The organism is Actinomycetospora sp. TBRC 11914 (genome assembly GCF_012933465.1).
In the GTDB taxonomy this organism is placed as follows: domain Bacteria; phylum Actinomycetota; class Actinomycetes; order Mycobacteriales; family Pseudonocardiaceae; genus Actinomycetospora.
The window spans coordinates 55,451-110,935 of sequence record NZ_JABBND010000003.1; the positions used below are offsets into that span (position 1 = coordinate 55,451).

Below are 55,485 nucleotides of genomic sequence, written 5' to 3' on the forward strand. Positions count from 1 at the left end.
CCTCGGAGATCCCGGGCGGGCGGCCGCGCGGTCAGCGGGCGGGCAGGATGTTGCCGTTGCGGTGGAACACGTTCTCCGGGTCGTAGACGGCCTTGATGCGGGCGAGCCGGTCGTACTTCGTCCCGTAGGAGTCCCGGATGCGGTGCGCGTCGTCGGCGCCCATGCCGTTCACGTAGGCGCCGGCCCCCAGGGAGTGCGGCGCGAGCGCGTCGAACATCGCCCGGGACCAGGCCCGCTGGGAGGCCAGACCGGCCGCGTCCGCGGCGGCGCCGACGAGGAAGACGGCGAGGCGGGGCGACCGGCCGCCGCTGAAGGCCGTGGCCTCCTCCGCGACCTCGGAGTAGGCCCCGGAGAGCACGTAGAAGTGGACCACGGAGAGCGGTGAGTCCATGCCGTCGAGCCCGGCGAGGAAGGTCTCGGCCACGTCGTGGGTGAGCTCGGCGACGTAGGTCGCCTTCTCGTAGCAGTGGACGCCCCAGGCGAACGTCTCGTCGAACATCTGCTGCAGCGCCGTGTACGGCATCGGACCGACCATCTCGAACAACGGCGCGACCCCGGACCGGCACCGGTCGACGACGGCCCCGAACGAGGACTCGTCGCCGAAGCCGACGACCGCGAGCGCGATCACCAGCCGGAACCGGTGCTCCTCCGGGACGAACGGCGCCGGCGGGGCGTGGAGGGCCACGACCTGGAAGGTCACGTCGGCCGGCAGGTCGCGGATCGCCGCCCGCGCGGTGCGGAGCGCGGCCGGGCCGTCCTCCACGCCGTAGAAGAGCATGCCGACGTGCACGGTCGGCCCCACCTCGTGCAGGGCGAACTCGAAGGACGTCACGATCCCGAAGTTGCCGCCGCCACCCGTGAGGGCCCAGAAGAGGTCCGGGTTCTCGTCCTCGGCGGCCCGCAGGACGCGGCCGTCGGCGAGCACCACCCGGGCGGACAGCAGGTTGTCGATCGTCAGCCCGTGCCGGCGGGTCAGCCATCCCATGCCACCGCCGAGGGTGAGGCCGGCGACGCCGGTGTGCCCGATCTCCCCGGCCGGGACCGCGAGCCCGTGGGCCTGGGTGGCCGCGTCGACGTCGCGCAGGAGGGCCCCACCGCCGACGACCGCGCGCCGCCGCTCCGGGTCGACCTCGACGTCGTTCATCCGGCTCAGGTCGATCACCAGCCCGCCGTCGCCGACCGAGGCGCCGGAGGTGGAGTGCGCACCGGAGCGGACCGAGATCTCCAGCGAGGCGCGCCGGGCGGCGGTCACCGCGGTGGCGACGTCCTCGGTCGTCTCGCAGTACGCGACCGCCGCCGGGCGGCGGTCGATGTCGGCGTTCCACACCCGGCGCGCGTCGTCGTACCCCGGATCCTCCGGGGTCACGACGCTGCCGGCGATGGCGCTGCGTAGTTGGTCGAACGGAGAAACGACCTGGGTCATGAGAAGCACTCCCCCTGGTTGCGCGTACCACGACCGGCCTCTGCGGTCGCGGTGTCTGTGCGGCCGACCCCGCCGGCCGATGACGGAGTGCGAGCGTATGGACGGCTCACGGGGGATGAACAGGGCATTCGCCTCGCGGGAGCAGATCCGGACCGGACCCGAGTAGCACCGAGGGTGACTACTCCCTCCGCAAGGATGAAGGTCGTCGGTGCTCGCGTCAGGGGTCGGCGACCCGGCCGCGAACCCGGTACCGGGCCGGGGCGAGCACGATGGGTGACCGTCGTCGGCCCGCCCTGCCGGCGCGCACCGGGGCGTCGCCTACCGTGGCGGGGGTGGAGGACTTCCTGGGCCCGGCGGGCCGCAACGAGCGGGTCCGGCCCGAGGAGCGGCGGCGCTACCAGTTCGGCCTGGGGTTCAACGTCGTCGCCGGGATCATCTGGCTGGTCATGTACATCGCGACCGGGGCCTGGTACTTCGCGGTGCTCCTCGCCGTCTGCGCCGTGATCGCGGGCCTGTCCGGCTACGCGCTCGCGGCGCTGCGCTCAGGCCCGCGGCAGTAGGACGAATCCTTCGCGGACCGCGGCATCCCGGAGCTGCCCGTCGAAGGCCGCGAAGGTCCGCACCCGGTCGTCGGCCGCCGCGGCGGCCCTCGCCGAGGCGAGCTGGACGGCGTCGTACGCCCGGAGCCCGTGCACGCGGCTCAGGCGCGCCGCGTCGTCGAGGACGAGGGCCACCGGGGCGACGATGCCGAACCGCGGGCGGGCACCGTGGTAGTCGGCCTCGAACTGCGCGACCAGTGCGGCCGCCGCGGAGGCGCCGAAGGCGCCGCGGCGGTGACCGCGCCAGAGCGCCGCGGGCACCTCCACGCGGGCGAGCTGCGACACGACGAGAGGAGCCCACCCACGCACGGCCTCGTGGTGGTCCTCGTCGACGTAGAGCTTCACCAGCGCGGAGGAGTCCGCGAAGGTGCTCACCCCCGGCCTTCGGACACCAGGTCCGACATGCTGACCCCGCTGCCGGCCACCTCGCGACGCGCCTCGGCCACCGCGATCGGGTCCGGCCCGACGACCGCCGGCGTCGGCGGCGCGAGGACGCCGGCCCGGGCGAGTCGCTCGCGGAGGCCCGCCATCTCGTCGTCGGCGGTGTCGGGGTCGACGACCGCGGTGAGGACGCGGGTCAGGTACTCGTTGAGGCTGCGTCCCTCCCGCTCCGCCACGGCCTTGACCTGCGCCACGAGCTCGTCGGGGGCCCGCCAGCTCACCTGCGCCATGCCTGCATGCTAGCAAGCGTGCTGTCAGGACCCCCCGCTCTTCTCCGCCTGACATGCTGTCGGTCATGACCCAGCACCCCGTCGCCGACGACCTCCCCGGTCCTGACCCGGCCGCCGTCCACGAGCGCTCGGTGGCCGTCATCCGGGCGATGGACGACGGCGACCTCGAGGCCGTCGGGGGTCTGCTCTCCGAGCTCGGGGGCCCCGAGGAGTTCGCCGCGCAGGTGGTCAGCCTCGCGAGCCTGGCGCGGCTGCTGCTCGACCAGGTGCCCCAGACCGCGCCGGAGAACGACGAGGCCCGCACGGCCGTGCTCGACGAGCTCGCCCGCGTCCTCGTCGCCGCCGAGACCCCCTGAGTCCGGGGCGCCGCGCCGTGAGCGTCGCCCCACCCTGCCAGCGGCCGTCGTCGTCGTGGGCGAAGATCGGGGGGTGAGCACCGCCGACGTCCTGACCCCCGGCAGCCCCGCGACGGCGGAGGACGCCGCCCTCGCCCGGGAGCTCGCCGCGGCGACCGGCGAGCTGCTGCTCGCGCTGCGCGACCGGACGCCGCCCGGGCGGGAGCGGGAGTACGCCGGCGACGCCGACGCACACGAGTACCTCACCCGCGAGCTCGCCCTCCGCCGCCCGGACGACGCCGTGCTCTCCGAGGAGGGCTCGCTCGACCCGCGGCGCCGCCACGGCGCGCACCGCCTGTGGATCGTCGACCCGCTCGACGGCTCCAGCGGGTTCGGGCGGGGCACCGACGAATGGGGCGTGCACGTCGCGCTGGTGGTCGACGGGCGGCTGGCCGCGGGCGCGGTCGCGATCCCGGGCACCGGCGAGCTGGTGGACTCGGGCACCGTCGGTCAGGTGCCCGACACCCCGCTGCCCGACGACGGCGAGCTGGCGGTCACCGTCAGCCGGTCCCGGCCGCCGGCCGAACTGCGGACCGTCGAGCGGGCGTTCCGGGTGCGGCTCGTGAAGCACTCCGCCGCGGGCGTGAAGACCCTCGCCGTGCTCGACGGCGAGGCCGACGTCTACCTGCACTCCGGCGGGCAGTACGAGTGGGACAACGCCGCGCCGATGGCCGTCGCGATGGCGGCGGGGCTGCGCGCCACCCGCATCGACGGCACCGAGGTCCCGTACGGCCGCGACGACCCCTACTCCCCCGACCTGCTCATCGCCCGCCCGACGGTGCACGCGGCGATGCTGGAGGCGCTGCGGCGCTGAGGCTCGTCAGTGGCGCCGCGCCGACACCAGCTCCTCCAGGACCTCGACGACCTCGTCGGCGTCGGCGACCCGGCGGTGGCCGTCGTCGTCGGGGTCCTCGTCGTCGTCGACGAGCACCCCGACGTCGGACGCGCCGAGCCCCTCGAGCGACTCCGGGTCGACGTCGATCACCAGGGCGACCCCGCCCACCTCGCGGCGCAGCGCGGCCAGGTCCCCGGGCCCGCACATCCGCAGCCCGCCCTTGGAACCCGAGAGGAACATCAGCTCGGACACTTCGTCGGCCGGGCGGCGGGAGACCACGGCCACCGTCGTACCCGGCAGCGCCAGCAGCACGTTGAGCGCCTCCGACGACTGCTGCACGGCGCGGTCCTCGCCGTCGGGCGACAGCGCGCCGTCGAACCCGCACGCGACCAGCAGCGTCGGAGCCTCGCCCAGCGACGCCATGTCCGCGAGCAGCTCCTCGAGATCGGTCTCCACGCCGCCTCCCGGTCCGTGATCGTCCCGGCGCGGACGCTGCCACGCCCCGGCCCCGCGGACCAAGATCTGCGGGCCGGGTGCAGGGTCTGCCCGCCATCGGGGTACGCCATGACCATGACGTCTTCCCCCTCGCTCCCCACCGGCCTGTGCCTCGGCGGCAACGTCTTCGGCTGGACCGCGGACGAATCGACCTCCTTCGACCTGCTCGACGCGTTCGTCGACGCCGGCGGGCGGATGATCGACACGGCGGACAGCTACATGGCCCGCGCCGAGGGACTCTCCGGCGGCGAGTCCGAGACCGTGATCGGGCGGTGGCTCGCGCGGCGCGGCCGGCGCGACGACGTCGTGGTCGCGACGAAGGTCGGGTCGTGGGCCGAGCGCAAGGGCCTCGGCCCGGACAACATCAAGGCCGCCTGCGACGACTCGCTGCGCCGCCTGCAGACCGACCACATCGACCTCTACTACGCCCACCGCGACGACCTCGACACCCCGCAGGAGGACACGCTCGCCGCGTTCGACGAGCTCGTCCGCGCCGGGAAGGTCCGCGCGATCGGGGCGTCCAACTTCGAGGCCGACCGGCTGGCGAGCGCGCTGGAGATCTCCGACAAGCACGACCTGGCGCGGTTCGCGGCCGTGCAGCCGCACTACAACCTCGTCGAGCGCGCGTACGAGGCCGAGCAGGCGCCGGTGGTCGAGCGCGAGGGCCTCGTCTGCTACCCGTACTTCGGGCTCGCGAAGGGCTTCCTGACGGGGAAGTACCGGCCGGAGGGCGGCGACGTCGACACCGGCGCCGCGAGCGGCGCCATGGCGAACGCCCGCGCCGAGGGGGCCCGCAGCTACCTCGACGACCGCGGCGAGGCGCTGCTCGGCGTCCTCGACGAGATCGCCGCTGCCCACGACGTCCCGGTCGCGGCGGTGTCCCTGGCGTGGCTGGCGGCGCAGCGCACGGTCGCGGCGCCCATCGCGAGCGCGCGCACCCTGACGCAGCTGCACGAGATCCTGCCGGCGCTGCAGCTGGAGCTCTCCGACGACGAGCTGGGCGCGCTCACCCGCTCGTGACCGTCGGAGCGCGACGCCTTGCCGCGGGGGACTAGTACCTCCACCGCCAGGCGGCGAGGACGTCCTCGGTCTCCTTCTCCTCGGCCCACCCGGCGTCGGCCCGCCGCACGGCCAGGAAGGCGCCGAGGAGGTCCTCGCCGAGCACGCCCGCGATCCGCGGGTTGTTCGACAGCGCCTCCTCCTGCTCGGCCTGGGTGGACGGGAGCTTCTCGATGCCCGCCGCCGCGCGCTCCTTCTTCTTCCACGTGCCCGGGTCGGCGCTGAGGGGGGCGGGCGGGGCGAGGTTCTCCTCGACCCCGGCCACCCCGGCGGTCAGGAGGGCGGCGAGGGCGAGGTAGGGGTTGGCGGAGGCGTCGGAGACCTTGAGCTCGACGTTGGCGTGGTCCTCGCCGAGCAGCGCCGAGCCGGGGACGTAGCGCAGCGGGGCCTCGCGGTTCTCGACGCCCCAGAACCCGAAGGCCCCGGCGAAGAACCCGGGCCGGATGCGGGCGAGGGAGCCCAGCGAGGGCGCCGTCACCGCGGCGAGCGCCGGCAGGTCACGCAGCAGCCCGGCGATGTAGGCCGCGCCCGCCGTCCCCCGCGGGCCCTCCGCGGTGCCCGCCAGGAGGTTCTCGCCGCCGCGCCACAGCGAGGTGTGGACGTGCCAGCCGTTGCCGGCGCCCGCGAGGGTCGGCAGCGGCGCGAACGACACCCGCAGCCCGTGGGCCTCGGCGGCCGCGAGCACCGTCTGACGGGCGAGCAGCTGGTGGTCGGCGGCCGTCAGCGGGTCGGTGGCGGCGAGCGACAGCTCGACCTGCGCCGGCCCGTACTCGGCGTGGACCTGCCCCAGCCGCAGCCCGTTGGCCTCGGCGTCGCGCATCACCGAGGCGACGAAGTCGTCGATCGGGAGCAGCGCGTGCGGGCTGTAGGCGGGCCCCGGGTGGGCCGGGAGCAGGGCGTCGTCGTCCCGGTCCTGCGGCTGCTCGAAGACCCCGAACTCCATCTCGTAGCCGACCAGGGCCGAGTAGCCGGCGGCGTCGAGCCGGGCGACGGTGCGCTCGAGCACCGAGCGCTGGTCGAACGCCCACGGCCCGCCGTCGGCGGTGACCTGCCGGCCCGGCACCCACGCGAACGCCGGCTGCCCGGCGAGGCGGGTGACCCGGTCGAGCTGCGGGACCAGCCGGACGTCGCCGGACGCGTTCTCCATGCCCGGCGAGCCGAACGCGATGCCGTCGTTGGTGTCGAAGACGGCGAACAGGTGGGTCACGCCGACCCCGGCCACCGCGACCTGCGGCAGCGCCGACACCGGGACGGTCCGCGACCGGGGGATGCCGTTGTTGTCCGCCCACACGATCACGACGCCGGCGACGCCGTCGGCGGCCAGCGCGGCCGCGAGCTCCCGTCCGCGCTCCCGGGCGTCCTCGAGTGCAGTCACGGCCCCCACCTCTCCTCGACGGAATCCGGCGGTCAGGCTAGCCAGCTCCCCGCGCGAGGGGACCCTTCGGTCGTTCTAGTCGACCGGGGGTTCCCCTCGCGCGGACGGGTCGTTCGACGCCGGCCCGCCGGGCTCCCGCCGCAGCGCCACCCCGCCGACGACGGCCGCGATGCCCACCGCCTCGAGCGGCGCGGGCACCTGCGCGAGCCCGACCAGCCCCACGACGGTGGCCGTGAGCGGCAGCAGCGCCAGCAGCAGCGCGAACCGCGCCCGCCCGACCCGGCGCAGCACCACCTGGTCGAGCACGTAGGGCACGACCGACGACAGCACCCCGAGCGCCAGCGCCGAGCCGAGCAGCGCCGGCGAGTCCGCGACCCGGCCCACCGTCAGTGCCAGCGGCGAGAGCACCACGGTCGCCACGACGAACCCGAGGGCGAGCCCGTCGATCCCCTCCCCCGCGCTGTCCGAGCCGGCCGAGACCCGCGTGCCGAGCACGATGTACCCGGCCCACAGGAGGGCGGCCCCGAGCGCGCAGAGCACCCCGACGAGCGAGCCCTCCAGCCGGACGTCGGCGATCAGCGCCACGCCCGCGACGACCAGTCCCAGCGCGGACCAGTCCCGCCCGGTCCGCGAGCCGAGCGCCGCGACGAGCACCGGCCCGGAGAACTCCACGGCGACCGCGGTGCCGAGCGGCAACCGGGCGATCGCCTCGTAGAAGACGATGTTCATGGCCGCGGTGACGAGCCCGAAGGCACTCGCCAGGGCCACCCGCCGTCCGGTCCAACGCCCGCTGCTCCGTCCGGCCCGCGCCGCCACGAGCCGCCAGACGGCCAGCACCGCCGCCGCGCCCGCGAGCCGTAACCACGCGACCCCGGCCGGTGACGCCTCCGCGAACAGCCCGACGGCGAGCGCCGCGCCGGCGTACATCGAGACCCCGCCGATCACGAACAGTAACGGGGCCGGCGGACCGCTCGTCGCGGAAGATCGACTCACCATCGTGTGGTTCCCAGCCGTACCCGATAACAACGGTCGCCGAACGTCGATGAGCGGTACGTGACCCACGACAAAGCAGCGTGTGAACACGAGCGGTCGTCGGTCGGGTCTGACACAGTGGAGGGGCGACGGTCACTCGGCCGGAGCCTGCGGGACCGGTTTCCCGGCCGGTTCCCGAACGGAGGGAGATGACGATGCCCGGAACCCTGACCCGGCCAGAACTCACCGCCTCGGACCGATGCGACCGCTGCGGTGCAGCGGCGAAGGTCCGCGCCATCCTGCCCTCCGGCGGGGAGCTGCTCTTCTGCGGGCACCACGCCCGTACGCACGAGGCGAAGATGAAGGAGCTCTCCATCGACGTGCAGGCCGGCGAGGTCGTCTGACGACGCCCTGACCAGCGGCGACGAGGTCGCCGCGCGCGAGTGCTGATGGCCCCACACGACGGCGGGCGGGAACCGGACCGGTTCCCGCCCGCCGTCGTCGTGTGTGGGGTCCCGACGAGCCCCGTGAGCCGGCCGCCCACGGGTCCCGCGCCGACCGCCGTCGCGGTCGGCGGCGAGGAGGGTCCGACGGACCGACCCGCCCGGCGTGACGTCCTCGGACGGGTGGTCCGCGTGATCACCGCGTGCGACCCCTGCGCCTCGCCGCACCACGATCGTCCGGCGCCGGATCGACAACGCAGTGTGACGGCGACGTGTCCCCGGTGTCGGGCACGTATCGCGACGAGATCGACACCGGTCGTACCCGCCGGCCGCACGATGTGATCTCGACCACAGCGCTCGCGGCCGGCTGCGCGGGCTCACCGCCAGGAGCGCAGCGTCGCGATCCGCTCCTCGATCTGCTCGGCCGTCGCCACCGGGGTCGCCGGACCGCCGCAGGCCCGCCGGAGATCCCCGTGGATCACCCCGTGAGGCGCCCCGGTCCGGTGGTGGTGGGCGGCCACGAGGGTGTTCAGCTCGCGGCGCAACTCCTTGAGCTTCTCGGCCGCACTCGGTTTGAGCCGGACGGGCGGCGCGGCCGGCGTCGGTTCGGCCGCCTCCTGCTTCGCCCGATCGTCGAGCTGCTCGGACTGGCGCCGGCGCAGCAGCGCCCGCACCTGGTCGGGGTCGAGCAGGCCCGGCAGGCCGAGGTAGTCCTGTTCCTCCGCGGTGCCCGAGCCCGCCGCCGTACCGAACGAGGCACCGTCGTAGATGAGCTGGTCGAGCTCGGCCTCGGCCGAGAGGGCCTCGAAGCTCTTCTCCTGCTCCCCCGGCTCGTCCTCGGTGCGGTTGGCCTGCTCGACGAGCTCGTCGTCCAGGCCCTCCTTCGGGCGGTGCGGCTCGCCGAGCACGTGGTCGCGCTGCAGCTCGAGCTCGCTGGCCAGCCCCAGCAGCGTCGGGACGCTCGGCAGGAACACCGACGCGGTCTCCCCCGCCCGCCGCGACCGCACGAAGCGGCCCACGGCCTGGGCGAAGAACAGCGGCGTGGAGGCGCTCGTGGCGTAGACCCCGACCGCGAGGCGCGGCACGTCGACGCCCTCGCTGACCATCCGGACCGCGACCAGCCACCGCTGGTTCGTCTCCGAGAACGCCGCGATGCGCCCGGAGGCCTTGGGGTCGTCGGAGAGCACGACGACGGGCTCCTCGCCCGCCAGGCGGGTCAGGATCTTCGCGTAGGCCTTCGCGGTGGTGTGGTCGGTCGCGATGACCAGGCCCCCGGCGTCGGGCATCCCCCCGGCGCGCAGCTGGGTCAGGCGGGTGTCGGCGGCCTGCAGGACCGCGGGCATCCACTCGCCCTTGGGGTCGAGCGCCGTCTTCCACGCGCGCGAGGTCTGCTCGGCGGTGAGGGGCTCGCCGAGGCGGGCCGTCATCTCCTCGCCGGCGCTGGTCCGCCAGCTCGCCTGCCCGGAGTAGGCGAGGAAGACCACCGGGCGCACCACGCCGTCCGCGAGCGCGTCGGCGTAGCCGTAGGAGTGGTCGGCCTTCGAGCGCAGCGCCCCCGCCGAGTCGGGCTCGTAGGTGATGAACGGGATCGGGCTGTCGTCGGACCGGAACGGCGTCCCGGTGAGCGCGAGGCGGCGGGTGGCCCCGGCAAACGCCTCCCGCGTCGCCTCGCCCCAGCTCTTGGCGTCCCCGGCGTGGTGGATCTCGTCGAAGACCACGAGGGTGCGGCGGCCCTCGGTGCGGTTCATGTGCAGCACGGGGTGCGCGGCGACCTGCGCGTAGGTGACGGCGACGCCCTGGAAGTCGGCGGAGAGCTTCCCGACCGAGTTCGAGTACTCGGGGTCGATCGCGATCCCGGCGCGGGTGGCCGCCTGCGCCCACTGGTGCTTGAGGTGCTCGGTGGGGCAGACGATCGTCACGGTGTCGACCGTCCGGTCGCCGAGGAGCTCGGCCGCGACCTTCAGGGCGAACGTGGTCTTCCCGGCGCCGGGTGTCGCGACCGCGAGGAAGTCCTTCGGCCGGTCGGCGAGGTAGCGGGTGAGGGCGCGTCGCTGCCACTGGCGCAGGGGTGGCGCGGCCGGGACGGGAGCGTCGGGCACGGGGGCGGGGTTCCTGCGGGGAGCGCGCGTGGTCATGACCCTCCGGGGCGGGACGTGGCCAGGGACGCCCGGCGGCGGGCGCCGGGCAGGGGGACCGGGTGCCGGTCCGGGCGGTGGACGACGGGGAGCGGGCGCCCCTAGTCGTCGTCCCCGCCGCGGGGGAGCTTCTCGAAGATCTCCTTGCAGGCCGGGCAGACGGGCGACCCCGGCTTCGGCGAGCGGGTCACCGGGAAGGTCTCCCCGCACAGCGCGACGACCATCGAGCCCATCACGGCGCTCTCGGCCACCTTGTCCTTGCGGACGTAGTGGAACATCTTCGGGTCGTCGTCGGTCGTGCGGTCCGTGCCCTCGGGACGGACGTCGGGGAGCACCGCGGTCTGGCTCATGGCTCCATGATGCCCCACGCGGGCGCCGCGGGCGCCGCCGCTCCCGGACGATCCGCCCGGGTGTCTCAGCCGTCGGTGCCGGTGCGCGGCGGGTGGTGCTCGGCGTCGTCCTGCTGCTCCTGCCGGGGCCCGTCGGTGCGGTGCGAGCGGGCGTCGAGGATCTCGGCCGCCTCGATGATCCGCGCCTCGCTGACCTCGGGCAGCGCGCGCCGGTCGGGCCGGTAGCGGTTGACGGTGCGCGCCTTCTTGGGCAGCCGGTCGTTCGCGATGAGCACGGCGACCCACGGCAGCGGGACGGAGAGCACGATCAGCGCGACGGCGATCCAGGCGTTGCCGAAGGCCAGGTAGGACAGCCCCGCCAGCAACAGGCACGGGATGCGGCACAGCATGATGATCGAGTAGCGCCGCTTCCGAGCGGCGAACTCGTCGTCGAACGAGACCTGGGCCTCGGTGATGAGGACCGGGTCGTCGTCGTGACGCCTGCTCACGCCACCACCTCCCCTCGCGGACACTGTCCCACCCCGGGTCCCCGTCGGCACGTCCATCAACCGTCGGGAGACGTGTGACGGACGGACGACGGCCCCCGGGGCTCTCCCCGGGGGCCGTCGGCGGGCGCGGTGGACGAGCTCGGTCGGAACGACCACCGCGCGGTCGCGGGGTCAGACGAGCTTCGCGCCCTGGGAGGCCTCGAAGCGCTTCGCGGCGTCGGCCCAGTTGACGACGTTCCACCACGCCGCGACGTAGTCCGGCTTGACGTTGAGGTAGTCCAGGTAGAAGGCGTGCTCCCACATGTCCAGCATGACCACCGGCACGATGCCCAGCGGCACGTTGGCCTGCTGGTCGTAGAGCTGGAAGATGCGCAGCTTCTGGGCCAGCGTGTCGAAGCCCAGGATCGCCCAGCCCGACCCCTGGATCGTCGTGGCGACGGCCGTGAAGTGCTTCTGGAACTTCTCGAACGACCCGAAGTCGCGGTCGATCGCCGACGCCAGCTCACCGGTGGGCTTGTCGCCGCCGTCCGGGGAGAGGTTCTGCCAGAAGAACGTGTGGTTGATGTGCCCGCCGTAGTTGAAGGCGAGGTTCTTCTCCCACAGCAGCGCCGTGGTCCCGATCGTGTCCTTCTCGCGGGCCTCCGCGAGGGCGTCGATCGCGGTGTTCAGGCCGGTCACGTAGGTGTTGTGGTGCTTGTCGTGGTGCAGCTGCATGATCTTGCCCGAGATGTGGGGCTCGAGGGCCCCGTAGTCGTAGGGCAGGTCGGGCAGCGTGTACTCCGCCATCGCTCGCGCTCTCCTCGGATTCGACACCACGGTCGCTGTTGCGAGCTTTCTGCAACAGGTAGGTAGGGGCAACTCGGCGGACCGAGCCGGCGCCGCGCGGTGGTGCCCCTCGCCCGCGACGACGGAAACCCCGGCCCTCAGGACCGCGGGCCCCGCAGCAGGCGCAGGCCGTTGAGGGCGACCAGGATCGTCGAGCCCTCGTGGCCGGCGACCCCGAGCGCGAGGGGCAGGTGGCCCACGAGGTCCCACGCCACGAGGCCGGCGATCAGGACGGCGGCGATCACCAGGTTCGCCCGCACGGTGCGCCGGGCCCGGCGGCCGAGGTCGAACAGCCACGGGAGCCGGGCCAGCCCGCCGTCGAGGACCACGACGTCGGCCGCGCGCACCGTGAGCTCCACCCCGTGCATCGCGATCCCGACGTCGCCGGCCGCGAGCGCGGGCGCGTCGTTCACCCCGTCGCCGACGACGGCGACGGTGCGGCCGCCGGCGCGGAGGCGCTCGACGACCCCGGCCTTGTCCTCGGGCAGGAGCCCCGCCCGCACGTCGGTCACCCCGAGCCGGTCCGCGATCACCCCGGCGGCGCGCGGGTGGTCGCCGGTCGCGAGCACGGGCGGCGTGGCGGTGCGGGCGGCGAGCCCGGCGACGACGTCGGGCGCCTCGTCGCGCACCGTGTCGCGCAGGACCACCACCCCGAGCGGGCGGTCGGCGACGAGGTCGGTGACGACGACGGCGGTGTCGCCGCGGCCCTCGGCCCCGGCGACGACGGGCGCGAGCGCGCCCGGGTCGGAGTCCGGGCGGCCGACCCCGACGAGCCGGCCGTGCACGCGGCCGCGCACCCCGGCGCCGGGCGCCGCGGCGAAGTCGAGGACCGGCGCCGCCGGCAGGCCCCGCTCGCGCGCGGCCGCCACCACCGCGCGGCCGAGCGGGTGCTCGCTCGGCCCCTCCACCGCGGCCGCGAGCGCGAGCAGCGCGTCGTCGTCGCCGTCGGTCGCGGCCACCTCCGCCACCCGCGGGGCGCCGACGGTGAGGGTGCCGGTCTTGTCGAGCACGACGGCGTCGACGGCGCCGAGCCGCTCCATCACCGGCGCCGAGCGCACGAGCAGCCCCCGGCGGCCCGCGTTCGCGATCGCCGCGAGCAGCGGCGGCATCGTCGCGAGCACCACCGCGCACGGCGAGGCGACGATCATGAAGGTCATCGCGCGCAGGAGGGCGTCGTCGAGCGAGGACCCGAGCGCCAGCGGGACCGCGAACACCGCGAGCGTCACCGCCACGACCCCCACCGAGTACCGCTGCTCGATCTTCTCGACGACGAGCTGCGCGCGGGCCTTCGTCCCCGCCGCCTCCTCGACCAGCGCCGCGATCCGCGCGACGACGGAGTCCGCCGCCGGGCGGACCACCCGCACCCGCAGCGCACCACCCCCGGCGATCGTGCCGGCGTAGACCTCGCTGCCCATGGTCTTGGCGACGGGGAGCGGCTCGCCGGTGATGCTCGCCTGGTCGACATCGGCTGCCCCCGCCACGACGACGCCGTCGGCCGCGACGGCCTCGCCGGGCCGCACGAGCACGACGTCGCCGACGGCGAGCTCCTCGGCGGCGACGTCCTCGCCGTCGTCGTCCCCGCCGTCGTCGCCGCTCAGCCGCCGCGCCCGGGCCGGCGCGAGCGCGAGCAGCCCGCCGACCGACTCCTCGGTCCGCGCGGTCGCCCAGGCCTCGAGCGCGCCCGACGTCGCGAAGATCACGATGAGCAGTGCCCCGTCGACCGGCTGGCCGATCGCCGCGGCCCCGAGGGCGGCGACGACCATGAGCAGGTCGACGTCGAGCGAGCGCGCCCGCAGCGCGCGCAGGCCCTCCAGCGCGGGCTCCCAGCCCCCCGCGGCGTAGCACACCGCGAGCACGGGCCCCCAGGTCCAGGCCGGGGCGCCGGCGAGGACCAGCAGGCCCCCGACCAGGAACGCGGCGAGCGCCAGCCCGGCCCAGCGGGCCTCGGCGAGCCGCACGAGCGTCGCGAGCGCGGAGCCCCGGGCGGCGGGCGGCGGGGACGCGGCGGTGGGCCGAGCCTCGGTGATCGACACGGCGCCGACGATACACAGACATGAAAGAGCGTTCATGCTTTCATGTCTGAGCAACCGTGCAGGTGAGTAGGCTCCCCCGCCATGGGCCACGGCACCGACGAGGCGATCCCCACCGTCGCCTCCCCCGCGGCCGTCGACGCCGTCGCCCGCACCATGCACGCGCTGTCGACGTCGAGCCGGGTCCGCCTGCTCCTGCGCCTGCGCATCGGCCCGCGCACCGTCTCGGAGCTGGTCGCCGACGTCGGGATGGAGCAGTCCGCGGTGTCCCACCAGCTGCGGGTGCTGCGCCACCTCGGCCTCGTCGTCGGCGACCGCGACGGCCGCCAGATCCGCTACCGGCTCCACGACGACCACGTCGCCCAGCTGCTCGACGAGGCCGTGCACCACGTCGAGCACCTGACGACGGGCCTCGCCGACGGCTGACCCGCGGTGTCAGGGCAGGCGCAGCAGGTAGGTGTCCATGATCCAGCCCTTGCGCTCCCGCAGCTCGGCGCGGCGGCGGAGGATCTCGTCGCGGACGTCGGCCACCCGCCCGCTGATCAGCGCCTCGTCGGGGGTGCCGAGGTAGGCGCCCCAGTAGACGGTGGCGTCGTCGGGGGCGGCGTCGACGCCGTGGGCGTCCGCGCCGTCGAGCATGACGACCAGGTCGGCCCGCTCGGTCGGGGTGCCGGCGATGACCTGGCGCGCCGGGGTGACCGCGACCGGCCGGCCGGTGCGCGTCATCGTCACGCGGTGGGCGGCGGTGAGGGCCGCGGGCGCCGAGATGCCGGGGACGACCGACCAGGTGATCGCGACGTGGCCGCGCTCGGCGATGCGCTCGACGGTGTCGACGGTGCCGTCGTAGATGCCCGGGTCGCCCCACGCGAGGAGCGCGACCGACCCGCCGTCGGGGACCTCGGTCGCGATGAGCTCCTCGTAGAGCGCGACGCGCTCGTCGCGCCAGCTCGCCGTCGTCGCGAGGTAGCGGCCCTCCTCGGTGGTGCCCCGCTCGCGGTGGGCGTCCTGGCGGCGCACCACCCTCGCCTGCGGCGCGAACCGCTCGGCGAGCGCGGCGCGGGCGTCGGTGAGCTCGTCGGCGGCGCCGCGCTTGGCGAGCAGGAGGACGACGTCGACGGACCCGAGGGCCGCCACGGCGTCGAGGGTGAGGTGTCCCGGGGAGCCGGCGCCGATGCCGACGACGTGCACGGTGCGCATGACGACATCCCATCACCGACGCCCCGGAGGACGATGTGAGCGTGCTCCACACGACGACGACGCCCGCCGCCCGCCGTCGCGCGTTCCGCGACGGCCTGGCCTCCGACCGGCTCCTGCGCCTGCCCGGCGCGCCGAACCCGCTGGGCGCGCGGATGATCGCCGAGGCCGGGTTCGAGGGGGTCTACGTTTCGGGTGCCGTCGTGTCGGCGGATCTGGCGCTGCCCGACGTCGGGCTCACCACGCTGTCGGAGGTCGCCGCGCGCACGGCGCAGATCGCGCGGGTGACCGACCTGCCGGTGCTCGTCGACGCCGACACCGGCTTCGGCGAGCCGCTCTCCGCCGCCCGCACCGTCCAGGTGCTCGAGGACGCCGGCGCCGCCGGCTGCCACCTCGAGGACCAGGAGAACCCGAAGCGCTGCGGGCACCTCGCGGGCAAGCGGGTCCGTCCCGTCGAGGACGTGGTGCGCATGCTGACCGCCGCCGTGCGCGGTCGTCGGGACCCGCACTTCGTCGTGTGCGCGCGCACCGACGCGGCCGCCGTCGAGGGCCTCGACGCGGCGGTGGAGCGGGCGCGGGCGTACGTCGACGCGGGCGCCGACATGGTCTTCGCCGAGGCGGTGTCCGGACCCGCCGACATCGAGCGCTTCCGCGCGGCGATCGAGGTGCCGCTGCTGGTCAACATGACCGAGTTCGGCCGCAGCGACCTGCTGCCGGCCTCGACGCTGGCCGACCTCGGCGTCGACGTCGTGATCTATCCCGTCACGCTCTTCCGGCTCGCGATGGGGGCGGTCGCCGACGGCCTGCGCACGCTGGCGGCCGAGGGGACGCAGGCAGGGCTGGTCGAGCGGATGCAGACCCGCGCCGAGCTCTACGAGGTCCTGGGCTACGACGCGTACGCGGCGTTCGACGAGTCCGTGGCCGGGTTCCGGTCGGAGGGCACGTAGGCCGTCGGCCTCGCCGCCCTCGGGAGCCGCGACGACACAGCGCCGACGGGGTTGACCGCGCGGACGGCGTAGCGACGTCGTCGCGCGGCGCAGGTGCCGCCCGCCCTGGGACCAACTCGGTGCCGGTGGCGCATGCGGCGCGGACGCGCTCGGGCAGCCGTGGCTCCGCGACCGCGACGATCGAGGAGAGCCATGTCCGAGGACACCATCCAGGAGCAGTCCGTCTGGGAGCCGGAGGGCGACCAGGAGGGCCGGCAGGACGGGGACGGCCGGCCGAGCAGCGCCGAGGACCAGGAGCCGGATGCGGGTGGCCACGACTCGAGCCCGGACGTCTACCTCCACGTGCCGACCCTCGAGGTCGACGAGATCGACCTCGAGGTGGAGGACCTGCGCGCGCACGTCTCGCTGCAGGCCGAGGTGCTCGACCTGGTGAAGCTGAACGTCGGCGTCGACGCCGCCCTCGGCCGCGTCAAGCTCGGCATCCGCGGGGTCAACGCGCAGGCCACGCTCAAGGTCCGGCTCGACGAGGTGGCGGGGATCGTCGGCCGGGTGCTGGACACGATCGACCGCAACCCGCAGATCCTCGAGCAGGTGACCCGAGGGCTCGGACAGGCCGCGCAGGAGGTGGGCTCGGGCGCGGGCCAGGCCGTCGAGCAGCTCGGCGGCGGGGCGGGCGACGCCGTCTCGGAGGTGGGTTCCGGGGCCGGGACCGCGGCGGGCGAGCTGGGACGTGGGGCCGCGGACGCGGTGTCCGACGTCGGCGAGGGCGCGGGCGAGGCGGTCTCCGACGTGGGGGAAGGGGCCGGCGAGACGGTCTCGGACGTCGGCGACACGGCGAGGGGGCTGACCGGCTCGGAGACGGGCGCCGGCCGGTCGTCGCAGGGTGACACCGAGGAGCAGGGCCCGGAGGTCGACGACTCCCACGCCGACCAGGGCGCCCTGCCGACGGTGGATGCGGGCGAGGCCGACGCCGAGGGTGCGGACGAGGACCTGGACGCGGACCTGGACGCGGAGGGCTCGGACCTGGACGCGGAGGACGCGGACCTGGACGCGGAGGCGGACGCGGTCGCCGGGTCCGGCTCCGAGGACGAGCTCGACACCGCTGCGGAGGCCGACGACTCGGACGTGGACGACACCGACGTCGATGACGCGGATGAGACCGAGGTGGAGGACGTCGACGACGATGTCGAGTCCGGCGCCGAGGACGCCGAGGACCTGGAGGACCTGGAGGACACGGGGAACGCCGAGTCCGAGGACGCCGACGCCGACGCCGAGATCGAGGAGACGGAGGACGCGGACGCCGAGCCCGACGCCGACGAGACGGCATCCGACGAGCCCGAGCCCGACGACCCGTCGCCGTCCGATGCCGCCGAGGTCTCCGACACGCCCGCGCCCGAGGAGGAGGCCGCACCGGTCCGGAGGGCGAGCGCACGCCGCCGCCCCCAGGAGCGGGAGTCCCAGGACGCGCCGCGGGAGCGGCAGGGCCGTCGACCGGCCCGGCAGGAGACCCGCGAGACGCCAACCCGGCGCACCGGACGGCAGGAGACGCCGGAGCGGCGGACGACCGGCCGCCGACGCAGCGACCAGGACGAGGCCCCGGCCCGCCCGCGCCGCGCCCGCCGCAGCGGCACCGCCGACCGATGAGCTGGGTGTCGTTCCACAGCACCGTCGCCGCGGAGGAGATGGCGTTCGGTGAGGTCGAGGGCGACGAGATCGTCTTCCGGGGCGACGGCGCGGAGCGGTCGTGGTCGGGCACCCGTCGTCGGAACCTCCCGGCGGCGGTCACCCCGCACACGACCCACCACGACGTCCGGATCGACCTCGCGGTCGAGGGCGAGCTGGGGTGACCGCCCCACGAGCGTCGAGTGGGCTCCCATGGCTGCCACCGCAGCCCTCAGGGTCCACTCGGTCGACCGCCCCTTGCCGCCACCACGCCGAGTGGGCCCCCACGGCTGCCACCGCAGCCCTCAGGGTCCACTCGGTCGGCCCCCGGGCCGCCACCGCCCGCGAGTGAACCTCCACGATCCACTCGGCGGAACCCCGGCCGCTGACCCGACCGGCCCCGAGCGCCCTACCCCTTCGCCGGGGCCTTCTCCTTCGCCGCCCGCTTCTGGGCCTGCTTGAAGTCGCGGACCTCGGCGAGGGTGGTGGGGTCGACGACGTCGGCGATGGAGCGTCGGGAGCCCTCGTCGCCGTAGGAGCCGGCGGCGTCGCGCCAGCCATCGGCCTCCAGCCCGCACTGCTTGCCCAGCAGCGCCGTGAAGATCTGCGCCTTCATCTTCCCCCAGCCGGGGAGGGCGTTCAGCCGGCGGAAGACGTCGTCGCCGTCGGCGGCCTCGGTCCAGATCCGGGTGACGTCGCCGTCGTAGTCCTCGACGATCGCCCGGCACACCGCCTGCACCCGCTCGGCCATCGACTTCGGGTACCGGTGCAGCGCGGGCGGGCCGGTGAAGGCGGCGACGAGGGCGTCGTGGTCGTAGTCGGCGATCTTCTGCGCGGTGATCTCGCCGATCCGCTCGGTGAGCAGGGCGGGGCCGGCGAACGCGCGCTCCATCGGGAACTGCTGGTCGAGCTGCATGCCGATCAGCAGCGCGAGCGGGTTCGCCGAGAGGACCGCGTCGGCGTCCGGGTCCTGGGCCAGGGTCAGCGTCGGCACGGCGGTCAGCCTACGACGTCGCGCCGCCCACGAGGGACTTCGTGAGCACCGCGAACCGCAGGTCGGCGTCGTGGGGGAAGCCGACGCCGGGCTCCCCGTACGGGAACGGCCGGGTCTCCCCGGTGCGCGCGTAGCCGCGGCGCTCGTACCAGGCGATGAGCTCGGCGCGGCGGTCGATCACGCACATCTCCATGGTGGTCGCGCCCCCGGCCCGCGCGTGGTCCTCGGCCGCGGACAGCAGGACCGTGCCGAGCCCGGTCCCCTGGCCGTCCGGGCGCACCGCGAACATCCCGAACGACGCCGTCGGCTCGCCCGCCCGGTGGGTCACCGCGGCGCACCCGTCGTGGGCGCCGGCGACGAGGAGCGTGATCGCGGGGTCGGCGAGGTCGGCGGCGAGCAGCTCGCGGGTGGTGCGCGGGCCCGCGATCAGCTCGGCCTCGGTGGTCCACCCGGTCCGCCCGCCCTCGCCGCGGTAGGCGGCGTGGATGAGCTCGAGCAGGGCGTCGACATCGGCGGCGACGGCGGTCCGGATCTCCAGTGCGGAAGCGGTCACACCCGCGATTCTGCGCCCCGGGCCGCGAGCTGACCCAGTCCCGGGTCGACGTCGGCGGGCGTGCGCGCGATCACCGGCAGCCCGCGGGCCCACAGCCGGATCCCGCGCCGCCGGATCGCGAGGGACACCCGCTGGGTCACCAACGGGTGCCGCAGGAGGGCCCGCACGACGGCGGCCCGGGTCGCCGGCCGTCGTCGTCCCCGCATGGTCGCGACGAAGGCCGTCGTCAGCACGCCGGCCTCGTCGGGACGCCGCAGCACGACGGTGGCCGCGAGCGTCTCCGCCGGCTCGGGGACCCGCATCCGGTACTCGCCGTCGACCGGGAAGAACGGCGAGACGTAGAAGTCCTTGTCGACGCGCGCCCGCCCGGCGTCGTCGACGTCGAGCAGGTAGTGGTGGCGCCCGCCGTAGGTGTTGTGGACCTCGGCGACGACGGCGGTGAGCGCGCCGTCCGCGTCGTGGCACCAGTACAGGGTGATCGGGTTGAAGACGTAGCCGAGCGTGCGCGGGTGGGCGAGCATGAGCACCCGCGCCGGCCGCGGACGGCCCTCGGCGGCCAGGAACGCGTCCAGGTTCTCGCGGATCGGGCGGTCGGGGTGGCCGAGGTGGTCGGCGCCGCGGAAGGCGATGCCCGGGAACGACGGCAGGTCGTCCAGGTCGACCAGCCACAGCACCATGCGGTGGGTGAACGCGTCGTCGAGGACCTGGGAGCGCCGGTGGCCGACCGTCACGTCGTACAGCGCGGGCACGTCGACGGTGTGGCTTTCCGGACGTCCAGTGTCTGCGATGCGACACCGCTGACGTGTCACCAGGTCACCCCGAGCGACGCCGCCGCCCGCACCCCCGACGCGCACCCGTCCTCGTGGAACCCCCACCCGTGGTACGCCCCGGCGAACGCCACCCGGCCGTCGTTCAGCTCCGGCAGCCGGCGCTGCGCCGCCACCGAGGCCGGCGTGTAGGCGGGGTGCTCGTAGTCCATGCGCGCGATCACCCTCGCGGGGTCCACCCGGTCGGTCGCGTTCAGCGTGACGACGTAGGTCTCGTCGCCGGGCAGCCGCATGAGCCGGGTCATGTCGTAGCTGACGAGCACGCGGTCGTCGTCGGGGACGCGCAGCAGGTTCCACGACGCCCGGGCGTCGGCCGCCCGGGGCAGCACCGAGGTGTCGGTGTGCAGCCAGGTCTCGTTCGCCGAGTAGGTGAACGCGCCCAGCAGCTCGCGCTCGGCGACGGTGGGCGCCGCCAGCTGCGAGAGCGCCGTCGGCGCGTGGGTGGCGACGACGACCCGGTCGAACCGGTGGGCGACGTCGGCGTCGTCGCGGACCTCGATCCCCTCGGCGTCGCGCACCACGGCCCGCACCGGCGTCGACACCTCCACCGCCGACAGCCCCTTCACCACGCGCTCCACGTAGCGGGCCGACCCGCCGACCACCGTGCGCCACTGGTGCGAGCCCCCGACCGAGAGCAGCCCGTGGTTGGCCAGGAAGGCGAACAGGTAGCGCGCCGGGTACTGCATGGACAGCGCCGCCCCGGACGACCAGACCGCCGAGACCACCGGGACGGCGAAGGTGTCGACGAAGTGGCGCGAGAACCGGTGCCGGCGCAGGAACTCGCCGAGCGTGACCTCGTCGTCGAGATCGCCCTCGGCGAGCACCCGCCGCGCCGCCCGGTGGAAGCGCAGCACCTCGGCGAGCATCGCCAGGTGCCGCGGGTTCGCGAGGTTCCGGCGCTGCGCGAACAGCCCGGCCGCCCCGCGCGCCCCGGCGTACTCCAGCCCCGTCGCGGTGTCGCGCACGCTCATCGACATCTCGGAGTCCTGGGTCGCGACGCCGAGCTCGCCGAACAGCCGGATCAGGTGCGGGTAGGTCGCCTCGTTGTGGACGATGAACCCGGAGTCGACGTTGACGGTCCCGCCGGTCGCCGTGGGCACCGCGTGCGTGTGAGCGTGGCCGCCGAGGCGGTCCTCGGCCTCGAACAGCGTGACGTCGCACTCGCGCTGCAGCACGTAGGCGGCGGTGAGGCCGGAGACGCCCGCCCCGACGACGGCGACACGGTCACGAGGCACGGGCTGCTCCTGGGGTGCGGGCCGACAGCACGGCCGGGTTCACAGCGGCACCGACAGGCCCTCGGGGGCGCCGGCCGCCATGGCGTTCGCGACGGCATCCTCGAACGGTTCGAGGCCGAGCGCACCCAGCGTGAACCGGGCGACGAGCCGGTGCCACTCCCCCGCGCGGCGCAGCATCGCGTGGCCGTCCCCGTGGACGTCGAAGCGGGCGACGCGGTCGCTGATCCGCGCCACCCGGTCGGCGAACGCCAGCGACGCCCGCGGGTCGGTCATCCGCTCGCGGTCGCCGTGCGCGATCAGCAGCGTCTGCCCGGCGAGGTGCTCGGTGGGCTCGCCCGGGCCGATCCACGGCGCGAGGGCCGCGACCCCGACGACGTTCGGGTCCCCGCCCACCCGCAGCGCCGCGCGGGCGCCCATGGAGTGGCCGACGAGGACGACCGGGACGTCGTCGCCGTGCCGCCGGCGGACGTCGTCGAGGGCCCAGCGGGCGTCGCGCACGGGGTCCAACTGCGGCTCGTTCCACCCCCGCACCCGGTAGCGCAGCAGCGCCGTCTCCACCCCGCGCGACGCCCCGGCGCGGGCGATCGCCTGCCCGAACGGCACCATCCGCACGTGGGAGAGCAGGAAGCCCCCGGCCGCCTGCTGCCCGTCGGGCCGGCCGCCGTGCAGGACGAGCGCGACGCCGCCGGCGCCGCTGCCGTGCGGGGAGGCCGGTTCGAGGCGGGGCAGGGTGGACGCACCACGCGTCGGGGACGAGGTCACCCCATCCATCCTGCAACCGGATCCGCGCCGACGGCGGGTGGTGAGGGTCGCTGAACCACCGAGGTCACATCGACGAACGCCCCCCGACACCCGCCGACTCCGGGCCCCGACCCGGGAAGGGACCACACATGAAGGCCGGCGACCTCGCCCCCGACTTCACCCTCGCCGACGACCAGGGCCGCGAGCGCACCCTCTCGGGTCTGCTCGCCGACGGGCCGGTGGTGCTGTTCTTCTACCCGCTCGCCTCCTCGGGCGGCTGCACCCAGGAGAGCTGCCACTTCCGCGACCTGGCCGGCGAGTTCGCCGCGGTGGGTGCGCAGCGGGTCGGCATCAGCGCCGACTCCGTCGAGAAGCAGCACACGTTCTCGGTGAACAACTCGTTCGACTACCCGCTGCTCTCCGACCCGGGCGGCGCCGTCGCCAAGCAGTTCGACGCGAAGCGGTCCTGGTTGCCGGTGCTGCCGATCAAGCGGAAGACGTTCGTCATCGACACCGACCGGCGCGTGCTCGAGGTGATCACCGGCGAGATGCGCTTCGACGAGCACGCGGACTCGGCGCTGGCCGTGCTCCGCAAGCGCGCCGAGGCCTGAGCCGACGGCCGGGCCTCACCACTCCGGCGTGTGGGCGAAGGAGTCGACGGCGATCCGGATGATCAGCCGGGCGCCGTTGCCGCCCCCGAAGTTCGGGTAGGGACGGCCGAGGTAGCGCTGCGAGAGCTCCTCGATGTGCTCCGCACCGCCCTCGGTCGTCGTCTCCACCACGTGGCCCCGCAGGCCCCAGTAGCGCGCGGGCTGGTCGGGGTCGACGACGTTCACGGCCACCCGCGGGTCCCGCGCGACGTTGCGCGCCTTCTGCATCCCCTCGACGACGTTGACGACGACGTGCTCGCCGTCGGTGTCCACCCAGGTCTCGGTCAGCTGCGGTGACCCGTCGGGCATCACGGTCGCGACGAAGCAGGGGGCGGGGCGGCGCAGCAGGGCGGCGAGGTCGTCGGGGAGCGGCTCGGTCACGGGGGTGGTCCTCCTCAGGTGGCGCGGGCGGGCGCGGTGTCGGGGGGCAGCGGGAAGAACCCGGAGGTCCGGCGGACGTAGTCGTCGTAGCCGGGCCGCCCGGACATCGACTTCTCGGTGAGCTCCTTGCCGGTGACCCCGATCAGCAGGTAGCTCATCAGCAGCGGTCCTACGACGCTCACCAGCGCCGCCGGGTGCCCCGCCGCGACCACGAAGATGCCCCACCACACGCAGAAGTCGCCGAAGTAGTTCGGGTGGCGCGTCCAGCGCCAGAGCCCGGAGTCGAGGACCTTCCCCCGGTTGTCCGGGTCGGCCTTGAAGCGGGCCAGCTGGGCGTCGCCGACGGACTCGAAGACGATCCCGACCAGCCAGACCACTCCCCCGACGACGAGCACCGCAGGCACGGTCGAGGCGCGGACCATCGCGGCGAGGACGGGCAGCGCCACGACGAGCATGACGCCGGCCTGGGTCAGGTAGACCTTGCGCACGACGGTCCAGGTGATCGCGCCGGCGGGTTGGTCGTCGCCCAGCATCGCGGTGTAGCGCGGGTCCTCGCCCTTGCCCCGGTTGCGCCACCCGATGTAGACCGCGAGCCGCAGCCCCCAGATCACCGGGAGGAGCAGCGCGACCAGCCGCACCGTCGGGTTCCCGACGCCGAGCGCCCCCGACGTCAGGTACGCGGCCACCGCGATCAGCACGAAGCCGAGGCCCCAGGTCACGTCGACGACCGAGTGCTTCCCCACCGCCCGCGCGACGAGCAGCGTCACCGCGAAGGTCACGACGACGACCGCCGCGGCGACCGCCAGCAGGAGCCCGGCGGCCGCCCAGGAGAAGCTCATGGCGCCGGAGTACCCGCCTTCTGCCCCTCCGGCTCGAAGGTGGCCCGTGTCGCGGGCATCCCGGACCGGCCGGTCGCGGTCGGGCGCACCAGCAGGATCTGGTCGACGCCCATCCGGTTCTCCTCGAACGCGAGCGCGCCCCCGGCGAGGTAGAGCCGCCACATCCGGGCGCCGCGGACCCCGGCGAGGCGCACGGCCTCGTCCCAGTGGGCCTCGAGCGTGGCGAGCCACGCGCGGATCGTCGGGACGTAGTGCTCGCGCATGACGTGGACGTCCCGGACCTCGAGCCCGGCCCGCTGCAGCAGCGTCAGCGTGTCCCCGACCGGCCGCATCACCATGTCCGGCGTCACGTAGGTCTCGATGAAGGCTCCGCCGCCCGGGTGGTTGGCGCCGCGGCTCATCTGCTGGACCAGCGCGCGTCCCCCGGGCTTGAGGGCGCCCTGGAGGATGGCGGCGAAGGTCGGGTAGTTCTCGTCACCGACGTGCTCGCCCATCTCGATGCTCGACACCGCGTCGAAGGAGCCGTACTCCTCGATGCGGGTGGGGACGTCGCGGTAGTCGACGAGGTCGACCTGGACCCGGTCGGCGAGCCCCTCGGCCCGGATGCGCTGGTTGATGTGGTCGCGCTGCTCGGTCGCGATCGTCACGCCGCGGACCTGCGCCCCGAAGTGCTTGGCCGCGTGGATCGGCAGCGAGCCCCAGCCGCACCCGACGTCGAGCAGCGTCGAGCCCGGCCCGAGCCCGAGCTTGCGGCAGACCATGTCGAGCTTGGCGTCCTGCGCGGCCCGCAGGTCCTCGGGGGTCAGCGGGGCGTCGAGGTCGGCCCAGTAGCCCGAGGAGTAGGCCATGTTCGCGTCGAGAATGAGCTCGTAGAAGGCGTTGCCGGCGTCGTAGTGGTGGTGGATGACCGCCCGGTCGCGCAGCTTCGAGTGCAGGCGCGCGAACCGCGGGAGCCGGATCGCCTCGGGCGGCGGCGCCGGCTTCGGGCCGAGCAGCCCGAGCCGCGCGGCGTTCCCGACGACGCCGGGCAGCTCGCCGAGCCGGGGCCGGCGCGGCGTCACGGCGCCGTCGCGGACGAGCCCCCACATCGCGGCGAGGCCCTCGCCGAGGTCGCCCTCGACGTCGAGGTCCCCGGAGACGTACGCGTGCGCCAGCCCCATCTCGCCGGGCTGCCACAGCAGGCGGCGCAGCGCCCGCCGGTGGTTCAGCACGACGACGGGCGCGCCCGAGTCGGCGGGCGCGCCGGCCTCGCTGCCGTCCCAGGCGCGGAGGCGCACGGGGAGCCGCCCGTCCACATCCGCGGGTCGAGCTCCGCTGCGCGTCGTCTCCACGAACACACCGACCGCGCGCGCCACCCGTGCTGCTGCCTGACCCATGGGCCGTCCTCTCGTGTCAGCGGTGCGACTCCGCAGACACTGGGTGTCCGGAAATCCACACCGTCGCGGCGCACCGCCGCGGCGTCGCCCGGATCATCGCGGCGGGAGCCCCCGCGGTTCGCCCGACGCGGAGAACTACTCATGCGGGCGGGGCGGAGGACTTGCCATGATCTGCGGCCATGAGCTCGCAGCCCGAGGACGCGCCTCCCGCCGGCTCCCCCCTGGCGCCGCCGCCGCCGGAGCCGGCCGCGGCGCCCGCCACTCCCGCCGCGCCCGCCGCTCCCGAGACGAACGGCGCCACGCGGCCCGCGCCGCGGACCCGGCCGGCCGACGCCCCCGCACCCGAGGGCCCGCCCGCCCCACGGCCGCACCCGCGGGTGCGCCGTATCGCCCAGGCCCACGACGCCCGGCCCCCGGGACGGGCGATGCGGCTCTGGCGGAAGCTGGCGATCTGGGTGCTCTACGCCCGGCGGGACCGCGGGTTCGGCTACGGGTTCGCGATCGACCTGCTGTGGCCGATCCTCATGGCGGTCGCCCGCTGGGACTTCCGGGGTGGCAGGAACGTGCCCGCGACCGGCGGGGCGCTGCTGGCGGTCAACCACCTCACGCACGTCGACCCGATCGTGCTCGTCGCGTACTGCATGGCTCAGGGCCGGGTGCCGCGGTTCCTCGCGATGAAGGAGCTGTGGGCGATGCGGGTCGTCGGCTCGCCGCTGCGCGGGGGCCGCCACATCCCGGTGGACCGGAAGGCCTCGGGCATCGAGGCCTACCGGGCCGCCGTGGACGCGGTGAACCGTGGCGAGCTCGTCGTGGTCTACCCCGAGGGCGGGTTCCCCTACGAGTCCGACGGCTGGCCGCAGAAGTCGCACACCGGGATCGCGCGGATGGCGCTCGCGACGGGCGCGCCGGTCATCCCGGTCGGCCAGTGGGGCGCGAACCACCTGCTGCCCCCGAAGGCCACGCGGCCCGTGCTCGTCCCCCGCGCCACGCTCGGCGTGCTCGCCGGCGAGCCGGTCGACCTCTCCGACCTCGTCGGCAAGCAGGGGCAGCGCAAGGCCCTGGCCGCCGCCACCGACCGCATCATGGACCGGGTGACCGACGAGCTCGCCGTCCTGCGCGGCGAGACCCCGCCGGCCGTCGAGGACCGCCCGCGTGCCTAGGTGGCCTTCGGCCTCGTGAGCAGAAAGTGTCGGTATACCGACACTTTCTGCTCACGAGCGCGGAGCGCACCTAGCCCTGCTGCATCTGCTTCTGCATCTCCTCGACCACCGACGGGTCGACGAGTGTGGTGGTGTCGCCCAGTTCCTCGCCCTCGGCGAGGTTCTTGAGCAGACGACGCATGATCTTGCCCGACCGCGTCTTCGGCAGGTCGGGGGCGAAGATCACCGACGCCGGCCGGGCCAGCTTGCCGATCGACTGGGCCACCTGCTCGCGCAGGGCCTGCTCCAGCTCCTCGGTGCCCTGCGTGTCGCCCTTGAGCGACACGAAGGCGACGATGGCCTGTCCGGTGTCGGGGTCCTTGCGGGACGCGACAGCGGCCTCGGCCACGTCCTCGTGCTCCACCAGGGCGCTCTCCACCTCGAAGGTCGAGAGACGGTGCCCGGACACGTTGACGACGTCGTCGATGCGACCCATCAGCATGATGTCGCCGTCGGCGTCGTACTTCGCGCCGTCACCGGCGAAGTACGCGTCGGAGTACTTCGACCAGTAGGTGTCGCGGAACCGCTGGTCGTCCTTGTACAGCGTGCGCATCATGCCCGGCCACGGCGCGGTGAGCACGAGATTGCCGGTCTGCTCGGTGCCGAGCACGTTGCCCTCGTCATCCCGGATCTCGGGCCGCACGCCCGGGAAGGGCTGCTGCGCCATGCCCGGCTTGAGGGTCGTGATCCCGGGCAGCGGGGTGATGAGGATGTGCCCGGTCTCGGTCTGCCACCAGGTGTCCATGATGGGCGCCTTGCCGCCGCCGACGTGCTCGCGGTACCACTCCCAGACCTCGGGGTTGATCGGCTCGCCGACGCTGCCCAGGATCTTGATCGACGAGAGGTCCGCGGACTGGGCGTACTTCTCGCCCCACTTCATGTGGGAGCGGATCGCGGTGGGCGAGGTGTAGAGGATCGTCACCCCGTACTTCTCGATGATCTTCCACCAGACGTCCTTGTCCGGGTAGCCCGGGACGCCCTCGTAGAGCACCGAGGTCACGCCGTTGGCCAGCGGCCCGTAGGTGATGTAGCTGTGCCCGGTGATCCAGCCGATGTCGGCCGCGCACCAGTAGACCGAGTCGTCCTTCATGTCGAAGACGAGGTTGGTCGTGGTGGTGACACCGGTCAGGTAGCCGCCGGTGGTGTGGACGACGCCCTTGGGCTTGCCCGTGGACCCCGAGGTGTAGAGCAGGAACAGCAGGTCCTCGGACTCCATCGGCTCGCAGGGGCACGACGACGGGTCGTCGGACTCCCCCTCGAGCAGGTCGTCGAGGTAGACGTCCCGGTCGGTCATCGGGATGTCCCCACCGGTGCGCTTCACGACGACGACCTTCTCGACGGTCGTGTCGTTGCCCAGGCCGTCGTCGGCGTTCGTCTTCTGCGAGCCGACCTTGCCGCCGCGCAGCGCCTCGTCCTGCGTGATGAGGACCTTGGCCTCGAAGTCGTTGCAGCGCTCGGCGACCGCCTTGCCGGAGAACCCGCCGAACACGACGGTGTGCGGCGCGCCGAGGCGGGCGCACGCGAGCATCGCGACGACGGCCTCGGGGATCATCTGCATGTAGATGCCGACCCCGGTGCCCTTGCCCACGCCCAGCTTCTTCAGCCCGTTCGCGAACCGGACGACCTGCCGCTGCAGCTCCGCGTAGGTGATGTCGCGCGCCTGCGACGAGTCCGGCCCGTCGTCCGGGACGACGTGCAGCGCGACCTTGTCCGCCTTGTCGCCCTCCGCGTGGCGGTCGACGCAGTTGTAGCAGGCGTTGATCTTGCCGCCCTCGAACCACTTGGCGTGGGGGATGTTCCACTCGAGGACCTTGTCGTAGGGCTCGAACCAGTCGAGCCGCTGCTTGGCCTGCTCGTCCCAGAACTCCTCGAGTCCCTGCTCCAACATCTCGGGGCGGGCGTTGGCGGTCTTCGCCAACTCGGGGTCCGGCGGGTACTTGTTGCCCTGACTCTCCGTGGTGGTGCCCTGCTCCGACATCCGCTGGCCTCCCGTAGATCGACGTACGGAACTGCTGGCCGGCCCCCCGACGCTGCGCCGCACCAGGTGTGCACAGCGTCACGTGCCGTCCTCGATCAGGCAACCCTGCCACGGTCCGCGCGGCACGGTCCCCTCTCGTCGGACGGGCTGTTTCCCCATCGGCACGCTGTGCTACACGTCACAAACGTCCCGATGGCCGGTGAACCGATCCCGGGGAGTCTGGCCGACACTGTCCGGCGTGATCGAATCGACCCCGGACGTCGACGCCCCGGGCCTCGACGCCGCGCTCCTCCCGGCGCTCGCCGGGCGCCTCGCCGAGCCGTTCCGCCGCGCCGGGTTCACCGTCGACGGCGTCGCCGGCGCACTCGGGGCGGACGCGGGCGCGGCGCTGGACCGCGGGGAGCCGGAACCGGCGGCGCGGGCCGTCGGCGAGGACGGGCCGCTCGCGACGCTCGTCCGGCTGTTCCTGCTCGGCGAGGCGCGCCCGGCTCCCGACGTCGCCGCCGCGCTCGACCCGGTGGACCTCGACGACGCCGTCGTCGGCGGGCTGCTGCGCCGCGACGGCGCCTCGGTGGCGGCGGCGCTCGACCTGCGCCCGCACGCCGACGAGCACGGGTCGTGGTGGGTGCTCTCCGACCTCGAGATCCGCCCGGAGGACGACGCGGACCGGGCCCGCGAGCACGTGCTGGGCACCGGCGCCGCGTCGCTCTCGCTGGCCCGCGCCACCGTGCGCCGGCCCGTGGCGACGCTGCTCGACCTGGGCGCCGGGTGCGGCGTCCAGACGCTGCACGCCTCCGGGCACGCCGCCGCGCTCACCGCCACCGACGTCTCCGCGCGGGCCCTGACCCTGGCCCGGGCGACGTTCGCGGTCTCCGGGATCGACGTGGAGGTCCTCGCCGGGCCGTGGTGGGAGCCGGTGGAGGACCGCCGCTTCGACCAGGTCGTCTGCAACCCGCCGTTCGTGCCCGGACCACCGGAGGTCGAGCACGTCTACCGGGACGCCGGGCTCGGGGGCGACGGCGCCAGCGCGCTGCTCGTCTCGACGCTGCCCGCCCACCTGGCCGAGGGCGGGGTCGGGCAGCTGTTGGCCTCCTGGCTGGTGACGCGTCCCGACGTCGAGGCCGCGCGGCGGGCGGGCGACGCGCACGACGGGTGGGACGCGCGGCCCCGGCGGTGGCTCGCGGCGGCCGTCGAGGCGGCCGGCCCGGGCGGGCTCGACGCGTGGGTGGTGCAGCGCGACGTCGCCGACCCCGCGCTGCACGTCGGCACCTGGCTGCGCGACGCCGGCGTCGACCCCGCCTCCCCCGCCGGGCGCGCCCGCGCCGCGCGCTGGCTCGACTTCTTCGCCGAGCACGACGTCGTGGGGATCGGGTTCGGGTTCGTGACGCTGCGCCGGACCGCGCCGGGCGTGGCGGGCACCGTCGTGTGCGAGGACATGCGCCAGGCCCACGGCGACCCGCTGGGCCCGGAGGTCGAGGCGTGGCTGGACCGGGTCGCGTGGCTGCGGCGGCACGACCTGCTCGACGAGGCCCTCGTCGTCCCCCCGACGACGGCCCTCGAGCGCGGCTTCACGCCCGTTTCCCCCGAGCACTCCGACGACGCGTGGCAGCGGATCGGCGGGACGCTGGTGCGCCTCGACGGCCCGCAGTGGCGCCACGACCTCGACGAGCTCGGCGAGGCCCTGCTCGCCGGGTTCCGGGGCCACCTGCCGCTGCGCGACCTCACCGAGCTCCTCGCGCTGGCCCACGGCCGCGACCCCGACGAGCTCACCGCGGCCGCCCTGCCCGTCGTCCGGGAGCTCTTCCTGCACGGGATGGTGGTGCCGGCGTGAGGGCCGTCGTGGCGCGGGTGACGCGGGCGTCCGTGACCGTGGACGACGACGTCGTCGGGTCGCTCGACGGGCCCGGGCTGCTGGTCCTGCTCGGCGTGCACCACGACGACCCGGCCCGCGTCGGGACGACCGACGACCCGGTGCCGGTGATGGCCCGGAAGCTGCACGAGCTGCGGGTGCTGCGAGAGGAGCGGTCCTGCGCCGAGAGCGGCGCCGGCCTGCTCGTGGTGAGTCAGTTCACGCTTTACGGCGAGACCCGCAAGGGACGACGACCATCGTGGTCGGCGGCGGCACCCGGCGCCGAGGCCGAGCGGCTCGTGGGCGCGGTCGTCGAGGCCCTGCGTGGACGGGGCGCCGACGTCGCGACCGGCGCGTTCGGGGCGGACATGGCGGTCGCGTCGGTCAACGACGGACCGTTCACGGTGATCGTCGAGGTGTGAGGCCCGGTTGCCTCGGCATGGCCCGGAACACGCGTCGGCACCGTCACAAGCGGTTAACCGGTCGGTGCGCGGCGGTCGGGAACGATCGCGTGCTGCCGTGCGTTCGACCAAGTGACGCGGCGCGCCAGACCAACGCCGCGCAGGGAGGATTCCATGACGGCGACACTCGCCCCGCAGCAGTCTCGTGACGCCGAGGCCGTCCTGCCCGAGTCGACCCCCGACGTCGTCCCCGAGACTACTGCGCTCCAGACCGAGGCGGAGGCCCAGAGCGACCTCGACGCCCAGAGCCCGGCTGCCGACCTCGTGCGCGTCTACCTCAACGGTATCGGAAAGACCGCACTGCTGACGGCCGCCGACGAGGTGGAGCTCGCGAAGCGCATCGAGGCCGGTGTGTACGCAGCGCACCTGCTCGAAGACGACACGCTGGACGCCGACCGGGCCCGCGACCTCCGGGCGGTCGCCCGTGACGGCCGGCGCGCACGCGCCCACCTGCTCGAGGCCAACCTGCGGCTCGTCGTCTCGCTGGCCAAGCGCTACACCGGCCGCGGGATGCCGCTGCTCGACCTCATCCAGGAGGGCAACCTCGGCCTCATCCGGGCCGTGGAGAAGTTCGACTACTCCAAGGGCTTCAAGTTCTCGACCTACGCCACGTGGTGGATCCGCCAGGCCATCACCCGCGGCATGGCCGACCAGGCCCGCACCATCCGCCTGCCCGTCCACCTGGTCGAGCAGGTCAACAAGCTGGCCCGCATCAAGCGCGACCTGCACCAGACCCTCGGCCGCGAGGCCACCAACGAGGAGCTGGCCGAGGAGTCGGGCCTGCCCGTCGAGAAGGTCGCCGACCTGCTCGACCACAGCCGCGACCCGGTGAGCCTGGACATGCCGGTCGGGTCCGAGGAGGAGGCCCCGCTCGGGGACTTCATCGAGGACGCCGAGGCCACGGACGCCGAGTCGACGGTGATCTCGGGTCTGCTCCACGACGACATGCGCCGCGTGATCGCGACGCTCGACGACCGCGAGCAGAACGTCATCCGGCTGCGCTACGGCCTCGACGACGGCCAGCCGCGCACGCTGGACCAGATCGGCAAGCAGTTCGGTCTGTCCCGTGAGCGGGTCCGCCAGATCGAGCGCGAGGTCATGGCGAAGCTGCGCGAGGGCGACCGCGCCCGCCGGCTCAAGGCGTACGCCGCCAGTTAGGGCTGCCGCGAGCTGGCTGACGCACCGCATCCCTCCCGGCGTGGCCGGGACCCCGTCCGGGGTCCCGGCCACGTTTTCGTGACGGGGACGGCCACCCGTCGTGGTCACCTGCCGTGACGGAATCGGTACGGAGGCGAACGATCCTCACCGCCCGGTCGACTGCTTGACCCCTCCGTTCGGAGGGCGGCATGCTCTACCTGAGCGCAGGCGGTGTGACCACGGGCACGCCGGAACGGCGGTACCGCCGGCGCGTCTCCGACGGGGCGACCACGACGGTCGTCGGCGACGAGGGACCGGGACGGCCGGGGGCCGGCCCGGTCTCTCGGCTTCTCCGGGCCCGTTCCGCGATCCTCAGCGCACCTCGCCGGTCAGGACGACGCGGCGCGTCCCCAGGTCCTGCGCCAGCGTCACCTCCAGCGGCGGGTAGCGCAGCTCGCGGGTGCACGGGCCCGTCGAGGTCGTCGTCTGCAGCACGTGCACGGTGACCTCCTGCGCGGTCTGCTCCACCACCTGCGCGCTCGCCTCCGTGCAGCCGCCGGCGCGGCCGTAGACGCCGAGCGTGCGGGGCCCGCGGGTCCACACGAGCGTGGGGAACCCCGGCGGGAGGCCGCGGGCCTCGACGCGCGAGGGGTCGAGCGCCGTCGTCCCGTCCGGCGGGTCGGCGGTCAGGGGGTCCGGCGGCACCGGGGGCGTCGAGGTGCCGCCCGGCGGGGCGCCCGTCGCCACCGTCGGCGGGGTGCTCGGGTCCGGCGGCGGCGGGGAGGTCCCCCCGCACGCGGCGAGCAGCAGGGCGACCCCGACCAGGGCCGGGAACAGCAGGGACAGCGGGGCGGCTCGCATCGCCGGGCATTCTGGACGGGATCCGCCGCCCCGAGGGCGGATTCCGCTCACATGGGCTACGCCCCGAGCCGCCGCGGCCCGGCGTCGCGGGGGCCCGGCGGCGGCCCCAGGACCGCGCGCATCGAGGTCGGGTAGACGCCCTGCTCGGCGACGAGGATCGGGTCGAGCGCCAGCGAGCGCAGCTCCGGGACGTGGTCGGCGAGCTGCCCGACGCGCAGCAGCAGGTCCTCCAGCGCCGCCAGGTCCATCGGACGGCTCCCGCGGTAGCCGTCGAGCAGCGGGGCGGCCCGCGGGGCCCGGACCAGGGTGTGGGCGTCCATCGTCGAGAGCGGCGTCGCGCAGTAGGCGCGGTCGCCCAGCAGCTCGGTGACCACGCCGGCGAGGCCGAACGACACCAGTGAGCCGAACGACGGGTCGTCGCGCAGCTCCACCACCACCGGCAGCCCCGGCGGGACCTGGGCCTGCACGTCCACCTCCGGCGAGCCGGAGAGCTGGGCGAGCTGCTGGTAGGCCGACGTGACCGCGTCGGGGTCGGTGAGCCCGAGGCGCACCCCCGCGAGGTCGCTGCGGTGGCGCCACGTGCGGACCACGGTCTTCAGCACCACCGGGCCGCCGAGCTCCGCGGCCGCGTCCACCGCCTCCTGCGCCGAGCGGGCCCGGCGGAACGGCGCCACCCGAATGCCGACGGCGCGCAGCAGCGCGTCGGTCTGCTCGTCGGAGAGCACCGTCGCCGTCTCCTGCGGCCCCCACCCGTCGACCAGCGCCCGCGCTGCGGTGAGGTCGCAGCCCGGCGGGACGACGAAGTCGCCGACCGGGCGCTCGAGCCACTGCGTGTACCGCACGACGCGGGCCAGGGCGAGCACCGCCCGTTCCGGCGACGGGTAGGACGGGACGCTGCCGCGGGCCGGCACGTCCGCGCCGCCCGCCTCGGGGGGCGAGGGCACGACGAGGTGCTCGGGCACCCCGGCCGAGGCGAGGAACGTGGTCGCCACCGGCTTGTCCGCCCCGGTCACGACCTCGGCGAGCGCGTCGGCGTGCTCGTTCCCCTCGGTGGACACCGGCGGCGAGAACACGATCACCAGCGCGTCGCAGCCGTCGTCCTCCAGGGCGCGCGCCGCCGCGTCGGCCAGCTCGGCCGGCTCGGCCATCGCGCCGACGTCGATCGGTGGGAACGCCAGGTGCATCCCGTGGGCGAGCGCGACGTCAGCGGCGAGCACCCCGAGCGCGCTGGAGTTCCCGACGACGCCGATGCGCGGACCGGCCGGCAGCGGCTGGTTCGCCACGAGCAGGGCCACGTCGAAGAGCTCGTCGACCGAGCTCACCCGGATCACGCCGGACTGGTCGAACACCGCCGCGACCGAGGCCTCCTCCAGCGGCGACGTCGACGCGGCGAGCCCGGGCGTCGCGTGCCGCCCGCTCGCGACCGCGACCACCGGCTTGCGGCGCGCGAGACGGCGGGCCACCCGGGCGAACTTGCGCGGGTTGCCGAAGCTCTCCAGGTAGAGCAGCACCACGTCGGTGGCCGGGTCGGTGTCCCAGTACTGCATGAGGTCGTTGCCCGAGAGGTCCGCGCGGTTCCCGGCCGAGACGAACGTCGAGAGACCCAGCCGGCGCTGGGCCGCCGTCGCGAGGATCTGGATGCCCAGGGCGCCGGACTGGCAGAAGAACCCCACCCGACCCGCGGGCGGCAGCTGCGGCGCGAGCGTGGCGTTGAGGCGGTAGCCCGGGTCGAGGTTGACGACGCCGAGGGCGCTCGGCCCGACGACGCGCATCCCGCGCGACCGCGCGAGGGTGACCAGCTCGCGCTGCGCGGCGACGCCCTCGTCGCCGGTCTCGCCGAACCCGGAAGTGACGACGACGAGGGCCTTGACCCCCTTGGCCAGGCTGCCGTCGACGACGTCGGAGACCTCGGGGGCGGGCACGGCGACGACGGCGAGGTCGACGTCGTCGGGGATGTCGAGCACCGTCGGATACGCGCGGACCCCGCGGACCGACCGGTGGTCGGGGTTCACCGGGTAGACCGGCCCGGTGAAGCCCCCGCGCAGCAGGTTCGCGAGCACGACGTGGCCGAGCTTGCCCGGATCGGTCGACGCGCCGACCACGGCCACCGAGCGCGGGTGCAGGACGTTCGCGACGCTGCGGGCCTCCGCGGCCTGCTCGCGGGCCAGGCGGACCTCGGTGGAGCGCTCGGTGGCGGCCACGTCGAACTCGAGGTGCAGCGTCGAGCCCTCCATGGCCCGGGTCACGTCGTACCCGGCCTGCCGGAAGGTGCGGATCATGCCGCGGTTCTCGGTGAGCACCTCGGCGACGAACCGGGTGATCCCCACCTCCTCGGCCGCCGCGGCGAGGTGCTCGAGCAGGATCGAGCCGAGGCCGCGACCCTGGTGGTCGTCGCGGACGACGAACGCCACCTCGGCGGAGTCGCTCTTCCCGCCGTCCCCGTTCGGCCCCAGCCGGACGTACCGGCCGATCGCGATGATCTCCCCGCCCAGCCAGAGCACGAGGGCCACCGAGTCGTGGTGGTCGACCTCGACGAAGCGCTTGAGGTCGCGGGCGGGGATCGTCGGGTAGGGGCTGAAGTAGCGGTAGTAGCGGGTGCGCTCGGAGAGCCGGGAGTGGAACGCCACGACGGCGTCGGCGTCGTCCGGGCTGATGGGCCGCAGGTGGGCGGTGGCGCCGTCGGCGGCGACGACGTCGGCCTCCCAGTGCTGCGGGTAGGGCGCGTCGGGGGCGGCCCGCATCGGCACGGTGTCGGCCTCGAGGGCGGCGTGGCCGTCGGTGTCCTGCGCGGTCCCGGCAGGCTGGGTGCTCATCGGTCAGTCCAGGACGTTCTGGGGTTCCAGGCCGTGCAGCGGGAACACCGCGCGGCGGGTCTCGAGGACGAAGCGGTCCACGTCGATCTCGGTGTACCCGCCCCACGGCGTCCAGTCCGTGGGTGAGTCCTCCGTCATGGAGGTCGGCAGCGGCCGCGTCGAGAGCTCCGCGGCGTAGGAGGTCCAGGAGGCGGGGATGGGGCGCTGCGGGTCGAGGTCGCGGTCGAGCACCGTGGCGAGCAGGTGGGTCCAGGAGCGCGGGACCCCGCGGACCAGGTTGTAGCCCCCGCCCCCCAGCGCCAGCCACTTCCCGCCCGCGTACTCGGCGGCGAGGTCCCGGCACGCCCGGTAGATCGCCCGGTGCCCGTCGACGGACAGCGCGAGCTCGGCCAGCGGGTCCTCGTGGTGGGTGTCCGCGCCGCACTGGGTGACGAGGATCTGCGGCTCGAACGCCCGCAGCAGACCGGGCACGACGGCGTGGAACGCGCGCAGCCACTCGCGGTCGCGCGTGCCCGGTGGGAGCGGCAGGTTCACCGCGGTGCCGGCGGCGGCCCCCTCGCCGAGCTCGGAGGCGAACCCGGTGCCCGGCCACAGGGTGCGCGGGTGCTGGTGGACCGAGACCGTGAGCACCCGCGGGTCGTCGACGAACGCCGCCTGGACCCCGTCGCCGTGGTGGACGTCGGTGTCGAGGTAGGCGATGCGGGTGTAGCCGTGGTCGAGCAGCCACGAGATGGCGATCGCGCAGTCGTTGTAGATGCAGAAGCCCCACGCGTGGTCGCGCATGGCGTGGTGCAGGCCGCCGGAGAGGTTGACCGCGCGGTCGGCGCGGCCCTCGGCGATCTCCCGCGCCGCCGCGATCGAGCCGCCCGCGACGAGCGCGGCCGCGTCGTGCATGCCCTCGAAGATCGGGTTGTCCATGGTGCCGAGCTGGTGGACCGGGTCGTCGCCCTCGCGCGGGGCGCGGCGCACCGCCTCCAGGTAGGACGCGACGTGGACCCGCTCGAGCTCGGCGTCGGGTGCCGGGTCCGGGATCAGCGGTTCGATGCCCTCGAGCACACCCAGCGACCGGGCCAGGCGCATCGTCAGGTCGAGGCGCACCGGGTGCAGCGGGTGGTCCGAGGACAACTTGTAGGCGAGCAGGGCCTCGTCCCAGACCACGGTGGTGCGCATGGGCCCGACGCTACCGAGGACCACGTCCCGCGCGAGGTCAGGCGCCGGTGGCCACCGGCCGCTTGGTGGCGCACCAGTTCGACCACGAGCCGACGTAGAGCGCCACCGGGTCCTCCGGCGGGCGGACCCCGGCGATCTCCGCGGCGAGCACGAGCATCGCCGCGCTCACGCCCGACCCGCAGTAGGCGCCGACCGGCCCGGCCTCCCCCACCACCGGCCGCAGGGCCTCGGCCAGCTCCTCCGGGGCGCGCCACCGGCCGTCCCCGTCGAGCAACGACCCGGCCGGGAGGTTGGCCGCGCCGGGGACGTGGCCCGCCACCGGGTCGATCGGCTCGGTCTCGCCGCGGAAGCGCTCGGGGGCGCGGGCGTCGAGCAGCACCCCGCGGTCCGCGACGTCGACCGCGGCGTCGGCGGTGAGCACCGGCATGGCGCCCGCCGTGATCGCGATCTCGCCCGGGGTGCGGGCGCCCCCGGACTCGGTCGAGGTCGGGCCGCCGGCCGTGGTCCAGGCGTCGAACCCGCCGTCGAGCACGCGGACCCGCTCCGGGGCGAGCCCGGCCCAGCGCAGCACCCACCAGGCCCGCGCGGCGGCCATGCCGTCGCCCGCGCCGACCCCGTCGTGGACGACGACGCTGGTCGCCGCGTCGATCCCGGCGCGGCGCAACGTGGTCTGCAGGTCGTCGGGGTCGGGCAGCGGGTGGCGGCCGGCCGGGCCGGGCGGGCCCGCGAGGTCGGTGTCGATGTCGAGGAACACCGCCCCCGGCACGTGCCCGGCGTCGAAGTCGGGCTCGCCGACCGGGTCGGGACGCCGGCGCGGCTTGCGTCCCTTGGGCGGCGGGACCAGCCGCCAGCGGACGTCCAGCACGACCGGACGCCCGCCGGTCCCGGCCGGGCCGTCGGCGAGCTCGGAGATCAGGTCCGGGGCGGCGACGAGCGGTGCAGCGGTGGTCGGCACGTCCCCATCGTGCCCCTGCCGTCGCCGCGCCGCGGTCCACGGTGTCGCCCCCCTCGGTAGGATCGGGTACGGGACCGGAAGGGGTGGGGATGAACGACCTCATCGACACCACGGAGATGTACCTGCGCACGGTGTACGAGCTCGAGGAAGAGGGCGTCACGCCGCTGCGCGCGCGCATCGCCGAGCGCCTCGAGCAGAGCGGCCCGACGGTGAGCCAGACGGTCGCCCGGATGGAGCGCGACGGGCTGGTGCAGGTGGCGGGCGACCGTCACCTCGAGCTCACCCCCGAGGGCCGCGCCAAGGCCGTCTCCGTCATGCGCAAGCACCGTCTCGCCGAGCTCCTGCTGGTCAACGTCATCGGCCTGGAGTGGGAGCACGTGCACACCGAGGCGTGCCGGTGGGAGCACGTGATGAGCGAGGCCGTCGAGAAGAAGGTCTTCGCGCTCCTCGGTGAGCCCTCGGTGTCCCCGTACGGCAACCCGATCCCCGGGCTGGACGAGCTGCGCGGCGGCCTCAACGAGCTGCCCACCCGCACCCCGACGCCCGACGAGGCCGGCCTGGTCCGGCTCGACGAGTTCGCGCGCTCGGGCGGCGGCAAGGTCGTCATCCGCCGGATCGCCGAGCACGTGCAGCTCAACGAGTCGCTGATGGCGGGGCTGAAGTCGGCGGGCGTGCTGCCGGGCAGCGACGTCGAGGTCGTGGGCATCCCCCGCTTCGGCGACGCGGTGAACGTCGGCCACGGCGGCCAGCGCTCCGAGGTCGACCCCCTGGTGGCGCACGCGGTGCTGGTCCGCGCCGTCTAGGGGCCGCCCGCCGTCGTCCCGGCCCGGCGAGGGGCACATGTCGCACGTCCGCGACCTCCCCGGCCCGCCTGATGTGCCCCGGGATCATGGGGTGGGCGGAGCTCCCGGACCCCCGGTCCCGGCGCCGCGCTGATCGGCCGCACAGCGACGTACGCCAGACTCGTGCTCATGAAGCTGCTCGTCACCGGAGGCGCCGGCTACGTCGGCAGTGTGTGCACCGCCCACCTGCTCGCCGCCGGCCACGAGGTCACCGTCCTCGACGACCTCTCCACCGGGCACCGTGACGCCGTGCCCGCCGCCGCGGCGTTCGTGGAGGGCGACGTCGCCGCCGCGGCTGCGGACGTCCTGGGCTCCGGCGCGTTCGACGGGGTGCTGCACTTCGCGGCGCGCTCGCTGGTCGGCGAGTCCGTCGTGGACCCGGCGAAGTACTGGCACGGCAACGTGGTCACCTCGCTCGCGCTCCTCGACGCCGTGCGCGCCCACCGGGTGCCGCGGCTGGTGTTCTCGTCCACGGCCGCCACCTACGGCGAGCCCGAGACCAGCCCGATCACCGAGGACTCCCCCACCCGCCCGACCAACCCCTACGGCGCGACGAAGCTCGCCATCGACCACGCGATCACGTCCTACGCCGCGGCCTCGCACGGGGAGCTCGGCGCGGTGTCGCTGCGCTACTTCAACGTCGCCGGCGCCCACCGCCCCGCCGACGGCCCGATGCTCGGCGAGCGGCACACCACCGAGACGCACCTCATCCCGCTCGTGCTGCAGGTCGCCCTCGGCGTGCGCGAGCACGTCTCGATGTTCGGCGACGACTGGCCGACCCCGGACGGCACCTGCGTGCGCGACTACATCCACGTCGACGACCTCGCCGCCGCCCACCTGCTCGCCCTCGATGCCGCCGAGGCCGACGGGCACCTGGTGTGCAACCTCGGCAACGGCACCGGGTTCTCGGTCCGCGAGGTGGTCGAGGCCTGCCGGCGGGTGACCGGCCACCCGATCCCCGCGGTGGTGGCGCCGCGCCGCGCGGGTGACCCGGCCGTGCTGGTCGCCTCCGCCGAGCGCGCACGGACCCGGCTGGGCTGGGCACCGCGGCGCGGCGACCTCGACGGGATCGTCGCCGACGCCTGGGCCTTCGCCCAGGCCGGGCGGGTCGGGGTGGGCGCCTGATGCCGTCGCCCACGGCCCGCTCCGACTCCCGGCTGGTGCTGTTCGACCTCGACGGCACCCTCGTCGACTCCGGCCCGGGCATCCGCGCGTCGATCCGCCACGCCACCACCGCCGTCGGGCTCCCGGAGCCCACCCCGGAGCAGCTGCGCGACCTCATCGGGCCGCCGTTCCCGGCGGCCTTCCGCGACGTGCTCGGCGTCGACGTCGAGACGGCCGAGGTCATGATGGCGGCCTACCGGCAGCACTACGGCGGCGGCGCCATGTTCGACGTCGAGCCCTACGAGGGCATCCCCGAGGCGCTCGAGGACCTCGCCGCCCGGGGGGACGTCCTCGCCGTCACCACCAGCAAGCCCGCCGGCTACGCCCGCGAGATCGTCGAGCACCTCGGGCTCACCGCGCTGTTCGCGGGCGGGGTCCACGGGGCCGCGCACGACGGCAGCGTCGAGGGCAAGGCCGCCGTCGTCGGGCTCGCCCTGACCCAGCACGCGAACCGGCACGCCGACGGGTCGATGGCGGGGCTGGTCGGCGACCGCCACCACGACGTCGAGGGCGCCCGCCACCACGACCTGCCCTGCGTGGGCGTGTCCTGGGGCTTCGGGGGCCGCGCCGAGCTCGAGGCGGCGGGCGCGGTGGCCGTGGTCGACAAGCCCGCCGAGATCGCGGCCGCCCTCGACGACCTGGGCTGACCGCCCGTCACGCCACCAGCCGCGCGGCCGACTCGGCCGCCGCCCCGGCGATCATCTCCCGGACCGTGGCGGGGTCGATCCCGGCCGCGACGATGCTGCCGAGCAGCCGGCTGAGCTGGTGGCCCGGGTCGGCGTCCATGGCGCGGACGAGGGCCGTCGTCAGGGCCGCGCCGCCGCCGTGGTCGAGGGTGGCGAACGCCAGGAGTGTGGCCGGCTCCGCGACCTCCGGCGCGGGCACCGCCCGCGCGAGCAGTGTCCACAGCTGCTCGGCGTGGGCCGGGTCGACGGCGTCGTCGTGGCCGGCGGCGAAGCCCAGGCAGACGTCGCGCACCCGCGGGTCGCACAGCGCGACCGCGAGCCGGGCGATCTCCTCCTCCGCGAGCACCACGCCCCGCCCGACCTCCGCCACCGCGTGCCGGACCGCCTCGAGGTCCCGCCGCGCGGCGGTGACGCCCGACAGTTCCCGGTCGGTGAGGGCGGCCTCGTGGGCGTCGTCGACGAGCTCGCGACGACGCGGGCTGTTCGCCGCCGGGTCGGGGGCGAGGACCGCCTCCGCCTCGGAGCGGGACCCGTAGGTGACCCGCCCGGCCGCCGCGGTCTCGGCGGCGGCGAGGGTGCCGGTCGGGTCGGACACGGTGCCCGTGCACCCGCAGTCGTCGTAACAGGCCCAGGGGGCGCCCTCGGCGACGCGGGCGGCCCACACGGCCCCGGTCACCGGCACCCCGATCTCGTCGAAGGACTCCCGCAGGGCCGCGACGAGCGCCCGGTGCGGTGGCTCGCCGTCGGGGTCGGTGTCGGCGACGACGACCACCACGAGCGAGTCGGGCGCCGCCGGCTCGAGGCGCTGGCGCACCGCCGCGACGAGCACCCGGTCGACCTCGGCGCGCTCGTGCGGCTCGGCCCGCGGCACCAGGTCGACCCGGGCCATCCCCCCGACGCGGCTGCGCCCGCCATGGCGGTGCATCGCGACGACCACGAACGAGTCCTCGGGGACGAACCCGAGCATCGACGGCAGCGAGGCGACGAGGTCCTGCGGGCCCGCGAGCCGGACCACCACCTCCTCCCCCGACGACGGTGAGGAGGACGCTCGGGACGGCCGGCGGCGGGTGCGCTTGCGGGAGCTCATGCCGCTTCGACTCCGGGCGCCGCGCCTCGGCTCCACGGATCACCCGAAAGGCCGCAGGCCATGTGAACGGATTTGGTCGCCTGGACGACCAAATCCGTTCACATGCGTCAGCTCCCCGTCGGGAACCGCAGGAGCGCGCCCACGTTGTCCTGCAGCTCCGCGCCGGCCCCCAGGACCGCGACGTCGCCACCCAGCGCGCCGGTCGCCCGGACCAGGACCTGCTCGGCCGGCCGCTTGACCGGCTCGGCGTCCGAGATCGAGCTCAGGTTCGCGGGGTCGGTGGACAGCGCCTCCGGGCTGTCGCCGACGTAGAGCTCCCCCGCCACCGGGTGGGCGTCGACGAGGATCAGCGTCGCGATCGCCCCGGTGCGGGCCGCCTCGAGGACCGGCTCGAGGCCCTCGGCGGCGTTGGCGTGGCCCTTGGCCTCCCGGAACTGCTGGTCGATCGCGGTCTCGCGCTCGGTCGCGAACCGCCCGACCTCGGTGAGCAGGGCGTCCTCGAGCGCGTCCTCGCTGGCGCCCGCCGCCCGGCTGCCCGCCTCGATCTCGCGGGTGATCTCCAGGAGCCCCTTCGGCATCTCGGTGCGGACGACCTCGCGTCCGTTCACCTCGCCGGCGAGCACGATCAGCTCGGGCCGGAACGACGAGACCGCCGACTCGACGCCCTTCACGACGTCGGCCGCGTTCTGGTACGCGGCCTCCGCGTGGCGGCGCTGGCGGTGCTTGTGGGCGTTCCCGCCCTCGCGCGGCTTGTGCACCGACTCGACCGCCGAGCCCTTGATGGTCTCCTCGGAGACCTCCCGGGCGCCCTCGACGTTCGAGGCGACCACCTGGTAGACGTCACCGCCGGTCTGGTCGGCCACGACGAGCACGACGCGCACCGAGCCCGACTGGGAGCGGAAGTAGGTGCCGAGCTCGGGCAGCGGGGACCACGTGGCCGAGTCGCCGGACCGGTCGACGCCCTCGACGGGCTCGTCGAACAGCACGCCGTCCGACGACGCCACGACGACGCGCCCGTAGGCGTTGAGGTCGCCGGGGGCGGTCGAGGAGAACAGGTCGTCCAGGGCCGCGATCGTCTTGTCGTCGGCACCCTGCTCCGAGAGCGAGTCCGACAGCCCCCGCCAGCGCAGTTCGGTCTGCTTCGCGGCGTTCTCGCCGGGGTTCGTCGCTTCCAGGTAGACCGTCGCGAACGGCCCCTGCCGTTCGAAGAGATCCCGCGTGCGCGACAGGTCCATCCGGTGTTCCTCCTTCTCGCCGCGCCCGCTCGGGGTCGGGGCGCGGATTCGTCCAATGCCTCGCCCGCAGCGGTACCCCGTCGACCCGGTCCGGCATGCGTGTCCGCCCCCGACGGAGCGTCACCACCCGCGGAGGTCCACCGGCCAGGTGTCGAGGACCTCACCGTCGCGCACGAGGTGCATCCGCTCGTGCAGCGCGACGGTGGGATCGACGTGGGCGGGCACGACGAGCACGTGGTCGCCCACGCGCACCGGGGCACCGTCGTCGGGCGCGAACGTCACGTGCTCGTCCGAGCAGAACCACACCTGGCCGCCCGGGATCGAGGGGTTCCCGTGGTCCATCCCCAGCGCCTTGAGCCCGACGTCGGCCACGGCGTAGGCGGGCATGTCCGGGCGCGCCGCCGACGTCGAGACCACCGTGCTGAGCACGTGCAGCGCCTGCCGGTACCCGACGCCGGCCGCCGCGTAGGCCGAGTCCATCAGCGCGTAGGAGCCGGCCTGCATCTCGGTGACCCAGGTGTTCAGCGCCGAGGTCCCGGTGCCGCCGCCGGAGACGACGTCCCCGCCGACCTCGGCGTGCGCGGCGAGCAGCCGCGCCATGCACTCCTCGGTGAGGCGGGCCCGCTCGGCGAGGTCGGGCAGGGCCTGCAGGTGGCCCTCGTAGCCCATGACGCCGCGCACCGCGAGGCCCGCGGCCCGCGCCTTGTCCGCCAGGGCACCGGCCCCGTCGGGCTGGACCCCGCAGCGCGGCAGGCCCACGTTGACGTCGACGAGCACCTCGCGCACCCCGCCGGCCGCCGCCGCCTCGACCGTCTCCGGGGAGTCGACCGCCACCGTCACCCGCGCGCCGTCGGCGACGAGCGCCCCGAGCCGCCGGGTGTCGAGCACCTCGTTGGCCAGCAGCAGGTCCCCTCCGAGGCCGGCCGCGACCATGCCCTCGACCTCGCGGATCGTCGCGCACGTGAAGCCCGGCGAGCCGTGCGCGGCCTGCCGGTGGGCCAGCGCCGTCGTCTTGTGCGCCTTCACGTGCGGGCGCAGCGTCGCGCCCGGCCAGCGGGCGGCCATGTCCGCGAGGTTGGCCTCGAGCGCGTCGGCGTCGACGACGAGGGCGGGGGTCTGCAGGTCAGCGAGGTGGCGCACCGAGGATCCGTTCCAGGTGGGCGTTGTGGAAGAGGCCGGCAGGGTCGAGCCGGTCGCGCAGCGCGACGAACGCCCCGAACTCCGGGTACGACGCGGCCAGCTGGGCCGCCGTCCGCGTGTGCAGCTTCCCCCAGTGCGGGCGTCCGCCCAGCGCGGTCATCACCGATTCGACCGCGGCGAAGTACGCCTCGTGAGGCCGGCCGCGGTAGACGTGGACGGCGAGGTAGGCCGAGTCGCGCCCGCTCGCCGTCGACAGCGGCACGTCGTCCGCGCCCGCGACCCGCACCTCGACCGGGAAGGTCACGTCGGCGGCGTGCCGGGCCGCCGCGGCCCGCAGGCCGGCGAACGCCTCGGGCAGCGCGTCCCGCGGCACCGCGTACTCCATCTCGAGGAAGCGCACCCGGCGCGGGCTGGTGAACACCCGGTAGGAGCGGTCGACGTACTCGGCGTTGGCCATCCGGGCGGCCATGACGCGGTTGAGGGCCGGCACCGCGCGCGGCACCGCCGCCCCGAGCCGGCACACCGCGGCGAACCCGCCGTTGCCGAGCAGCTCGTCCCCGACCCACTCCGCGACCCGGCCCCGGGCCGGACCGGGAGCCTCGTCGGACACCCGGTCGTTGATCTTCGTGGCGGCGACGTCGGTGTGCGGGAACCAGTAGAACTCCACGTGGTCGTGGGCCGCCGCGAGCTCGTCGAAGGACTCGAGGACCTCCCCGAGCGGGCGCGCGGACTCCCGCGCGTGGAGCGCGAAGGCAGGCACCGTCTCGAGCTCGACCGCCGTCACCACCCCGAGCGCGCCGAGCCCGACGCGGCCGTGGCGGAAGAGCTCCGGGTGCTCGGTGGCGGTCGCGGTGACCACGCTGCCGTCGGCGAGCACCATCTCGAGGCCGCGGATGCCCGCGGCGATCCCCTGGTGGCGGGCCCCGGTGCCGTGGGTGCCGGTGGCGACCGCGCCCGCGATCGTCTGGGCGTCGATGTCGCCGAGGTTCGGCAGCGCGCGGCCGTGTTCGGCCAGCAGGGCGTTCAGCGTCCGGATCGTCATGCCCGCGGGGACGGTGACGCGGTCTCCGGCCACGGCCAGCAGCTCCGGCGAGGACGGCGTCGCGAGCGCGATCCCGTCGGGCACCCCGATGCCGGTGAACGAGTGGCCGGACCCGGTCGCCTTGACCCGCAGCCCGTCGCGCGCGGCCGCCTTCACCGTGGCGACGACGTCGTCGGTGTCCTTCGCGGTCACGGTCCGCGCCGGGGCGGTCCGCTGGTTCGCGGCCCAGTTGGTCCACGTCACGAGCTCTCCAGGGCCTTCCCGACGGCGGGTGTGGTGTCGGGCGCCGGCAGGCCGGCGGTCCCGTCGCGCAGGCGGCGCCGCAGCACCGCGAGGTACCAGAGCCCGGTCAGTGCGAGGCCCCCGAGCACGACGTAGTCGGCGGAGCGGAAGGCGTCGGGCAGCGTCAGGGCGGCGACGACCACCACCAGCCACACCATCGCCAGCCCGGCCACCGGCAGCGCCGCCCGACCCAGTGAGAAGCCGACCTGCCCGGTCTCGCGCAGCCGGCGGCGCCGGGCGAGGTAGCCGCCGAGGGTGAGCAGGTAGATCAGGTAGGGCACGAGGGCGGTGGCGCCGACGAGGATCGTGAACGCGGCCCCGTCGAGGGTGCCGTAGGCCAGCAGCACCAGGCAGATCACCAGCGAGGTCAGCAGGGCGGGCACCGGCGTCGCGGTGGTCGCGTTCACCCGCCGCAGCAGGCCGGACCCGGGCAGGAGCCGGTCGCGGGCCATCGCGAAGAGCAGCCGGGAGTTCGACGCCGCCGCGACCACGAGCAGCGCGAACATCGAGAACACGACGATCACGAGGAAGACGCGGGTGAGCACCGGCCCGAGCCAGTACTGCGCGATGTCGGCGAGCGGGACGGGCGAGGCCTCGACGGCGCGCAGGTCCGGGATGGCGACGGTGAACCCGATCAGCGCGACGAGCCCGAGCACCCCCGAGATCACCGCGGCGGCGATCATCGCGCGCGGGACCGTGCGGCGGGCGTCGACGGCCTCCTCGGCCATGTCGGCGGCGGCCTCGAACCCGACGAGCGTGAAGATCCCGATGAGCGCGCCCCCGACGACGGCGTCGCCGGCCGGGGTGCCCGGGTTCACCGCGGTGAGGAAGCCGAGCCCGTGCCCGCCGTCGGGCGTGCCCGCGTGGCCGTGCGCCCACAGGCCCAACAGCAGCAGCGAGAGCACCACCGTGCCCGCGATCTCGGCGAACACCGCGAGGTTGTTGACCCGCGCCGCCCACTGCACCCGCACCAGGTTGACCCCGAAGGCCAGCAGGAGGGCCACGACGGCGATGACGAGCAGCGTCGTCGGGTCGGCGGCGTCGAGCCCCAGCACGGTGGCGGTGAGCGGGGCGAGCCCGACGAGCGCGATCCCGGGGAGCCCGACCGCGCTGTAGAGCAGGCCCAGCGACCCGACGGTGTAGCCGAACCGCGTCCCGACCAGCCGCGCGGTCCACTGGTAGTTCGCGCCGGCCAGCGGCATGTGCCCGGCCAGCTCGGCGAGCACGAGCACCACGAGGACCTGCCCGACCGCCGCCACCGGCCAGAGCCACACCGCGGCCGGGCCCATGGTGGTGAGGCCGTAGGCGTAGTTGACGAAGATCCCCGTGGTGATCGAGACGACGGAGAACGCGATCGCGAAGAGCGCGAACCGGCGCAGCACCCGCGGGAACGCGGTCGCGTAGCCGCCCTCCGCGCTCGTCCCCTCCACGCGCGTCAGCCTGTGGCGTGGGCCATACTATGTCAAGCGTCTGGGACAACTGACCAACTTCGGGAGGTGCGCCGTGGCCCGGGTGTCCGCGTCCGAGCGCCGCCGCCAGCTGGTCGAGGCGGCCTTCCGCGTGATCGGCGCCGAGGGGTTCGCGGCGGCCACCACCCGGCGGATCTGTGCCGAGGCGGGCGCGCCGGTCGCGGCGTTCCACTACTGCTTCGCCTCGAAGGAGGAGCTCCTGGTCGAGCTGACCGAGGCGACGGTCGCGGCGCTCGTCGACGCGCAGGCCGGCGGCGTGCTGGTCCGCGGCTCGGTGGCCGAGTCGCTGCGGGCGACGCTTCACGAGTACTGGGCGACGGTGGAGGCCGACCCGAACCGGGAGGTCGTGCTGACCGGGCTGACGCAGTACGCGCTGCACGAGCCGTCGCTCGCCGGGGTGGCCGCCCGCCAGTACGAGGCCTACCACCGCACCGCGCGGCTGACCCTGGAGTCGCTGGCGGCGGGGTGCGGGGTGTCCTGGACGCTGCCCGTCACCGAGCTGGCCCGGATGCTCGTCGTCGTCACCGACGGCGTGGTGATCGCGTGGCTGGTGGACCGCGACGGCGACGCGGCGCGGGCGGCCCTGGACGCGTTCGCGGATGCGCTGTCCGGCTTCGCGGTGTCAGCGGTGTCGCACCGCTGACGCTGGACGTCCGGAAAGCCACACCGTCGGCCGCTTCCACGGTGCACGACGACGCCGGGTGCGGTACGCCTGACCGGTGACCGTCGCACCCGAGCTGCGCACCGTCGACGTCGCCGAGGTCGAGGCCGTCGTCGCCAAGCTCTGCGTCGAGGCCAACCACGCGCTGCGCGAGGACCACGTGGCGGCGCTGGAGCGCGGGCGGCTCGCCGAGGAGTCGCCGATCGGCCGGGAGGTGTTCGACCGGCTGCTCGAGAACGCCCGCGTCTCGGCGGCCGAGCGGATCGCGTTCTGCCAGGACACCGGGTACGCGGTGCTGTTCCTGACGATCGGGCAGGACGTGCACTTCACCGGCGGCTCGCTCGCCGAGGCGCTCGACCGCGGGGTCGCGCAGGGCTACCGCGACGGCTACCTGCGCGCGTCGCTCGTCCGCTCCCCCGTCGACCGCGTCAACACCGGGGACAACACCCCGGCGATGGTCCACTACGACCTCGTCCCCGGCACCGGCATCGAGCTGACGCTGCTGGTCAAGGGCGCCGGGTGCGACAACATGAGCGCGCTGCGGATGCTCACGCCGGCCGCCGGCGTCGAGGGCATGCGCCGGTTCGTCGTGGAGACCATCGAGAAGGCGGGGCCGTCCGCCAGCCCGCCGGTGACCGTCGGCATCGGGATGGGCGGCACGTTCGACCGCGCGGCGGTGCTGGCCAAGCGGGCGCTCACCCGCGACCCCACCGGCTCGCCCTCGCCCGACCCGAAGCTCGCCGAGCTGGAGGCCGAGCTGGTCGACGCGATCAACGCGACCGGGATCGGGCCGGCGGGGTTCGGCGGGACGGTGACGACGGTGGCCGTGCACGTCGAGGCCTTCCCGACCCACATCGCGGCCTTCCCCGTGGCGATCAACCTCGACTGCCACTCCCACCGCGTGCGGAGCGTGACCCTGTGACGGCGACGGCGGTCAGGCTCCCCCTCACCGACCCGGCGTCGCTGCACGCCGGCGACTCGGTGCTCCTCTCCGGGGTCGTGTACACCGCCCGCGACGCCGCCCACGCCCGGTTCGCCGAGGCGATCGACGCCGGCGAGGAGCTCCCGTTCGACGTCGAGGGCGCCACCATCTACTTCGTCGGTCCCACCCCGGCCCGCCCCGGCCACGTCATCGGCTCCGCCGGGCCCACCACCGCCAGCCGGTGCGACGCGTACTCCCCGATGCTCGTCGAGCGGGGCCTGCGGTCGATGATCGGGAAGGGACGGCGCAACGACGCCGTGAAGGAGTCGATGCGCACCCACGGCTGCGTCTACTTCGGCGCGATCGAGGGCACCGCCGCGCTGCTCTCCCGGTGCATCACGAGCGCCGAGATCGTGGCCTACGACGACCTGGGCGCGGAGGCGGTCCGCCGGCTGACCATCGAGGACTTCCCGGCCCTCGTCGTGAACGACCTGCACGGCGCCGACCTGTACGACGACGGCCCGGCCCGCTGGCGGCGCTCCTAGCGCCGGGCCCGGTGGTCATCGTCCCGAGCACGCAAACGGGACGTGCGTCGCCCCGGCACCCCGCCGCCGTCCCGGAAGTGCTCGGATGGGTGCGAGCGGCGCGCTCCCGCGCGCCGGCGAGGAGGGAGTGCACGCATGCGCTACGACGCCGTCCTGGCCGAGACGGTCGGCATCCGGGGCCACGGGGGCGACCTCATCGAGGCCTACACCGCACGACCGCTGGACCCCGGACCGCATCCCGGCATGATCGTGATCCACCACATGCCCGGGTACGACGCCGGAACCAAGGAGATCACCCGCCGCTTCGCGACGATGGGCTACTCCGCGATCTGCCCGAACCTCTACACCCGTGAGGCGCCCGACGCCGATCCCGACGACGCCGCCGCCACCGCCCGCGCGAACGGCGGGGTCCCGGACGAGCGCTTCGTCGGCGACGCGGCCGGCGCCGCGGCCTGGCTGCGCACCCTGGCCAACGCGACCGGCGCCGTCGGGGTCATCGGCTACTGCTCCGGCGGCCGCCAGGCGGTGCTCACCGGCATCGAGGTCGACGTCCAGGCGGCCGTCGACTGCTACGGCGCCTTCGTCGTCGGCACCCCGCCCGAGGGGTTCCCGCTCAAGGTCCAGCCGCTGACCGACCGCATCGGCGAGCTGGGCGCGCCCCTGCTGGGCCTGTTCGGCAACGACGACTCCTACCCCTCGCCCGACCAGGTCGACGAGCTGGAGAAGCTGCTGCAGCACCACGGCAAGACCTACGAGTTCCACCGCTACGACGGCGCCGGGCACGCCTTCTTCTCGGTCGACCGGCCCTCCTACCGCCCCGAGGCCGCCGTCGACGCCTGGCAGAAGATCGAGGCCTTCCTCGACACCCACCTCGTCCGGGACCCCGTGGGAGCCGCCTGATGTGCACCTACTCCACCGAGAAGGTCGCCCTCGAACGCTCGTCGGGGAAGACCCGTGACGGCTGGCGGGCCATGTCCGAGGCGACGGTCTACTACGACCACCCGGTGCACGCCCCCGACGCGCACACCGTGAACATCGACTTCCTGGCGCCGGAGCAGGGCCCGGCGTCGCGGATCGCGGTCGAGCTCTCGCTCGACTCGGCCCGCGAGCTCCTCGCCGCCCTGCAGACGACGGTGGAGCGCGCCGCCTTCCACTAGCGGGCCCGCGCCACCCGTTCGAGGACGGCGGCCGGGCTGGGCCGGGTGGCCATCTCCGCCCGGACCTGCCCGGCCGCCGTCGCGAACGCCTCCAGGAAACCCACCGATCAGACGTTGCCGGGCAGGGCGCCGAGCTCCGGGAGGTCCGCGGTCCCGAGTGATCACCCCACGGGCGTCCGCGCGCCACTGACCAGCAGATCCACGACGTTCGGTCCTCGATCCCGCACGTCTCGTCACTCGGCCGGTCGGCGGCTGCGCCGCTCGACGGGGGTGCTCCACCCTGTGGCCGGGGGACGTCGGGTGAGGCGGACGTCCGGGACACACGCCCGCGACGGGGCGGGCACGACGCACGGGGAGCAGCGGCATGCGTGCTGGAGCTCGGCGATCCCCGCTCGTGCGGGGTGTCGGGCTCCTCGCCGGCCTGGTCCTCGCCGGCTGCTCCGCGGCCGTCCCGACCGGCGGTTCGGCGGGCGGCTCGGCCGTGGTCCCCGTCGCGGCGACCGGGGCCACGACCCCACCACACGGACCGTCCGTCGTGAAGACGATCGACCCCGCCGCGCTCCGGGCCGCGGTGCAGGCCACCGCCACCGAGCTCCGGATCCCGGGTGCCGTGGTCGAGGTGCACACGCCGCGGGGAGCCGTCACCGCCGCCGTCGGGACCACCGAGCGGGGGGCGCAGGTGCCGCCGGACGGCGCCACCCACGTCCGGATCGCGTCGATCACCAAGACGATGACGTCGGCGGTGGTCCTCCAGCTCGTGGGGCAGGGCAGGCTGCGGCTGTCCGACCCGGTGGCGGCGTACGTGCCGGGCGTGCCGAACGGCGGGAACATCACCGTCGAGCAGCTGCTGACCATGCGCAGCGGCCTGTACGGCTACACGAACGACCCCGCGTTCGCGGCGACCCTCGACGCCGACCCGGCGAAGGTGTGGACGCCCCAGGAGGTGCTGGCGATCGCCTTCCGGCACCCACCGGAGTTCCCGCCGGGCGCCGGGTACGACTACAGCAACACCAACTACGCGCTGCTCGGCCTCGTCGTCGAGAAGGTGTGCGGGAAGCCGCTGGACCAGGCGTTCCGGGACCGTCTCTTCGGCCCGCGAGGACTGACCCGGACGAGCCTCCCGGCGACGACGGACAGCTCGATCCCCGCGCCGTCGTCGCACGGCTACATGTACGGCGGCTCCCGCTACGCCCTCGTGACGACGCCCTATCCGCCCGAGGTCCGCGCCGCGGCCGAGTCCGGGACGCTCGCCCCCGTCGACTACACCCGCCAGAGTCCCTCCTACGCCATGGCGGCCGGCGGAGCCATCTCGACCGCCGACGACCTCGGGACCTGGATCCGGGCGCTGGTCGGTGGGCAGGTCATCGGCCGCCCGGACCTCCAGCGGCAGTGGCTGGACAGCCCGATGCCCACCGAGCCGGGGGCACCGGCCGGGGCACCGCAGTACGGGTACGGCATCGAACGGCAGATGCTCGCGCCGACCGTGCCGCTGTACTTCCACTTCGGGGAGATGCCGGGCTACGACGCCTTCGCCGGCCACGACCCCGTCAACCACGTGACGATCGTGATCTGGAGCAACCTGACCGTGGGCCTCGACAGCCGACAGACGGCCAACGCCCTGCTGAGCAGGGTGGTCGAACAGGTCTACGCGTTGCCCTCACCGGAGCCCGCCGCACCGGTCCCGACGGGATGATCGCCTGGTCGCCTCCGGGGCCCGATCCCGACGCCGAGCCGGCGACCGATCCCGCGTCGCCCTCGGCTCACGGGGACCGGACGACGGTGAGGAGCACGACGCTCGTCTCGAGGGCCTGGAGGGTGTGACGCGCCGTCGGGACGATGAGGAGGTCCCCGGTGCGGCCGTCCCAGGTATCGGCCCCCGCGACGAGGCGGACCCGGCCGCGGCGCACCTCGAGGGTGGCCTCGGCCGGACCGTCGTGCTCGGAGAGCGAGCTCCCGGCCATCAGCGTGATCATGGTCTGCCGGAGGACGTGCTCGTGGCCGCCGTAGACGGTGTCGGCCGCGCGTCCACTGCTCGAGTCGGCAGCGCGCTCGAGCTGCTGCCGCGCGAGGGCGTCGAGGGAGAGCTTGCGCATCAGGTGTCCTTCCGTCCCGGGATGGTCCCCGAGTCCGGCCGGGCGCGACAGGGTCGAGGGCCCCGAAGGCAGCGAGGTCGACGAGTCGATCACCGACCCGACGAGGCCGTCGGCGAACGCCCGCACCCACCACGCGGCAACGGCACGTTCCTGGCGTCCGACGCCCGGGCGGCGCCGCTCACCCATGGGTCAGACGTGACCGGCATCACGTTGCACCCGACAGTTAGCGATATATCGTTGAAGCATCGCCGACAGTCGGCGGTACTTCGACGAAGGGAACACAGAACATGTTCACCAACCACGAGCGCCCCGAGTGGGCGCAGCAGCGCGGCCCGGGTGGGCCGCACCAGCACCGCGGCGAGCCCGGACGGCCGCATCGCGGTGCCCGCCGGCGGGGAGGCCCGTTCGGCAAGGACTTCGCCGACTTCGGCCCGCCCTTCGGCGGCCCGTTCGGCCCCGGGGGTCCCCGGGGGCGCGGACGCGGGCGGGGACGCGGCCCGGAGGAGGAGGGACCGCAGGACGGTCCCGAGGGCGGCTTCCCAGGTCCCTGGGGCCCGGGTGGGCCGCGGGGTCGCCGCGGTGGCGGCCCGGGTGGCCGCGGCTTCGGCGGTCCCGGTGGTCGCGGACGCGGCGGCCGGGGTGGCCCGGGTCGGCGCTCGCGCGGCGACGTCCGCCTCGCGATCCTCGCCCTCCTCCGGGAGGAGCCCCGCCACGGATACCAGATCATCCAGGAGATCGCCGAGCGTTCGGGCGGCTCCTGGAAGCCCAGCCCCGGGTCGGTCTACCCGACCGTCTCGCAGCTGGCCGACGAGGGCCTCGTCCACACCGAGAAGGAGTCCGGCCGCACGGTCGTGCACCTCACCGAGGCGGGCACGAAGTACACCGAGGAGCACGCCGCCGAGCTCGACGCGGTGTGGTCGCAGGTGGAGGCCGCCGCGGACGACGGGTTCACCGATCTCCGCACGGCGGGTCGCGGGCTGGCCGGCGCGGTCGCGCAGGTCGCCCAGGTCGGCAGCGCCGAGCAGGTGACGCAGGCGACGGGCATCCTCGACGAGGCCCGGCGCCGGCTCTACCTGCTGCTCGCCGAGGTCGACGCCACCGGCGCGACCGGGACCGGCGTCACCGACGGGCCGGACGGCTCCGACGACGACGGGTCGGAGGACCCGGTCGACGAGACGACGTGACCGCCGGTCGCGTCGCGATGCCGGTGAAACCTCCCCGTCACCGGGCGTCACACGGCGCTCCTACGCTCGATCTCCGATGGCCCGCAACCGATCGGGCCCGGAAGAAAGAGGTGCAGGGTGCTGGGTCGACGTCCGGGGCGGGGAGCCCCGCCGGCCCCCGGACCGGTCGCGCGTCCCGTCGCCGGCGAGCGCTGGGCACTGCAGCACCGGACCGTGCACGGGTACCGACGGGCCTTCCGGATGGCCGGGTCCGGGCCGGTCCTGCTGCTGATCCACGGGATCGGCGACGACTCCTCCACGTGGGGCCCGGTCCTCGACGACCTCGCGCGTGACCACACCGTCCTCGCCCCCGACCTCCTCGGCCACGGCGGCTCCGACAAGCCCCGCGGCGACTACTCGATCGGCGCCTACGCCAACGGCATGCGGGACCTGCTCTCGGTCCTCGACATCGACCGCGCGACCCTCGTCGGGCACTCCCTCGGCGGGGGCGTCGCCATGCAGTTCGCCTACCAGTACCCCGAGCGCACCGAGCGGCTCGTGCTCATCGGTGCCGGCGGCGTCGCCCAGGCCGTGACCCCCGCGCTGCGGGCCGCGTCGCTGCCGTTCGCCGACCTCGTGCTGCCGATGCTGCGCTGGCCCGGCGTCCGCTTCCAGACCGAGCTGGTGCTCCGCACCCTGCAGGCCCTCGACACCTCGCTCGGCCGCGACGCCGAGGACCTCGTCCGGCTCGTCGACGCGCTGCCCGACGCCACGAGCCGCTCGGCCTTCCTGCGCACCCTGCGCGCCGTCGTCGACTGGCGCGGGCAGGTCGTCACCATGCTCGACCGCTGCTACCTGACCGCGGGGATGCCGACCCTGCTGGTGTGGGGCGCCGACGACCTCGTCGTCCCGGTCGAGCACGGCCGCACCGCGCACGAGGCGATGCCGGAGAGCCGGCTCGAGGTGTTCGAGCGGGCGGGCCACTTCCCGTTCCACTCGCACCCGCAACGGTTCCTCGGGGTGCTGCGCGAGTTCCTCGCCGACACCGAGCCCGCGCACTGGAGCCCGGCCGAGTGGCGTGAGCTGCTGCGGACCGGACGGGCGAAGGCTCCCGACGACGAGCCCGCCCCTGCCGCCGCTCCTCCCCCGGCCTGGGAGATCCCCGAGGCCCGATCCGGGACGCTGGCCGGTCGCAACGGGTACGGCCGCTGACCTCGCGGGGGTCCTGCCCAGGCGCGTCGGCGGCCCGCTCGACGTTCGTCCCAACGCTGCCCGCTCATGGCGAGACGTCCGTGCGCGCCACTGTCGACGGCGTGCGCAAGGAATTTCGGCCCACGCTTCGTCCCGACGAGGAGGGGCAGCGGCCGGCGTCTACGACGCCGAGTACGAGCACCTCGGGCGGCACGGCGCCGACGACCCTTTCCAGCTACTCAACTACTGCCGGCGTCTCCACTGCACGCGCGGGTGTGCGTGGTCCTGGGCGCGCCGAGGGCTCGATCGTCGCGATGGGTGAGGGGGCGATCGGATCCGCGCGGCCTGCCGGGTTCTGAGGATGGGGATGTCAGGGTCCGGCGCGGCTGGTGTAGGTGTGGCCGGTCGGAGTGGTGGTCCGCACGGTGTGGGGGTGCTCGCCGTGCCCGTCGTGGACGGTCTCGACGTCCCAGCCGGGCATCTCGCGGACGTAGTTGCCGCGGGCGCAGACCCCGCGGCCGTTGGCGAGGCTGGCGGGGCCGCCAGCGCGGGACTGGACGATGTGGTCGTGGTGCCTGATCGCCGCGTCGCAGTAGGGGTCGCGGCAGCGGCCGTGGTCGCGGAGGTCGATCAGCCGGGCGAGGAACCCGTCGAAGCGCCGCTTCTGCGGGTCACCGCCGAGCAGGCCGCCGTGGCCGGGGTGGGCGAACAACCGCCGCCACCACCTTTTCCCGCCGGTGGCGCGCAGCAGGTCGCGCACGATCCCGGCGGGTAGCGGCCCGTGCCCGACCAGCTCGCCGGTGGCGGGGCTGTCGGGGTCGAGCAGCGCGTCGATCGGCAGCACGATCCCGACCTCGACATCCACGTCCTCGGGCGCGGGCCTGTCCGG

58 protein-coding genes (1 of these 58 running past the window's edge) are annotated in these 55,485 nt (G+C 74.8%); 25 read left to right on the forward strand and 33 right to left on the reverse strand.

The features are described 5' to 3' along the window. Window positions 1–31: 31 nt before the first annotated feature. On the reverse strand, window positions 32–1,423 hold the full coding sequence (locus HH311_RS08395) for an FAD-binding oxidoreductase (protein WP_169183189.1): 1,392 nt from the start codon (window positions 1,421–1,423) through the stop codon (window positions 32–34). Between the two features lie 332 nt (window positions 1,424–1,755). On the opposite strand from HH311_RS08395, the gene HH311_RS08400 reads away from it, so the two are divergent. After that, a complete protein-coding gene (locus HH311_RS08400) occupies window positions 1,756–1,983 on the forward strand; it encodes a hypothetical protein (protein ID WP_169183190.1) in 228 nt (75 codons plus the stop codon). Here HH311_RS08400 and HH311_RS08405 read toward each other — a convergent pair. Further along, window positions 1,966–2,397: a type II toxin-antitoxin system VapC family toxin gene (locus HH311_RS08405; RefSeq protein WP_169183191.1), complete on the reverse strand. Its 432-nt coding sequence runs from the start codon at window positions 2,395–2,397 to the stop codon at window positions 1,966–1,968. The genes HH311_RS08400 and HH311_RS08405 overlap by 18 nt on opposite strands. Further along, complete coding sequence (locus HH311_RS08410) at window positions 2,394–2,693, reverse strand: Arc family DNA-binding protein (protein ID WP_169183192.1); 300 nt, start codon at window positions 2,691–2,693, stop codon at window positions 2,394–2,396. The genes HH311_RS08405 and HH311_RS08410 overlap by 4 nt, the downstream gene beginning before the upstream one ends. Window positions 2,694–2,758: 65 nt before the next feature. Here HH311_RS08410 and HH311_RS08415 point away from each other — a divergent pair, with 65 nt between their 5' ends. Both HH311_RS08415 and HH311_RS08420 read left to right on the forward strand, forming a co-directional pair. Beyond that, entirely contained in the window at window positions 2,759–3,049 is a 291-nt protein-coding gene (locus tag HH311_RS08415) for a hypothetical protein (RefSeq protein WP_169183193.1), read from the forward strand. A 73-nt stretch (window positions 3,050–3,122) separates the two neighbouring features. Further along, complete coding sequence (locus HH311_RS08420) at window positions 3,123–3,902, forward strand: inositol monophosphatase family protein (protein ID WP_312030012.1); 780 nt, start codon at window positions 3,123–3,125, stop codon at window positions 3,900–3,902. Between the two features lie 6 nt (window positions 3,903–3,908). Here the strand turns inward: HH311_RS08420 and HH311_RS08425 are convergent, their stop codons facing one another. Beyond that, window positions 3,909–4,379: a hypothetical protein gene (locus HH311_RS08425; protein ID WP_169183194.1), complete on the reverse strand. Its 471-nt coding sequence runs from the start codon at window positions 4,377–4,379 to the stop codon at window positions 3,909–3,911. Window positions 4,380–4,493: 114 nt separating this feature from the next. On the opposite strand from HH311_RS08425, the gene HH311_RS08430 reads away from it, so the two are divergent. Continuing rightward, entirely contained in the window at window positions 4,494–5,438 is a 945-nt protein-coding gene (locus tag HH311_RS08430) for an aldo/keto reductase (RefSeq protein ID WP_248292330.1), read from the forward strand. A 31-nt stretch (window positions 5,439–5,469) separates the two neighbouring features. Here the strand turns inward: HH311_RS08430 and HH311_RS08435 are convergent, their stop codons facing one another. Together HH311_RS08435 and HH311_RS08440 are read right to left on the reverse strand one after the other, a co-directional pair. Next, window positions 5,470–6,852, reverse strand: a complete 1,383-nt coding sequence (locus HH311_RS08435; protein ID WP_312030013.1) for a glutamine synthetase family protein — start codon at window positions 6,850–6,852, stop codon at window positions 5,470–5,472. 75 nt (window positions 6,853–6,927) lie between these two features. Further along, window positions 6,928–7,779, reverse strand: coding sequence for a DMT family transporter (locus tag HH311_RS08440; protein WP_169183391.1), 852 nt, complete (start codon window positions 7,777–7,779; stop codon window positions 6,928–6,930). A 254-nt stretch (window positions 7,780–8,033) separates the two neighbouring features. Between HH311_RS08440 and HH311_RS08445 the strand changes: the two genes are divergently transcribed. Further along, on the forward strand, window positions 8,034–8,228 hold the full coding sequence (locus tag HH311_RS08445) for a hypothetical protein (protein ID WP_169183197.1): 195 nt from the start codon (window positions 8,034–8,036) through the stop codon (window positions 8,226–8,228). A 416-nt stretch (window positions 8,229–8,644) separates the two neighbouring features. Here HH311_RS08445 and HH311_RS08450 read toward each other — a convergent pair whose 3' ends face one another. The 5 genes from HH311_RS08450 to HH311_RS08470 all read right to left on the reverse strand — a co-directional run bounded on the left by HH311_RS08450 (window position 8,645) and on the right by HH311_RS08470 (window position 14,134). Next, complete coding sequence (locus HH311_RS08450; protein ID WP_169183198.1) at window positions 8,645–10,402, reverse strand: DEAD/DEAH box helicase; 1,758 nt, start codon at window positions 10,400–10,402, stop codon at window positions 8,645–8,647. A 101-nt stretch (window positions 10,403–10,503) separates the two neighbouring features. Beyond that, window positions 10,504–10,752: a DUF3039 domain-containing protein gene (locus HH311_RS08455; RefSeq protein WP_169183199.1), complete on the reverse strand. Its 249-nt coding sequence runs from the start codon at window positions 10,750–10,752 to the stop codon at window positions 10,504–10,506. Between the two features lie 65 nt (window positions 10,753–10,817). Then, complete coding sequence (locus tag HH311_RS08460; RefSeq protein ID WP_312030014.1) at window positions 10,818–11,240, reverse strand: DUF3099 domain-containing protein; 423 nt, start codon at window positions 11,238–11,240, stop codon at window positions 10,818–10,820. Window positions 11,241–11,411: 171 nt separating this feature from the next. Then, entirely contained in the window at window positions 11,412–12,026 is a 615-nt protein-coding gene (locus HH311_RS08465) for a superoxide dismutase (protein ID WP_169183201.1), read from the reverse strand. Between the two features lie 137 nt (window positions 12,027–12,163). Continuing rightward, window positions 12,164–14,134 carry a heavy metal translocating P-type ATPase gene (locus tag HH311_RS08470; protein ID WP_169183202.1) on the reverse strand — a complete coding sequence of 657 codons (1,971 nt, stop codon included), beginning with the start codon at window positions 14,132–14,134 and terminating at the stop codon, window positions 12,164–12,166. A gap of 45 nt (window positions 14,135–14,179) precedes the next feature. Here HH311_RS08470 and HH311_RS08475 point away from each other — a divergent pair, with 45 nt between their 5' ends. Further along, window positions 14,180–14,521 (forward strand): helix-turn-helix transcriptional regulator, encoded by a 342-nt coding sequence (locus HH311_RS08475; RefSeq protein WP_169183203.1) that lies wholly within the window; start codon window positions 14,180–14,182, stop codon window positions 14,519–14,521. A gap of 9 nt (window positions 14,522–14,530) precedes the next feature. Here HH311_RS08475 and cobF read toward each other — a convergent pair whose 3' ends face one another. Further along, window positions 14,531–15,292 (reverse strand): precorrin-6A synthase (deacetylating), encoded by a 762-nt coding sequence (gene cobF, locus HH311_RS08480; RefSeq protein ID WP_169183204.1) that lies wholly within the window; start codon window positions 15,290–15,292, stop codon window positions 14,531–14,533. A gap of 41 nt (window positions 15,293–15,333) precedes the next feature. Here cobF and prpB point away from each other — a divergent pair, with 41 nt between their 5' ends. The 3 genes from prpB (at window position 15,334) to HH311_RS08495 (ending at window position 18,083) form a co-directional block, all read left to right on the forward strand. Continuing rightward, window positions 15,334–16,236, forward strand: coding sequence for a methylisocitrate lyase (prpB, locus tag HH311_RS08485; protein ID WP_169183392.1), 903 nt, complete (start codon window positions 15,334–15,336; stop codon window positions 16,234–16,236). A gap of 192 nt (window positions 16,237–16,428) precedes the next feature. Further along, on the forward strand, window positions 16,429–17,880 hold the full coding sequence (locus tag HH311_RS32570) for a hypothetical protein (protein WP_211189875.1): 1,452 nt from the start codon (window positions 16,429–16,431) through the stop codon (window positions 17,878–17,880). After that, entirely contained in the window at window positions 17,877–18,083 is a 207-nt protein-coding gene (locus tag HH311_RS08495) for a hypothetical protein (protein WP_169183205.1), read from the forward strand. Before HH311_RS32570 ends, HH311_RS08495 begins: the two co-directional genes overlap by 4 nt. A gap of 224 nt (window positions 18,084–18,307) precedes the next feature. On the opposite strand, the gene HH311_RS08500 is transcribed toward HH311_RS08495, so the two are convergent. From HH311_RS08500 to HH311_RS08520, 5 genes are read right to left on the reverse strand one after another with little or no spacing between them, the layout of a single operon-like run. Then, complete coding sequence (locus HH311_RS08500; protein WP_169183206.1) at window positions 18,308–18,892, reverse strand: HhH-GPD-type base excision DNA repair protein; 585 nt, start codon at window positions 18,890–18,892, stop codon at window positions 18,308–18,310. Between the two features lie 10 nt (window positions 18,893–18,902). Beyond that, window positions 18,903–19,445: a GNAT family N-acetyltransferase gene (locus tag HH311_RS08505; RefSeq protein WP_169183207.1), complete on the reverse strand. Its 543-nt coding sequence runs from the start codon at window positions 19,443–19,445 to the stop codon at window positions 18,903–18,905. Further along, entirely contained in the window at window positions 19,442–20,194 is a 753-nt protein-coding gene (locus HH311_RS08510) for a DUF1365 domain-containing protein (RefSeq protein ID WP_169183208.1), read from the reverse strand. Before HH311_RS08510 ends, HH311_RS08505 begins: the two co-directional genes overlap by 4 nt. A 56-nt stretch (window positions 20,195–20,250) precedes the next feature. Further along, entirely contained in the window at window positions 20,251–21,507 is a 1,257-nt protein-coding gene (locus HH311_RS08515) for an FAD-dependent oxidoreductase (RefSeq protein ID WP_169183209.1), read from the reverse strand. A gap of 39 nt (window positions 21,508–21,546) precedes the next feature. Further along, window positions 21,547–22,269 (reverse strand): alpha/beta fold hydrolase, encoded by a 723-nt coding sequence (locus HH311_RS08520; protein WP_312030015.1) that lies wholly within the window; start codon window positions 22,267–22,269, stop codon window positions 21,547–21,549. Window positions 22,270–22,397: 128 nt separating this feature from the next. Here HH311_RS08520 and HH311_RS08525 point away from each other — a divergent pair, with 128 nt between their 5' ends. Continuing rightward, window positions 22,398–22,859: a peroxiredoxin gene (locus HH311_RS08525; RefSeq protein WP_169183211.1), complete on the forward strand. Its 462-nt coding sequence runs from the start codon at window positions 22,398–22,400 to the stop codon at window positions 22,857–22,859. A gap of 15 nt (window positions 22,860–22,874) precedes the next feature. Here HH311_RS08525 and HH311_RS08530 read toward each other — a convergent pair whose 3' ends face one another. The 3 genes from HH311_RS08530 to HH311_RS08540 are packed head-to-tail and all read right to left on the reverse strand — an operon-like array spanning window position 22,875 to window position 25,494. Next, complete coding sequence (locus HH311_RS08530; protein ID WP_169183212.1) at window positions 22,875–23,279, reverse strand: PPOX class F420-dependent oxidoreductase; 405 nt, start codon at window positions 23,277–23,279, stop codon at window positions 22,875–22,877. 14 nt (window positions 23,280–23,293) lie between these two features. After that, entirely contained in the window at window positions 23,294–24,118 is an 825-nt protein-coding gene (locus HH311_RS08535) for a DUF1295 domain-containing protein (RefSeq protein ID WP_169183213.1), read from the reverse strand. Then, window positions 24,115–25,494, reverse strand: coding sequence for a cyclopropane-fatty-acyl-phospholipid synthase family protein (locus HH311_RS08540; protein WP_169183214.1), 1,380 nt, complete (start codon window positions 25,492–25,494; stop codon window positions 24,115–24,117). Before HH311_RS08540 ends, HH311_RS08535 begins: the two co-directional genes overlap by 4 nt. 179 nt (window positions 25,495–25,673) lie before the next feature. Here HH311_RS08540 and HH311_RS08545 point away from each other — a divergent pair, with 179 nt between their 5' ends. After that, window positions 25,674–26,654, forward strand: a complete 981-nt coding sequence (locus tag HH311_RS08545) for a 1-acyl-sn-glycerol-3-phosphate acyltransferase (protein ID WP_248292331.1) — start codon at window positions 25,674–25,676, stop codon at window positions 26,652–26,654. A 70-nt stretch (window positions 26,655–26,724) separates the two neighbouring features. Here HH311_RS08545 and acs read toward each other — a convergent pair whose 3' ends face one another. Then, on the reverse strand, window positions 26,725–28,671 hold the full coding sequence (acs, locus tag HH311_RS08550; RefSeq protein WP_169183215.1) for an acetate--CoA ligase: 1,947 nt from the start codon (window positions 28,669–28,671) through the stop codon (window positions 26,725–26,727). A gap of 238 nt (window positions 28,672–28,909) precedes the next feature. Here acs and HH311_RS08555 point away from each other — a divergent pair, with 238 nt between their 5' ends. From HH311_RS08555 to HH311_RS08565, 3 genes are all read left to right on the forward strand, one after another. Further along, entirely contained in the window at window positions 28,910–30,502 is a 1,593-nt protein-coding gene (locus tag HH311_RS08555) for a methyltransferase (RefSeq protein WP_312030016.1), read from the forward strand. Then, window positions 30,499–30,942 (forward strand): D-aminoacyl-tRNA deacylase, encoded by a 444-nt coding sequence (dtd, locus tag HH311_RS08560; protein ID WP_169183216.1) that lies wholly within the window; start codon window positions 30,499–30,501, stop codon window positions 30,940–30,942. The genes HH311_RS08555 and dtd overlap by 4 nt, the downstream gene beginning before the upstream one ends. Before the next feature lie 153 nt (window positions 30,943–31,095). Next, window positions 31,096–32,139, forward strand: coding sequence for a sigma-70 family RNA polymerase sigma factor (locus HH311_RS08565; RefSeq protein ID WP_169183217.1), 1,044 nt, complete (start codon window positions 31,096–31,098; stop codon window positions 32,137–32,139). Between the two features lie 351 nt (window positions 32,140–32,490). On the opposite strand, the gene HH311_RS08570 is transcribed toward HH311_RS08565, so the two are convergent. The 4 genes from HH311_RS08570 to HH311_RS08585 form a co-directional block, all read right to left on the reverse strand. Continuing rightward, window positions 32,491–32,979, reverse strand: a complete 489-nt coding sequence (locus HH311_RS08570; protein ID WP_169183218.1) for a hypothetical protein — start codon at window positions 32,977–32,979, stop codon at window positions 32,491–32,493. Window positions 32,980–33,035: 56 nt separating this feature from the next. Continuing rightward, window positions 33,036–35,720, reverse strand: coding sequence for a bifunctional GNAT family N-acetyltransferase/acetate--CoA ligase family protein (locus tag HH311_RS08575; protein WP_169183395.1), 2,685 nt, complete (start codon window positions 35,718–35,720; stop codon window positions 33,036–33,038). Between the two features lie 75 nt (window positions 35,721–35,795). Beyond that, a complete protein-coding gene (locus HH311_RS08580) occupies window positions 35,796–36,962 on the reverse strand; it encodes an acetoin utilization protein AcuC (protein WP_169183219.1) in 1,167 nt (388 codons plus the stop codon). A gap of 37 nt (window positions 36,963–36,999) precedes the next feature. Continuing rightward, on the reverse strand, window positions 37,000–37,917 hold the full coding sequence (locus tag HH311_RS08585) for a sulfurtransferase (RefSeq protein ID WP_312030017.1): 918 nt from the start codon (window positions 37,915–37,917) through the stop codon (window positions 37,000–37,002). 89 nt (window positions 37,918–38,006) lie between these two features. Here HH311_RS08585 and HH311_RS08590 point away from each other — a divergent pair, with 89 nt between their 5' ends. From HH311_RS08590 to HH311_RS08600, 3 genes are all read left to right on the forward strand, one after another. Continuing rightward, window positions 38,007–38,720, forward strand: a complete 714-nt coding sequence (locus HH311_RS08590) for a metal-dependent transcriptional regulator (protein ID WP_169183220.1) — start codon at window positions 38,007–38,009, stop codon at window positions 38,718–38,720. Between the two features lie 168 nt (window positions 38,721–38,888). Further along, complete coding sequence (gene galE, locus HH311_RS08595) at window positions 38,889–39,884, forward strand: UDP-glucose 4-epimerase GalE (RefSeq protein ID WP_169183221.1); 996 nt, start codon at window positions 38,889–38,891, stop codon at window positions 39,882–39,884. Then, window positions 39,884–40,570: an HAD hydrolase-like protein gene (locus HH311_RS08600; RefSeq protein WP_169183222.1), complete on the forward strand. Its 687-nt coding sequence runs from the start codon at window positions 39,884–39,886 to the stop codon at window positions 40,568–40,570. Before galE ends, HH311_RS08600 begins: the two co-directional genes overlap by 1 nt. Before the next feature lie 7 nt (window positions 40,571–40,577). On the opposite strand, the gene HH311_RS08605 is transcribed toward HH311_RS08600, so the two are convergent. From HH311_RS08605 to HH311_RS08625, 5 genes are all read right to left on the reverse strand, one after another. Then, window positions 40,578–41,696 (reverse strand): DUF4192 domain-containing protein, encoded by a 1,119-nt coding sequence (locus HH311_RS08605; protein ID WP_169183223.1) that lies wholly within the window; start codon window positions 41,694–41,696, stop codon window positions 40,578–40,580. Window positions 41,697–41,803: 107 nt separating this feature from the next. Further along, the gene (locus HH311_RS08610) at window positions 41,804–42,931 is read right to left on the reverse strand and encodes a hypothetical protein (protein ID WP_169183224.1); all 1,128 of its coding nucleotides are present in this window, start codon (window positions 42,929–42,931) and stop codon (window positions 41,804–41,806) included. A gap of 120 nt (window positions 42,932–43,051) precedes the next feature. Beyond that, on the reverse strand, window positions 43,052–44,071 hold the full coding sequence (locus tag HH311_RS08615; protein WP_169183225.1) for an alanine racemase: 1,020 nt from the start codon (window positions 44,069–44,071) through the stop codon (window positions 43,052–43,054). After that, window positions 44,055–45,356: a D-arabinono-1,4-lactone oxidase gene (locus HH311_RS08620; RefSeq protein ID WP_169183226.1), complete on the reverse strand. Its 1,302-nt coding sequence runs from the start codon at window positions 45,354–45,356 to the stop codon at window positions 44,055–44,057. Before HH311_RS08620 ends, HH311_RS08615 begins: the two co-directional genes overlap by 17 nt. After that, the gene (locus HH311_RS08625) at window positions 45,353–46,825 is read right to left on the reverse strand and encodes an APC family permease (protein WP_169183227.1); all 1,473 of its coding nucleotides are present in this window, start codon (window positions 46,823–46,825) and stop codon (window positions 45,353–45,355) included. Before HH311_RS08625 ends, HH311_RS08620 begins: the two co-directional genes overlap by 4 nt. Window positions 46,826–46,898: 73 nt before the next feature. Here HH311_RS08625 and HH311_RS08630 point away from each other — a divergent pair, with 73 nt between their 5' ends. The 6 genes from HH311_RS08630 (at window position 46,899) to HH311_RS08655 (ending at window position 51,842) form a co-directional block, all read left to right on the forward strand. Beyond that, window positions 46,899–47,507: a TetR family transcriptional regulator gene (locus HH311_RS08630; RefSeq protein WP_169183228.1), complete on the forward strand. Its 609-nt coding sequence runs from the start codon at window positions 46,899–46,901 to the stop codon at window positions 47,505–47,507. A gap of 76 nt (window positions 47,508–47,583) precedes the next feature. Next, window positions 47,584–48,447 carry a fumarate hydratase gene (locus tag HH311_RS08635; RefSeq protein WP_312030018.1) on the forward strand — a complete coding sequence of 288 codons (864 nt, stop codon included), beginning with the start codon at window positions 47,584–47,586 and terminating at the stop codon, window positions 48,445–48,447. Beyond that, window positions 48,444–48,992 (forward strand): FumA C-terminus/TtdB family hydratase beta subunit, encoded by a 549-nt coding sequence (locus HH311_RS08640; RefSeq protein ID WP_169183229.1) that lies wholly within the window; start codon window positions 48,444–48,446, stop codon window positions 48,990–48,992. Before HH311_RS08635 ends, HH311_RS08640 begins: the two co-directional genes overlap by 4 nt. A gap of 135 nt (window positions 48,993–49,127) precedes the next feature. Beyond that, window positions 49,128–49,892, forward strand: coding sequence for a dienelactone hydrolase family protein (locus HH311_RS08645; protein ID WP_169183230.1), 765 nt, complete (start codon window positions 49,128–49,130; stop codon window positions 49,890–49,892). Continuing rightward, the gene (locus HH311_RS08650) at window positions 49,892–50,149 is read left to right on the forward strand and encodes a DUF6295 family protein (protein WP_169183231.1); all 258 of its coding nucleotides are present in this window, start codon (window positions 49,892–49,894) and stop codon (window positions 50,147–50,149) included. Before HH311_RS08645 ends, HH311_RS08650 begins: the two co-directional genes overlap by 1 nt. Before the next feature lie 364 nt (window positions 50,150–50,513). Next, window positions 50,514–51,842: a serine hydrolase gene (locus tag HH311_RS08655; protein ID WP_169183232.1), complete on the forward strand. Its 1,329-nt coding sequence runs from the start codon at window positions 50,514–50,516 to the stop codon at window positions 51,840–51,842. 67 nt (window positions 51,843–51,909) lie between these two features. Here HH311_RS08655 and HH311_RS08660 read toward each other — a convergent pair whose 3' ends face one another. Beyond that, window positions 51,910–52,242 (reverse strand): LuxR family transcriptional regulator, encoded by a 333-nt coding sequence (locus tag HH311_RS08660; protein ID WP_169183233.1) that lies wholly within the window; start codon window positions 52,240–52,242, stop codon window positions 51,910–51,912. 287 nt (window positions 52,243–52,529) lie between these two features. Here HH311_RS08660 and HH311_RS08665 point away from each other — a divergent pair, with 287 nt between their 5' ends. Together HH311_RS08665 and HH311_RS08670 are read left to right on the forward strand one after the other, a co-directional pair. Further along, window positions 52,530–53,426, forward strand: a complete 897-nt coding sequence (locus tag HH311_RS08665; RefSeq protein WP_169183234.1) for a PadR family transcriptional regulator — start codon at window positions 52,530–52,532, stop codon at window positions 53,424–53,426. Window positions 53,427–53,639: 213 nt separating this feature from the next. Further along, the gene (locus tag HH311_RS08670; protein ID WP_396027430.1) at window positions 53,640–54,617 is read left to right on the forward strand and encodes an alpha/beta fold hydrolase; all 978 of its coding nucleotides are present in this window, start codon (window positions 53,640–53,642) and stop codon (window positions 54,615–54,617) included. A gap of 349 nt (window positions 54,618–54,966) precedes the next feature. On the opposite strand, the gene HH311_RS31500 is transcribed toward HH311_RS08670, so the two are convergent. Together HH311_RS31500 and HH311_RS08675 are read right to left on the reverse strand one after the other, a co-directional pair. Further along, on the reverse strand, window positions 54,967–55,308 hold the full coding sequence (locus HH311_RS31500; protein WP_248292332.1) for a hypothetical protein: 342 nt from the start codon (window positions 55,306–55,308) through the stop codon (window positions 54,967–54,969). Further along, window positions 55,268–55,485, reverse strand: partial view of a DUF222 domain-containing protein gene (locus tag HH311_RS08675; protein WP_248292333.1) — the 3' portion only. It continues 796 nt past the right edge of the window; only the last 218 of its 1,014 coding nucleotides appear in the window; its start codon lies off the right edge, out of view — the gene reads right to left on this strand; it ends in the stop codon at window positions 55,268–55,270. Before HH311_RS08675 ends, HH311_RS31500 begins: the two co-directional genes overlap by 41 nt.

Coding starts and splice junctions, on each gene's coding strand:
- HH311_RS32570 (WP_211189875.1), top strand. CDS start 16,429: ATGTCCGAGGACACCATCCAGGAGCAGTCCGTCTGGGAGCCGGAGGGC.
- acs (WP_169183215.1), bottom strand. CDS start 28,671: ATGTCGGAGCAGGGCACCACCACGGAGAGTCAGGGCAACAAGTACCCG.
- HH311_RS08540 (WP_169183214.1), bottom strand. CDS start 25,494: ATGGGTCAGGCAGCAGCACGGGTGGCGCGCGCGGTCGGTGTGTTCGTG.
- HH311_RS08525 (WP_169183211.1), top strand. CDS start 22,398: ATGAAGGCCGGCGACCTCGCCCCCGACTTCACCCTCGCCGACGACCAG.
- HH311_RS08430 (WP_248292330.1), top strand. CDS start 4,494: ATGACGTCTTCCCCCTCGCTCCCCACCGGCCTGTGCCTCGGCGGCAAC.
- HH311_RS08440 (WP_169183391.1), bottom strand. CDS start 7,779: ATGTACGCCGGCGCGGCGCTCGCCGTCGGGCTGTTCGCGGAGGCGTCA.
- HH311_RS08535 (WP_169183213.1), bottom strand. CDS start 24,118: ATGAGCTTCTCCTGGGCGGCCGCCGGGCTCCTGCTGGCGGTCGCCGCG.
- HH311_RS08415 (WP_169183193.1), top strand. CDS start 2,759: ATGACCCAGCACCCCGTCGCCGACGACCTCCCCGGTCCTGACCCGGCC.
- HH311_RS08580 (WP_169183219.1), bottom strand. CDS start 36,962: ATGCGCACCACCGTGGTCTGGGACGAGGCCCTGCTCGCCTACAAGTTG.
- galE (WP_169183221.1), top strand. CDS start 38,889: ATGAAGCTGCTCGTCACCGGAGGCGCCGGCTACGTCGGCAGTGTGTGC.
- HH311_RS08455 (WP_169183199.1), bottom strand. CDS start 10,752: ATGAGCCAGACCGCGGTGCTCCCCGACGTCCGTCCCGAGGGCACGGAC.
- HH311_RS08450 (WP_169183198.1), bottom strand. CDS start 10,402: ATGACCACGCGCGCTCCCCGCAGGAACCCCGCCCCCGTGCCCGACGCT.
- HH311_RS08410 (WP_169183192.1), bottom strand. CDS start 2,693: ATGGCGCAGGTGAGCTGGCGGGCCCCCGACGAGCTCGTGGCGCAGGTC.
- HH311_RS08645 (WP_169183230.1), top strand. CDS start 49,128: ATGCGCTACGACGCCGTCCTGGCCGAGACGGTCGGCATCCGGGGCCAC.
- HH311_RS08600 (WP_169183222.1), top strand. CDS start 39,884: ATGCCGTCGCCCACGGCCCGCTCCGACTCCCGGCTGGTGCTGTTCGAC.
- HH311_RS08605 (WP_169183223.1), bottom strand. CDS start 41,696: ATGAGCTCCCGCAAGCGCACCCGCCGCCGGCCGTCCCGAGCGTCCTCC.
- HH311_RS08665 (WP_169183234.1), top strand. CDS start 52,530: ATGTTCACCAACCACGAGCGCCCCGAGTGGGCGCAGCAGCGCGGCCCG.
- HH311_RS08475 (WP_169183203.1), top strand. CDS start 14,180: ATGGGCCACGGCACCGACGAGGCGATCCCCACCGTCGCCTCCCCCGCG.
- HH311_RS08445 (WP_169183197.1), top strand. CDS start 8,034: ATGACGATGCCCGGAACCCTGACCCGGCCAGAACTCACCGCCTCGGAC.
- HH311_RS08660 (WP_169183233.1), bottom strand. CDS start 52,242: ATGCGCAAGCTCTCCCTCGACGCCCTCGCGCGGCAGCAGCTCGAGCGC.
- HH311_RS08565 (WP_169183217.1), top strand. CDS start 31,096: ATGACGGCGACACTCGCCCCGCAGCAGTCTCGTGACGCCGAGGCCGTC.
- HH311_RS08495 (WP_169183205.1), top strand. CDS start 17,877: ATGAGCTGGGTGTCGTTCCACAGCACCGTCGCCGCGGAGGAGATGGCG.
- HH311_RS08545 (WP_248292331.1), top strand. CDS start 25,674: ATGAGCTCGCAGCCCGAGGACGCGCCTCCCGCCGGCTCCCCCCTGGCG.
- cobF (WP_169183204.1), bottom strand. CDS start 15,292: ATGCGCACCGTGCACGTCGTCGGCATCGGCGCCGGCTCCCCGGGACAC.
- HH311_RS08575 (WP_169183395.1), bottom strand. CDS start 35,720: ATGCGGGCCGCCCCCGACGCGCCCTACCCGCAGCACTGGGAGGCCGAC.
- HH311_RS08470 (WP_169183202.1), bottom strand. CDS start 14,134: ATGAACGCTCTTTCATGTCTGTGTATCGTCGGCGCCGTGTCGATCACC.
- HH311_RS08395 (WP_169183189.1), bottom strand. CDS start 1,423: ATGACCCAGGTCGTTTCTCCGTTCGACCAACTACGCAGCGCCATCGCC.
- HH311_RS08655 (WP_169183232.1), top strand. CDS start 50,514: ATGCGTGCTGGAGCTCGGCGATCCCCGCTCGTGCGGGGTGTCGGGCTC.
- HH311_RS08465 (WP_169183201.1), bottom strand. CDS start 12,026: ATGGCGGAGTACACGCTGCCCGACCTGCCCTACGACTACGGGGCCCTC.
- HH311_RS08570 (WP_169183218.1), bottom strand. CDS start 32,979: ATGCGAGCCGCCCCGCTGTCCCTGCTGTTCCCGGCCCTGGTCGGGGTC.
- HH311_RS08590 (WP_169183220.1), top strand. CDS start 38,007: ATGAACGACCTCATCGACACCACGGAGATGTACCTGCGCACGGTGTAC.
- HH311_RS08610 (WP_169183224.1), bottom strand. CDS start 42,931: ATGGACCTGTCGCGCACGCGGGATCTCTTCGAACGGCAGGGGCCGTTC.
- HH311_RS08650 (WP_169183231.1), top strand. CDS start 49,892: ATGTGCACCTACTCCACCGAGAAGGTCGCCCTCGAACGCTCGTCGGGG.